This is a genomic window from Amycolatopsis sp. WAC 04197 (genome assembly GCF_003947475.1).
GTDB classification, from domain to species: domain Bacteria; phylum Actinomycetota; class Actinomycetes; order Mycobacteriales; family Pseudonocardiaceae; genus Amycolatopsis; species Amycolatopsis japonica.
In genome coordinates, this window is record NZ_QHJK01000009.1 from 172,343 (window position 1) to 228,142 (window position 55,800).

The following is a 55,800-nucleotide window of genomic DNA, read 5'->3' on the forward strand; positions in this document are numbered from 1 at the left end:
AGCCGTGTGCTGGCGCCGGGTGGGCGGTTGGTGGCGACCGTGCCGCGCTGGTGGCCGGAGCGGATCTGCTGGCTGCTCTCGGACGCGTATCACGAGGTCGAAGGCGGGCACATCCGGATCTACCGGCGGCGCGAACTGCTCGGCAAGCTCACCGAGGCCGGGTTGCGGACGACCGGCGGCCATCACGCGCACGCCCTGCATTCGCCGTACTGGTGGCTGAAATGCGCGGTCGGCCCCGACGAGGAGCACCCGCTTTGCGCGCTGTACCACCGGTTCCTGGTCTGGGACATCATGCGGAGCCCCCGGCCGGTGCGGTTCGCCGAATGGGCGCTGAATCCGGTGCTCGGCAAGAGCCTCGTCGTCTACGCGCGCAAACCGTGAAGGCCACCGCCGCCACCATCGCGGCCGTGCAGTGGCGGGACGGCGGGATCCCTTGGGAGCCCGGCGGGCACCTCGATCCGTGGAATCATCTCGAAGCCGCGATGGGGCTCGACGTGGCCGGGCTGCGGTCCGAGGCCGAAGCCGCGTACGAGTGGCTGCTCCGCAACCAGCGCCCTGACGGATCCTGGGCGGCCCGGTACCGCGACGGCCGCGTCGATTTGTCCACTATGGACACGAACTTCACCGCGTACGTCGCGGTCGGGGCCCGGCACCACTTCCTGCGGACCGGGGATCACGCCTGGCTGGACCGGATGTGGCCGGTCGTGGACAAGGCCGTCGACGCCGTCCTGCGGCGGCAGCAACCGTCGGGCGCCATCTCCTGGCGCGACGATCCCGAGGTCCGGCTGGTCGCGGGCTGCGCCAGCATCCATCACGCGCTGACCCAGGCGCTCGCGCTCGCCTCCGCGCGGGGGCTGGACCGTCCACAATGGCGAGTCGCGGCGCACCAGCTCCGTGCCTCCCTGCTCGGCGAGCCGGGGCTGTTCGCCGCGAAACCGCACGCGATGGATTGGTACTACCCGGTTCTGGGCTCGGTCGTCACCGGCGCCGACGCGACGGAGCGGCTGGCGGCGGGCTGGGACCGGTTCGTCGAGCCCGGGCTGGGGGTGCGGTGCGTGCACCACGAGCCGTGGGCGACCGGCGGCGAGACGGCCGAACTGGCGCTCACCCTCGCCACTCGCGGCGACCGTGCCCGCGCGGGTGAGCTCCTCGCGTGCCTCGCCCGCCTACGCCACGACGACGGCTCGTATTGGACCGGCTACCAGTTCGCGGACAAGGAGTTCTGGCCGGACGAGCGCACCACGTGGACCTCGGGCGCCGTCCTCCTCGCGACCGCCGCCCTCGACGGCGACCCGGCCACGTGCGACGTCTTCGGCGAACACCGCGTTTAGTCCTCTGGATGCGGTCCTTGCACACGCAAGTACCGCATCCAGAGGACTAAATGCGGGAGGTCAGGCCTCGTCTTCTTCCAGCATGTCCGGGGTGACGGCGGATTCGGTGTCCGGAATGCCTTGTTCCTTCGCCTTTTTGTCGGCCATCGCCAGCAGGCGGCGGATCCGGCCGGCGACGGCGTCCTTGGTCATCTGCGGATCGGACAGCTGGCCCAGTTCCTCCAGCGAGGCCTGCCGGTTCGACAGCCGCAGCTTGCCCGCGGCGAGCAGGTGCTCCGGGGCGGATTCGCCGAGGATGTCCAGCGCCCGCTCGACCCTGGCCGCCGCCGCGACGGCCGCGCGGGCCGAACGCCGCAGGTTCGCGTCGTCGAAGTTCGCGAGCCGGTTCGCGGTGGCACGCACCTCGCGGCGCATCCGCCGCTCTTCCCAGGCGAGCACGCTCGTGTGCGCGCCGAGCCGGGTCAGCAGGGCACCGATCGCGTCACCGTCGCGCACCACGACCCGGTCCGCGCCGCGGACCTCGCGCGACTTGGCCTGGATGCCCATCCGCCGGGCGGCGCCGACGAGCGCCAGCGCGGCCTCGGGGCCGGGGCAGGTGACCTCGAGCGACGACGAACGACCGGGTTCGGTGAGCGAACCGTGCGCCAGGAACGCGCCGCGCCAGGCGGCTTCCGCGTCGGCGACGCCACCGGACACGACGGCGGCGGGCAGCCCACGCACCGGGCGGCCGCGCTGGTCGATCAGACCGGTCTGCCGGGCGAGCCCCTCGCCGTCCTTGACCACCCGGACGACGTACCGCGTGCCCTTGCGCAAGCCGCTGGAGGAAATGACGTGCACGTCGGACTGGTGTCCGTACAGTTCGTGGATCTCCTTGCGCAGCCGCCTCGCCACCGAACCGGTGTCGAGTTCGGCCTCCACCACGACGCGGCCGGCCACGATGTGCAGCCCGCCCGCGAATCGCAGCATCGACGCGACCTCCGCGCGGCGCGGGCCGATCTTGGTGATCTCCAGCCGGCTCAGCTCGTCCTTCACGGCGGCGGTCATCGCCATCGCTGCCCCTCCATACCTTCAGCTCCTCCCCCGGTGAGACCGAGAGCGTCTCGCATACAGCCCGCGAGCGCATCAGGATCATGCCGCCCCGTCACGACCGGGTCAGCCACCGCCCCCAGCAACGCCCGCGCGCCCAGTCTCCCGGCCGCGTCCCGCAACCGGGCTGGTGAGGGCACCGAGTCCCGGTCCGCGATGACCGCGTCCACCCGCAATTCCGGGGCGTGTTCGAAGAGTACGTCCAAATGCTTCTCCGGCGAGAACCCCGCCGTCTCCCCCGGTTGGGGGATCAGGTTGAGGATCACGACCTTCGTGGCGTCCGTTCGGAGCAACGCGTCGTGCAGATCCGGCACCAGCAGATGGGGCAGCACACTCGTGAACCACGAACCCGGGCCGAGGAACACCACGTCCGCGTCGAGTACGGCCTCGATCGCCTCGGCACAGCCGCGCGGCGGGCGGTCGGCCTGCCCGGTCGGGTGCAGGCTGATCCGGTGCACCTGCCCCGGCGTCGTCGCCACCGCCACCTGGCCGCGGATCCGCCGCACCGCCTCGGGATTCTCGGCGTCCAGCCCCGAAACCTCGCCTTGGATCTCCAGCGGTTCGGGTGACATCGGCAGGACGCGGCCGGAGATGCCCATGAGCCTGCTCGCCTCGTCGAGCGCGGCGACCGGATCGCCGAGCACCTCGAACAACCCGGCCAGCAACAGGTTCCCGACCGCGTGCCCGGCGAGCGCGCCGTCACCGCCGAAGCGGTGCTGGAACACCTCCGCCCACAACGTCCCGCCGTCTTCGGCGGCGAACGCGGCGAAGGCCTGCCGCAGGTCGCCCGGCGGCAGCAGCCCCAGTTCCCGGCGCAGCCTGCCGGACGAGCCCCCGTCGTCCGCGACGGTGACCACGGCGGTGACCTGCGAGGTCACCCGGCGCAAGGCGGTGAGGGTGGCGTGCAGGCCGTGCCCGCCGCCCAGGGCCACCGCGCGCGGCGCGCTACTCGCGGCCAAGGTCGCGGTGCACCACCTTCACGGCCATACCGTCCTCATTGGACAGACGCTGGGCGAGCTCCTCGGAGATGGCGACGCTGCGGTGCTTTCCGCCGGTGCAGCCGACGGCCAGCGTCAGATACCGCTTGCCCTCACGTTTGTAGCCCGCGCCGATCAGGCGCAGCAGCTGGTGGTAGCGGTCGAGGAACTCGTCCGCGCCTTCCTGGCTGAGCACGTAGTTGCGGACCTCGCCCTCGAGACCGGTGTGGTCGCGCAGTTCCGGGATCCAGAACGGGTTCGGCAGGAAGCGGACGTCCATCACCAGGTCGGCGTCCATCGGCAGGCCGTACTTGTAGCCGAATGACAGCACGGTGACCCTGGTCTGCGTGCTCGCCTCGGAGCCGAAGGCGTCCTCGATCTTGGCGCGCAGGTCGTGCACCGAAAGCGACGACGTGTCGAGCACGAGGTCGGCCTCTTCCCGCAGCGGCTCCAGCAGCGTGCGCTCGGCGGTGATGCCGTCGGCGAGCCTGCCGTCGCCCTGCATCGGGTGGCCGCGGCGGACGGCCTCGAACCGGCGCACCAGCACCGCGTCGGTGGCCTCCAGGAACAGGACGCGCGGCTTGTACCCGCGGGCGTCGAGGTCCTTGATGACCGAAGCCAGGTCGTCGGTGAACGCGCGCGAACGCACGTCCATCACCACGGCGACCTTGGTGATCGCGCCCCGCGCCTGCGCGCCGAGCTCGACCATGGTCGCGATCAGCTCGGGTGGCAGGTTGTCCACCACGAACCAGCCCAGGTCCTCCAGGCATTTCGCGGCGGTGCTGCGGCCGGCGCCGGACAGACCGGAAACGACCGCGACCTCCATCCCGGAACCGCGGCCCTCTTCTTGCGCACTCACAATGGTCCCTTCACCGATCACGTACTGGACTCCCCCGCCGCCGCGGACTCCCCTGCGAGCGCCGCGACGACCGCTTCGGCGGTGCGCCTGCCGAAGCCGGGCACCGCCTCGATCTCCTCTATCCGCGCTTCGCGGAGTTTCTTCACCGAGCCGAAATGCTTGATCAGCGCGGTACGACGAGCCTGCCCCAGCCCCGGCACACCGTCCAATGCGGACACCTGCATCCGCCTGGACCGCTTCTCGCGGTGGTACCGGATGGCGAAGCGGTGCGCCTCGTCACGCAACCGCTGCAACAGATACAACGCGTCGGAGGTGCGCGGCAGGATCACCGGATCGGGATCTCCCGGCAGCCACACCTCCTCCAGCCGCTTCGCCAGGCCCACGACGGCGATGTCGGTGACGCCCAGTTCGGAGAGCACGTCCGCGGCGGCGGTGGCCTGCGGGCCCGCGCCGTCGACGACGAGCAGGTTCGGCGCGTAGGCGAACTTGCGCGGTTTGCCGGTCTCCGGGTCGATACCCGGCCGGTCCGGATCGACCCCTTCGGCGTTTTCCTTGAGATACCGGTAAAACCGGCGGCGGACGACCTCCGCGATCGACGCGACGTCGCCTTCCTCCGCGGCTTCACGCAAGGCGAAGCGCCGGTACTCGGACTTGCGCGGGATCCCGTCCTCGAACACCACCAGCGAAGCGACCACGTCGCTGCCCTGGATATGGCTGATGTCGACGCATTCGATGCGCAGCGGCGCGGTTTCCAGCGCCAGGTAGTCCTGTAGTTCCGCCAGCGCGGCCGACCGCGCGGTGAGGTCGCCCGCGCGGCGCAGTTTGTGCTGGGTGAACGCCTCTCCGGCGTTGCGTGTCACGGTTTCGGCGAGCGCGCGTTTGTCGCCGCGCTGCGGCACCCGCAGGCTCACTCTCGACCCGCGCAGCCCGGACAGCCATTCGCCGAGGGCTTCCGCGTCGGCGGGCAGCTCGGGGACGAGCACCTCGCGCGGTACCGGCGAGCCACCGTCGGGATCGTCCGCGCGTTCGGCCTGTTCGCCGTAGAACTGCGTGATGAAGTGGTCGACGAGATCCTTGACGTCCATCTCTTCGGCCTTGTCGATCACCCAGCCGCGCTGCCCGCGGACCCGGCCTCCGCGTACGTGGAAGACCTGGACGGCGGCTTCGAGCTCGTCGTGGGCGAAGGCGACGACGTCCGCGTCGGTGCCGTCGCCGAGCACGACCGCCTGCTTCTCCATCGCGCGCCGCAACGCGCCGAGATCGTCACGCAGCCGCGCGGCTCGCTCGAACTCCAGCTCTTCGGACGCGGCCGCCATTTCCTGTTCCAGGCGGCGGATCAGCGCGTCGGTGCGGCCGGCGAGGAAGTCGCAGAAGTCCTCGACGATCTCGCGGTGCTCGTCGGCGGAGACCTTGCCGACGCACGGCGCGGAGCATTTCCCGATGTAGCCGAGCAGGCACGGCCTGCCGATCTGGCCGTGCCGTTTGAAGACGCCCGCCGAGCAGGTGCGCGCCGGGAAGACGCGGAGCAGCAGGTCGAGCGTTTCGCGGATGGCCCAGGCGTGCGCGTACGGCCCGAAGTACCGCACGCCCTTCTTGCGCGCGCCGCGATAGACGTGCAGGCGCGGGTACTCCTCGTTCATCGTGACGGCGAGGACCGGGTAGCTCTTGTCGTCGCGGTACCGGACGTTGAACCGCGGGTCGAACTCCTTGATCCAGTTGTATTCGAGCTGGAGCGCCTCGACCTCGGTGCCCACGACGGTCCACTCGACGCTCGCCGCCGTCGTCACCATCTGGCGGGTGCGCGGGTGCAAGCCCGTGATGTCGGCGAAGTACGAGTTCAGCCTGCTTCGGAGGCTTTTCGCCTTGCCGACATAGATGACCCGCTTCGTGGCGTCACGAAATTTGTACACGCCAGGGGCGTCCGGGATGCTCCCCGGCGAGGGACGGTAGGTGGTCGGGTCAGCCACGTCGACAAGCCTATGGGGCACCACCGACAGTCTTACGAGGCCCCGTCCTTACGCGCGGTCCGGTCAACCCTTCGAGTGGCCATTCCCACCATCCGGTCCGTCTTTCGCCACGCATACCGACCTAAGTCGGGTCTTCCGCCGTAACCGACGTTCGTTGGTTCCTAGCGGGTGAATCGGTTGATTACTTTCCGTCCCAGTTCCACTTCATTCGGTTCTTCGTCAGATGACGCTCGAAAGGACTCCTGCACCGTGAGCCGTCTTCGTACGCTGGGCGCCGCCACCCTCGCCGCCGCAGCCCTCACCATGACCGCGGGCGCCGTCGCCTCCGCGGGCACCCCCACCGGTGTCCAGCCCAACATCGTGGGCGGTGGCACCGCCCCCACCGTGAGCTGGGGCGCCCAGGTCTACGTCAACACCCCGGGCCGTCAGTGGGACGGGTTCAACTGCTCCGGCAGCGTCATCGCCCAGCGCTGGGTCCTGACCGCCAAGCACTGCCTCGACTCCGACGGCACCGGCATGCGGGTCCGCGTCGGCAGCAACCAGCTGCAGGGCGGCCGTGAGATCGCCGTCGACCGCAAGGTGTCCTCGCCCGCCGGCTCCGACATCTCGCTGCTGCACCTGGCCTCCGACGCCGGTGTCACGCCGATCACCCTGGCGAGCTCGAACCCGTCGGTCGGCAGCACCAACCAGCTCTACGGCTGGGGCCGCGAGACCCCGACCGGCCCGCCCGCCTCGGCGCTGAAGGTCGCCAACGTGCGTGTCTCGGGCAGCTCGACCGACGCCTACGGTGGCCCGGCCATCCAGAGCGTCGGCATCGACGGTTCGGCGTGGAAGGGCGACTCGGGCGGCCCCCAGGTCTCCAACGGCGTCCAGGTCGGTGTCGCTTCGACCGTGCAGAACCAGAGCGGCTCGAACATCCGCGGCACCAACAACTACGGCAGCGTCGCTTCGGCCCGCTCCTGGATCCGCTCGACCACCGGGGTCTGACCTCCACCCCGGCCGGGGCCCCTGTCGTGACGTGACCCGTCGCGGCAGGGGCCCCTTTCACGTCGGGGTGTCGGTGGGGTGTGGGACGCTCGCGGGCATGCGGATCGCGACCTGGAACGTGAACTCGATCGGGCCCCGGCTGCCGAGGGTGCTGGAGTGGCTCGGTTCGGCTCAGCCGGACGTACTGTGCCTGCAGGAACTCAAGAGCGGCACCGACGCCTTCCCCGTCGACGCGGTGCGGGAACTGGGCTACGAGACGGCCGCCTACGGCATCGGGCGCTGGAACGGCGTCGCGATCCTGTCGCGCGTCGGGCTGGAAGACGTGACACGCGGGCTGACCGGCGAGCCCACCTTCGAGGACAAGACCGACGCGCGGGCCATCGGCGCCACCTGCGGCGGGCTGCGGCTGTGGTCGGTGTACGTGCCCAACGGGCGCGACCTGGAGAACCCGCACTACGGCTACAAACTCGCCTGGCTCTCCGCGCTGGAGGCGACGGTGCGGGAGGAGCAGGCGCGCGGACTGCCGTTCGCGGTGCTCGGCGACTTCAACATCGCGCCGACCGACGCGGACGTCTGGGACATCGGCGTGTTCGCCGAATCGACGCACGTGACCGAACCGGAGCGGAAGGCGCTCGCCGCGCTGCGGGACCTCGGGCTGTCCGACGTGTTCCCGCGGCCGCTGAAGTACGACCACCCGTTCACGTACTGGGACTACCGGGCCGGGAACTTCCCGAACAACAAGGGAATGCGGATCGACCTGGTGTACGCCGACGCCGTCGTGGCGGGTGCGGTGACGGATTCCTATGTGGATCGTGAGGCGCGGAAGGGGAAGGGGCCCTCGGACCACGCGCCGATCGTGGTGGATCTTTCGCTCTGAGGGGCCCGCGGGTGGTCCCGGATGTCATGAAAGGGCCGTTCAGGACGTTTTTCGTCCTGAACGGCCCTTTCATGACACTTGAGTGAGCCCGGCGAACGCCGCCTGCCCCGGATGCTAGGAACGGTCCTTTCCTGGCAAATTTTGCCAGGAAAGGACCGTTCCTAGCACTTGAAGGAGCCGGAGAGCGGCGTGCCTCCTTGGCTCAAGTCCGTGAAGGCCTCCTTGAGGGACTCTGGGTCCCTCAAGGAGGCCTTCACGGACGCGATGATCACCACATACGCCCCACCTGCACCAGCAGTCACAGCGGCCGCGCGTGAAAGGTCCCTTCCCTCGGCTCAGCCGAGGAAACCCGACCTTCACACCTTCCCCAAGTACGTGAAGGCCCCCTTCACCGCGTCTAGCGCAATGAAGGAGGCCTTCACGTACTTGCACACCGCAAGGACCGCATTCAGAGGACGAAACGCGCCCGGTCGGGAAAAGGCGAGCGTCAGCCCTCCCAGGCCGCCTTGTGCAGCCGCCGCAACGCCCGCACCGCCGCCACCGCACGTTCCCGATCGACGGCCTGCACGGCCATGACCGAGTAGTACTCGTCCTCCGGCAGCTCCAGCCGGGCCCACGAGGCGCCGTCCGGGAAGCTCACCGAGAGCACCTCGCTCCACGCGAACTTCTTGGTCATCAGCACGTTCCGGACCTCGATGCCGTCCGCGTCGGCCTTCACGCGCGCGGTCGCGAACAGCATCGTGCCCGCGGCGAGCAGGACGCCGATGCCGATCATCGCCGCCTGGTCGGACGGCTGGAAGATCACGCCGGTGTCCGAGCCGCGCAGCAGCACCGCGACGACCACGAACGTCGCCAGCAGGATCACCGCCAGCACGGAGCACATCACCAGGGCGCGGCGGGGCCGCACCACCACGACCTCGGACTCCGTCATCACATCCGCCTCGACGCTCACACGAATCCCCGCTCGGTCCACGGCTGGCGCAGGTTCCGCAGCGCGTGCGCGGCGTCCAGCGCGGCGACCGTCGCTTCGTAGCCCTTGTCCTCGACGGAGCCGGGCAGCCCCGACCGGTCGAGGGCCTGCTGCTCGGTGTCGCAGGTGAGGACGCCGTTGCCGACCGGGGTGCTCTCGTCGAGCGCGACCCTGGTCAGGCCCGCGGTGACCGCGTCGCAGACGTACTCGAAATGCGGCGTCCCGCCTCGGATCACCACGCCCAGCGCGACGACCGCGTCGTGCGTGCGGGCCAGTGCCTGCGCGGCGACGGGCAGTTCGACGGCGCCCGCGACACGCACGACCGTCGGCTCCTCCTCCAGGTCGGCCGCCTTGGCCGCCTCGAGGGCGCGGTCCAGCAGGGCGCTCGTGATCTTCGTGTGCCAGCGCGTGGCCACGATCCCGAGCCGGATGTTCTTACAGTCGGACAGGTCGAGTTCGACGTCCGGACGGCCTTCGCCGCTCACCGCGTGCCACCTCCGTTGCCCTGGTCGACCTCGGCGCCGACCTGGTCGAAATGCTCCAGCTGGGACAGGTCGTGCCCCATCCGGTCCCGTTTGGTCTTGAGGTAGCGCAGGTTCTCCGGGTTCGGCGAGATCGGCAGCGCGACCCGCCCGGTGACCCGCAGGCCGTAGCCCTCCAGCCCGACGCGTTTGGCCGGGTTGTTCGTCAGCAGCCGCATCGAGCGGACGCCGAGGTCGCACAGGATCTGCGCGCCGGTGCCGTAGTCCCGCGCGTCGGCGGGGACGCCGAGCTGCAGGTTCGCGTCGACGGTGTCCGCGCCGGCGTCCTGCAGCTGGTAGGCCTGCAGTTTGTGCAGCAGCCCGATACCGCGGCCCTCGTGGCCGCGGATGTAGAGCACGACGCCGCGGCCTTCCTTGGCCACCGCTTCCAGCGCGGCCTCCAGCTGCGGGCCGCAGTCGCAGCGCAGCGAGCCGAAGACGTCACCGGTCAGGCACTCGGAGTGCACGCGGACCAGGATGTCCTCGCCGTCGCCGATCTCGCCGTAGACGAACGCGATGTGCTCGATGCCGTCGAGCAGGCTGTCGTAGCCGACCGCGCGGAACGTACCCGCGTTCAGCGGGATCCGCGCCTCGGCGACCCGCTCGACCTGCTTCTCGGTGCGCCGCCGGTACGCGATCAGGTCGGCGATGGTGATCATCTTGAGGTCGTGGTCCGCGGCGAAGACCTCGAGTTCGTCGCGGCGGGCCATGTCGCCCTCGTCCTTCTGCGACACGATCTCGCAGAGCACCCCGGACGGCGAAAGGCCGGCCAGCCGGGCCAGGTCGACGGAGGCTTCGGTGTGCCCCGGGCGCCGCAGGACGCCGCCCTGCTTGGCGCGCAGCGGGACCACGTGGCCGGGCCGCCGGAAGTCCGACGCCTTGGACGCCGGGTCGGCGAGCAGCCGGACGGTGTGCGACCGGTCGGCCGCGGAGATGCCGGTGGTGATGCCCTCGGCGGCGTCGACCGTGACGCTGTACGCGGTGCCGCGCTGGTCCTGGTTCGTGTGGTACATCGGCGGCAGGTCGAGCCGGTCCGCCTCGGCCTCGGTCAGCGCCACGCAGACGTAACCCGAGGTGTAGCGCACCATGAAGGCCATCAGTTCCGGCGTGGCCTTCTCCGCCGCGAAGATCAGGTCGCCCTCGTTCTCGCGGTCCTCGTCGTCCACCACGACGACCGGACGGCCCGCCTTGATGTCGGCGATCGCCGCCTCGATGGCATCGGCGTTCACTGCCACCACCCCGCCCGCACAGGGGGTCAGATCGGCCGACCCCGGAATCGCACTCGTCTCGCTCACGCCCGCTCCTCCGTACCGCCATTGTCCCCCTGCGCGCGCAGGTGCGGCATGGCCAGCTTCTCGACGTACTTGGCGACCACGTCCACCTCGAGATTCACCAGGTCACCCGGGGTGTTCCGGCCGAGCGTGGTGAGTTCGAGGGTGGTCGGGATCAGGGCGACGGAGAACTCCTCGTCGGTCACCGAAGCGACCGTGAGGGAGACGCCGTCGACCGCGATCGACCCCTTCTCGACGACGTACCGGGACAGCTTCTTCGGCAGCGCGAACGTGGTGAGTCCCTGCTCGTCGCGGTTGAGGAAGACGCCGGTGCCGTCGACATGGCCCTGCATGATGTGCCCGCCGAGCCTGCCGCCGGCCGGCGTCGCGCGTTCGAGGTTGACGACGTCGCCGACCTGCACCTTCGCGAGGCTGGAGCGCTGCAGGGTCTCGTGCACGACATCGACGGTAAACTCACCGCCCGCCACCGCGACCACGGTGAGGCACACGCCACTCACCGCGATGGAGTCGCCGTGCCCGGCGTCGCTGGTCACCAGCGGCCCCCGAACGGTCAGTCTCGCGGCGTTCGGGACCTGCTCGACCGCGGTGACCTCGCCGAGTTCCTCGACAATGCCGGTGAACACTCCTGCTGCCCTCCTCCTGGCTCGCACCGCCGCTGGGAACGGTGCTCCCCTCATCCAACACCCATCGCGGCCGATTCCTTCTCCTGACCCGACGGCGGATCACGAGGCGGGATCAGCCGCGGACGCGGGCCGCCTGCTCGCGAAGCGCCGCGACGGCCTTACCAGGGTCTTCGGCGCCGTAGACGGCGGAACCGGCGACGAAGCAGTCCACTCCGGCTTCGGCGGCCTGCTCGATGGTGTCGGCGTTGATCCCGCCGTCGATCTCGACGACGAGCTTGAGGTGACCGGTGTCGACCAGGCGCCGCGCGGTGCGGACCTTGTCGAGGACGCCCTCGATGAACGACTGGCCGCCGAAACCGGGCTCGACCGACATCACCAGGAGCGTGTCGTAGTGCTTGAGGGTCTCGAGGTGGTCCTCGATCGGCGTGTTCGGCTTGATCGACAGGCCGGCCTTCGCCCCGGCGGCGCGCAGGTTCTTCGCCAGCGCGATCGGGTCGTGCGCGGCCTCGACGTGCACGGTGACGTTGTAAGCGCCCGCTTCGGCGTACCCGATGGCCCACTTGTCGGGGTTCTCGATCATCAGGTGGCAGTCGATGGGCACGTCGGTGGCCTTGAGCAGCGACTGCACCACGGGCAGGCCCAGGGTCAGGTTCGGCACGAAGTGCGCGTCCATGACGTCGACGTGGACCCAGTCCGCTCGGGTGTCCCCCTCCCCCGCGACGGCACGGATCTCGTCGCCGAGCCGGGCGAAGTCCGCGGAGAGGATGCTGGGTGCGATCAAAGGTCGGTGAGCCACGCGCCCGAGTGTAGGAGGACGCCGCTAACGCCCGCTAACCGGCTGTGACCGCCGACCCGGTCTGGAGTATGACGCGAAATGGCACCGCAGTGGGAGGTGCGCGCACACGCCGCCGAATAGCGTTCCCCTCATGGTCAACCCACTCAAGCCCCTCGTGCGGATCGGCAGCTACCGCAGCGTCCCGTTCGGACTCCTCGGCATGGCGATGACGGCGATCCCGTTCCCCATCGCGCTCGTTCCCGCCGTCCTCGTCCCGGGTGACGTGTGGGCGAAGATGGTCTACGGCGTGCTCGCCATGGGCGTGCTGGTCGTGCTGGCCGGTTTGCCCGGACCGATGCGCCGGGTCGGTATCTGGTTCTCCAACCAGATGCTGGGCACCCGGATCGCGCAGCCTCCGCAGCACACGAAGGTCGCCTGGGCGGAGCGCTGGCGCTCGGCGGCCTGGCTGCTCGTGCACACCGCGCTCGGCTGGGTGCTGTTCGGCCTCGGCTGTTTCCTGATGCTCGGCTTCGTGTTCGCCGTCGTGTGGGCGGGAGGTGGCGGCAGCCCCATCGAGTTCTTCGGGGAGCGGGTGACGATCGAATCGGGCACCGGCGGGCTGTGGACACTGCCGATCGCGCTGGTCACGCTCGTCGTCATCGCCTACGTCCTCGCCGGTTTCAGCAAGCTGTTCCAGTACGCCGCGGTCGCCCTGCTGGGCCCGTCCGCCGCCGAGCGCGTCGCCGCGGCGGAAGTCCGGGCGAACCACTTCGAGCAGCGCAACCGGCTGGCCCGCGAACTGCACGACTCGATCGGGCACACGCTGACGACGTCGACCATCCAGGCCGCCGCGGCCGCCGAACTGGTCGATTCCGAACCGCAGCTGGTGCGCCGGGCGCTGGGCACCATCGAGGAGTCTTCGAGGGCGGCGCTCGAAGACCTCGACCACGTACTCGGCCTGCTGCGGGAGGACCGGTCGTCCCGCGAGCCCGAACGGCGGCTCATCGAGGCCGGGACGCTGGCCGAACGGGCCCGCGCGGGCGGCGCGGAGATCGACTACGAGCTCACCGGCCCCGCCGCCGAACTGCCCGCGACCCTTTCACGGGAGGCGTACCGGATCGTCCAAGAAGGACTGACGAACGCGTTGCGGCACGCCCATCCCGGCCCGGTGAGCGTGCGGGTCGCGGTACTCGCCGACGCGCTGCGGATCGAGATCGTGAACCCGCTCATGGAGCACGCGGCCGCCTCCGGCCGCGGCGGCAACGGACTGCCGGGGCTCACCGAACGCGTCGAGGCCCTGCGCGGGGAGCTCGTCGCGGGACCCGCCGTCGACGGGGAACCGTTGTGGCGGCTGGTGACCACGATCCCGCTACGGTCGCGCTCATGACACTGCGCGTCCTGATCGTCGACGACGAACCCTTGCTGCGAGCCGGTTTGCGTTCCCTGCTGGACAACCAGCCGGACCTGACCGTGGTCGGCGAGGCGGACGACGGCGGCGAGGTGGTCGATCTGGCGCGGCGGACGCATCCCGACGTGGTCCTGATGGACGTGCGCATGCCCGGGGTGGACGGGATCGAGGCGACCCGGCGGGTGCTCGCCGAAATCCCCGAGCCGCCGAAGGTCCTCGTGATCACGACGTTCGACAACGACGACTACGTCTACGACGCGCTGCTGGCCGGGGCGAGCGGATTCCTGTTGAAGCGGGCGCGCAAGGAGGAGTTCGCGCACGCCATCCGGACGATCGCCGCCGGGGAGACGCTGCTGTTCCCCGACGCGATCCGCCGGATGGTCACCGCGCGCCCGGCGCCGTCCGGCCTCGCTCCCCGTCCGTCGTCGCTGACGAAACGGGAGACCGAGGTGCTGCGGCTCATCGCCACCGGTAAGTCCAATGTGGACATCGCGGCCGAGCTGGTCATCAGCCTCGAAACCGTCAAGACCCATGTGGGCAACATCTTCGGGAAACTGGGCGCGGCGAACCGGAGCCAGGCGGTGGTGTTCGCCTACGAGACCGGTGTCGTCGCGCCAGGGCACAGCCTGCGCTGAGCGGCATGGTGGGGCAAACCTCAGTAAGGCGTGGGGGTTCACCCCATGGCCACCGCGCCCGCGCCTCCCTAACGTGGAATCCATGCGAAAATCCTTGCCAGGCAAGAAGATCGTCGCCGTCGGTTCACTGGTCGCACTGCTCGCCGCGACGACCGCCGCCCCGGCGCTGGCCGTCACCCACCCGCGGGACGAAGTCGACAAAGCGCTGAAAACACTGGTGCAGGACGGCGTCCCCGGCGCGCAGGCGACCGTGACGAGCCCGTCCGGGCGGTCGTGGTCGGAGCGTGAGGGCGTCGGGAACGCCGAGACCGGGACACCGTTCCCGCACGACTCGAAGTTCCGGGCGGCCAGCATCACCAAGACCTTCGTCGCGGTCGTGGTCCTGCAGCTGGTCGCCGAGGGGAAGGTGCGGCTGGACGCGTCGATCGACCGCTACCTGCCCGGGCTCGTCCGCGGGAACGGCAACGACGGCACCAAGATCACCGTCCGGCAGCTGCTGCAACACACGAGCGGGCTGTACAACTACGTCCGCGATCTCGACATCGACGAGTGGCGGCATCGCGGCGCCGAACCCGGGGAACTGCTGGCGGTCGGCCTGGCACATCCGCCGGACTTCGCGCCGGGCACGGAATGGAGGTACTCCAACACGAACTACGTCATCGCGGGCATGCTCATCGAGAAGCTCACCGGCCGCTCGGTCTCCACCGAGATCCGGAAGAGGATCGCCGAGCCGCTCGGCCTGCGCCACACCTACCTGCCGTCGCGCGGCGACGAGCGCCTGCCGCTGCCGCACGCCAGGGGCTACGCGCCGGGTCTCGTCGACTACACCGAACTGGATCCCTCGCTCGCCGGGGCCTCCGGCGGGATCGTTTCGACCGGCGCGGAGCTGAACCGCTTCTACGGGGAGCTCGTCGACGGCCGTCTCCTGCCCCGGGCACAGCTGGCGGAGATGCAGCGGACCGTGCCGGCGGGCCTGGGCATCCCCGGAGCGGAATACGGGCTCGGGATCGCGTCGGTGCCGCTGTCCTGCGGCGGGAGGTTCTGGGGCCACGGCGGCAACCTCCGCGGCTTCGCGAACATCTCGGGGGCGGTCCCGCACGGGAAGAAGGTGAACGTCGTGGTCAACCAGGACCCGCTGCCGGACGGGGCGTCGGCGCATCTGGCGGCCGCGGTCGACACGGCGTTCTGCGCCCGCTAGAGGGCCGGAAGCAGGTCCAGCACCGAGGTCCAAGCGGTCTCCGGGGTGAGCCTCGTGGTGGTGACCCCGGCGGAGGCGAGCGTGTCGAGATGGCGCCGCCACGCCGGATGGTGCACCCGCGTGTCCTGGATCTGGTAGCCCAGCACGATCGTGATGCCCGGCGTGCCGAGGACGTCGCCGAGCAGGGTCAGCGCCTGGTTGTCGGCGATGCCGAGCGCCAGTTTCGCCACGGAGTTGGCGGACGCGGGCGCGAACAGGAACACCTCGGGGTCCGGATGCGGGCGGGGTTCGCCCGGTAGCCGGGAAGTGCTGCGGACCGGCAGCTCGGTGCACTTCTCCAGGTCACCGAGCCCGCCGGTCGTCTCCAGCCAGCGGGCCGCGGTGGGGGTCAGTGTGATGGCGAGCTCCCAGCCGCGGTCCGCGGCCGGTTTCGCGAGCTGCGCGGCGAACCGGGTGTCCAGTCCGCCGCACGAGCTCGCGACCAGGCCGAGGACCCTGCTCACCCGGCGGTGTCCGGCTTCCGCAGGACGGCGCAGAACATCGCGTCCGTGCCGTGGCGGTGCGGCCACAGCTGGACGTACGGGCCGTTGCCGAGCTGCGGGACACCGGGGAAGAACTCCCGCGCGTCGACGATCTGGGCACCGGCGCGGCGCGCGGTCTCCCCCACGACGCCTTCGGTCTCGGCCAGATGCGGCGAGCAGACGACGTAGGTGACGATGCCGCCGGGCCGGACCAGGTCCAGTGCCGCGATGATCAGCTGGCCCTGCAGTTTCGTCAGGTCCGCGATGTCGCTGGGCTGACGGCGCCAGCGTGCCTCGGGGCGGCGCCGCAGCGAGCCGAGACCGCTGCACGGCGCGTCGACGAGGACGCGGTCGTAGCCCGGTTCGAGACCGGTCTCGCGGCCGTCGGCGACGTGCACGGTCACCGGCAGGTCCTGGACGGCCTTCTCGATCAGCTTCGCCCGGTGCGGCGCCTTCTCGACGGCGTCGACGGTCGCGCCCGCGGCCACCGCCAGCGCGCCGAGCAGCGCCGCCTTGCCGCCCGGACCGGCGCACAGGTCCAGCCACCGCACGTCGGAGCCGGAGACCGGGACCCTCGTGACGGCGTAGGCGCACAGCTGGCTGCCCTCGTCCTGCACCGCGGCCAGCTTTTCCTTGATCGGCTCCAGATCGCCGGGGTCACCGGAGCCCGCGGGCAGCCGCACGCCGTAGGGCGAGTACGGCGCGACGTCGCCACCGGTGATGGCGGCCAGTTCCTCGGCGCTGATCTCGCCGGGCCGGGCGACCAGGTGGACGTCGGGGCGGTCGTCGTCGGCCTCCAGGGCCGCCTTCAGCTCCGGTCCCTTGTCCCCCAAGGCTTCCGCGAACGACCGCGCGACCCAGCGCGGATGCGCCGTCCGCAGGGCGTAGGCGCCGATCGGGTCGGCGGCCTCGTCGGGGGCCAGCTCGTTCAGCCAGGTCTCTTCGTCCTTTTCGGACACCGAACGCAGCACGGCGTTCACGAAACCCGCGATCCAGGAACCGACTTCGGCGCGGACGAGGTCCACAGTGGACCCGACGGCGGCGTGCTGGGGGATGCGGGTGCGCAGCAGCTGGTACGCGCCGAGCCGGAGGCCGTCCAGCACGATGGCGTCGACCTTCTCCAGCGGACGGTCCAGGCAGGCCGCGATGACGGCGTCCAGCATGCCGACCGCGCGGCAGGTGCCGTAGGTCAGTTCGGTGGCCAGCGCCGCGTCGCGGCCGGAGATCCGGCGGTTGCGCAGCAGTTGCGGCAGCACCAGGTTCGCGTACGCGTCGTCTTCGCGGACCGCGCGCAGGACGTCGAAGGCGACCTGCCGGGCCGGGTCGATCTGCGGCGGGCGGCTGGGCCCCTCCTTGCGCGGGGCCGGGCGGCCTCGCTGCGGCCTCGACGGCCGGCGTTCCCTACGCTCGTTCACTGCAGGCGCTCTCCTTGTTCGATCCTCGTACCGCGCGCCCAGTCGGTGGCCGCCATCCGCTTCTTCCCCTGCGCCTGCACCTCGCCCAGCCGCACCGGCTTCGACGCCGTGCCGACCAGCACCCGCTTGCGCTCCACGACGAGTTCGCCGGGCGGGGGTCCCGGCTCGTCCACGACCGTCACCGGGCCGAGTTTCAGCCGCTCGCCCCGGAACTCCGCCCACGCGCCCGGCTCCGGCGTGACCGCGCGGATCTGCCGGTCGACCGCGGCGGCCGGATCGGCGAACGACACGCGCGCGTCCTCGACGGTCACCTTGGGCGCGTAGCTCACGCCGTCACCGGTCTGCTCGACCGCTCGCAGCGAACCGTCGGCGATTCCGTCCATCGTGGACACGAGCAGCTTCGCCCCGGACTCCGCCAGCCTGCCGAGCAGTTCGCCCGCGGTGTCGGTGGCGGCGATCTGCTCGGTGACCACGCCGTAGACCGGGCCCGCGTCGAGTTCCTTGACGATGCGGAACGTCGAGGCGCCGGTGATCTCGTCCCCGGCGCGGATCGCGGCCTGGACCGGCGCGGCGCCGCGCCACGCGGGGAGCAGCGAGAAGTGCAGGTTGACCCAGCCGTGCGCCGGGATGTCCAGCGCGGCCTGGGGCAGCAACGCCCCGTACGCGACCACAGGGCACGCGTCGGGCGCGATCTCCGCGAGCCGGGCGAGGAACGCGGGGTCGCTCGCCTTCGGCGGGGTCAGCACCTCGATCCCGTGCTCGTCGGCCAGCGCGCCGATCGGCGACCGGACGACGCGGCGGCCGCGGCCTGCCTGGGCGTCCGGACGGGTCACGACGGCGACGACCTCGTGCTGCTCGGACGCCAGCAGCGCGCGCAGCGACGGGACCGCGGGTTCGGGGGTGCCGGCGAAGACGAGGCGCATCAACGCACCTCCGCCGGGGGGACGGGTACCTCTGACTGGGCGAACATCGCCGCTCAGTCTAGAAGGAGCTTACCGCCGGGGCGCGCTCGCTCTCCCTGTGCGGTGCGGCGGCTGCAATGAACGGTCCTTTCCTTGCAAATTTTGCAAGGAAAGGACCGTTCCTAGCACGCGAAAGGGCCGAAGAGGCCTTCGCGAGCGAAGTCGTCCTTAACGCGGCGGCCAGGGCAGCACGACGGCCGCCGAGCCGCCTCCCCGGCGCGTCGGTTCGGCCGCGGCGAGCCACCGGCCGTCCCGCAGCCGCTCCACACCGGTCGCCGCCCCGATCTCCCCGGGTGTCGCCGAGAAGCCCTGTCCCTTGGCCTTCAGCACCTTGAGCACGTCGGTCTGGTCCAGGAACGCCTGCTCCACCTGCGCGGCCGCGGAGTTCCGCTGCGAGGCGCGCGGTTCGGCGATCGCATCGACCAGCTTCAGCCCGCGATCGATCCGGCCGGTGAGGATCTGCAGCACCGTGGTGATGATCGACGCGCCACCGGGCGAGCCGACGGCGAGGAACGGCTTGCCGTGGTCGAGCACGATGGTCGGCGCCATCGACGAACGCGGCCGCTTCGCCGGGCCCGGCAGGTTCGGGTCGGGCACGCCCGGCGTCACCGGCGTGAAGGAGAAGTCGGTCAGTTCGTTGTTGAGCAGGAAGCCGCGGCCCGGCACGACGATGCCGCTCCCGCCCTCCTGCTCGATGGTCAGCGTGTAGGCGACGACGTTGCCCCACCGGTCGGCGACCGTGAGATGCGTGGTGTTCTCGCCCTCGTACGGGGTCGGCGCGGGGTTCGTCCCGGCCACGCACGGCGTGGGCTTGCGCGGATCCGCCGGCGCGACCGGGCTCGTCCCGGCCTTCGCGGCGTCGATCAGGCACGCGCGGCTGTCGGCGAACTTCTGGCTGATCAGCTCCTTCGCCGGGACGTCGACGAAGGCCGGGTCGCCGATCCACCGGTTGCGGTCGGCGAAGGCGTACCGGGTCGACTCCAGGAAGTAGTGCAGGTAGTCGGCCTTCTCCAGCTTCGAGAGCTTCGTGTTCTCGAGGATGTTCAGCGCCTCGCCGACGGTCAGCCCACCGGACGACGGCGCGGGCATGCCGTAGACGTCGAGACCGCGGTACTGGGTCTTCGTCGGCTTCCGCTCGACGACGCGGTACTTCGCGAGGTCGGCCGCGGTCATGTCACCGGGGCGCACCTTCAGCGTCGACGCGGGGTCGACCGGCGGCTTCCGCACGGTGTCGACGACGTCCGCGCCGATCGGGCCGTGGTAGAGCACGTCGGTGCCCTTCGCGGCGAGCTGCGCGTACGTGCCCGCGAGGTCCGGGTTCTTGAACGTCGAGCCGACCGCGGGCGGCGCGCCGCCGGGCAGGTACAGCGACCGGGTGGACGGGAACGCCGAGAACCGGGCGGCGTTGTTCGCGATCTGGGTGTTGAAGGTCTGGTCGACGGTGAAACCCTTGCGGGCGAGTTCTTCGGCGGGTTTGACCGCCTTCGCCAGCGACTTGGTCCCCCATTTGCGCAGGGCTTCCTGCCAGGTGGCGGGTGTGCCGGGCACGCCGACGCCCAGTCCGCTGGTGACGGCCTCGGCGAACGGGATCGCCTTGCCGTTCTCGACGAAGAGGTTCTCGTTCGCGGTCGACGGGGCGGTCTCGCGGCCGTCGAGGGTGTGCACCTTGCCCGAGCGCGCGTCGTAGTAGACGAAGAAGCCGCCACCGCCGAATCCGGCGGAGAACGGGTCGGTGACGCCGAGCGCGGCGGCCGTCGCGACGGCGGCGTCGACGGCGTTGCCGCCTTCGCGCAGGATCTTCGTGCCGATCGCGGTCGCGTCCGCGTCGATACTCGACACCGCGCCCAGATAGCCGACGGCGGTGGGCGATTTGGCCGTCGGTGGCGCGGCCGCCGCCATCCCCGGCGCGGCGGTGCCGACCAGGACGGCGATCGCGGTGACTGCGGTGATGCGTACCGGAGTGCTTCTGTGCGCGGCCATGGCGCGAGTCTGCCCCGCCTGTCCACCCCGGACAAGACCCGTCCAGACCTGCGTTCGTCGGTGGTGCGGCCGTGGCGGGATGAGCAGAATGCGGGCCATGAAGACTTCCGGCAGGCGGTGGGGCGCCTTCCTCCCGCTGCTCATCGCACTTCCCGTCCTCGCTGTCCCCGGTGTCGCGCAGGCAGAAGGCGCGAGCGCCTGCTTCGACGACTCCGCCGCGATCACCGTCGAGGAGAAGCGGCTCACCGCGACCATGCCTTCGGGTGGTCCCGCGGTCGGCCCGGAACTCGTCCGGCTCGCCGGATTCGACAAGCTCGTCTCCGACTTCACGAGGCGCCTCTGCGCCACGAAGACCGCTTTGCGGGCAGAGAAGCTCGCCGAGACCGCCGGTGACGGGCTCTGGCGCACCGCGGTCGACCGCGCGCAGGGCCGCCGTCCCGACCTCGGCAGCATCGACAAGGCCGACGACCGGCCGCTCTACTGGGCCCGCCTCCAGATGAGCAAGGCGTTGCGGCAGTGGACGCCGCGTTTCCCGCTGTCCGCGCCCGCCCGGGCGGAGCTGCTGAAGACGTTCGACTTCGGCGCGCGCGGACTCGACGATTCCCGCTTCCCCGCCGGCCCGAAGCTGCGCCGGGTGCTGGTGAGCGGGTTCGATCCGTTCACCCTCAACGGCGCGGGCGTCCGCATCGCGAACCCGTCTGGCGCGGCGGCGCTGCACCTCGACGGCAAGACGATCCAGACGCCGACCGGGCCCGCGCTGGTGCAGGCGGTGTCCTTCCCGGTGGTGTGGCGCTACTTCGACGCCGGAATCGTCGAGGCCGCCTACGGTCAGGCGTTCAAGGACCGGTTCCGCCGTCCGGAGCTGATCATGACGATCAGTCAGGGTCGTCCCGGCCGCTTCGACATCGAGCGGTGGGCGGGTGCCTGGCGCGGTGGTTCGCCGGACAACCTCGACGAGCCCGTCCGCGGCCCGGTACCGCCCGCCGACGGCTGGCCGCAGCCGGACGTCCAGTTCATCGAAACCACGCTGCCGTACGAAAAGATGCTCGCCGCGCCCGCCGGGGCGTATCAGGTGCTGTACAACGAGGCGTTCTGCGTCTGGCCGGACAGCACGAAACCGGGGACGGGGACCGCGGTGTGCCGGACGGACGCGCCGAAGCCGGGTGAAGTCGCCGCTTCCGGTGGCGGCGGCAACTACCTGAGCAACGAGTCCATGTATCGCAGTAACCGGCTCCGGACGGGCCTCGGCCTGACCGGGATCGCGGGCGGGCACCTGCACACGCCCGTCCTCGGCACGCCCGCCGATCCTTCGGCCCTGACCGACGCCGATTTCGAGGCACGGCGGGCGGCGATCTCGTCGCAGATCGTCACGCTGCTCACCGCCGCTCTGGGCGGCTCCGCCACGAAGCCCGCTTCGCCCGCTCCGGGCGCTTCGGCTCGCGCCGACGTCCTCGCGACCCCCGGCACGACCCTCTGACCCCACGCATTTCGTCCTCTGGATGCGATGGTTCGCTGTCGAACCACCGCATTCAGAGGACGAAACGCGGGGTCGCTAGATGAGCTCAAGCGGGTCCAGCTGGATCCGGATGGGCTCGGGCGCCTTGCGCGCGTCCCGGCGCGCGGCCGCCGCGTGGACGGCGGCGGCGAGCGCCTTCCCGTCCGGACGCGCGACGCGCACCAGCGCCCGCTCCCGTTCGGCGTTGCCGTCCTCGTCGACCTCGCCGAGCGGCACCGGGCCCAGCACCTCGCCGGTCTCCGGGAGGGCGAGGTCGTCGAGCAGTCCGGCGACCGCGTCCGGCGTGCCTTCGATACTCGCCATCCGCGTCGCGGGCGGGAACCCGAGTTCGCGCCGCTCCGCCAGTTCGAGGCTCGCGTGCCAGCCCGGGTCCCAGCGCACCAGCGCCTGCACCACGGAAAGGCCCGCTTCCGCGCCGACGAACACGCGACCGCCTTCGGTCCCCGGCCGCACCAGGGCCGCCGCCGCCATCCAGCGGCGCAGGGTCTCCTCCCCCGCGCGCAGGTCCTGCCGCCCCAGCAGCGCCCAGCCGTCCAGCAGCAGCGCCGCGCCGTAGCCGCCTTCCGCGACCGGCTCGGCGCCCGGTGTGCACACGACCAGCGCCGGTTTTCCGGGCACCGAAGCCAAAACCTCCGTCGCACCGGAGGTCCGCACGGGGAAGCCGGAGAACGCGCGGCCCAGTTCCTCCGCGGTGCGCTTCGACCCGACGACGACCGCCCGCAGCCGCACCGAACCGCATGCGGCGCAATGGAAGTTCGTCTCGGGGACGCCGCACCACCGGCAGGCGGGCGGTCTCGGCGCGCCGTCGATCAGCCCGCCCGGCAAGGAAAGCGGGCCGGCGCAACGACGGCAGTGCGCCGACGTCCGGCAGTTGCCGCACGCGAGCCCCGGGACGTACCCGCGACGCGGAACCTGCACCAGCACGGGGAATCCGCCCGCCAGCGACTGCCTGGCCGCCTCGAAGGCGACCGACGGGAGCCGCGCGGCCTTGGCCGCCTCGTCCCGGGCGACGTCGAAGTCCTCCCCGACCGGGGTGACCCTCGGCGCCGCCGCCCGCAGCTCCGGCCGGGCGGCCACGAGAGGCTGCGCCCAGCCCGATTCCACCAGGAACTGCGCTTCGGCGGTGCGCGCGAAACCGGCGACGAGCATGGAGCCCTTCGCGGCGTGCGCGCGGTCCATCAGCACGTCACGGACGTGCGGATACGGCGCGTGCTGGTCGAGGTGGACGTCGTCGCCGTCGTCCCACACCACGAACAGGCCGGGATCGGCGACCGGCGCGAACATCGCCGCGCGCGTGCCGACGACGACGCGCACCGCGCCGCGCAGCACCGCGAGCCAGCGGCGATACCGCTCGGCGGGGCCGAGCCCCGCGATCAACGCGACCACGGATTCGGCGCCCAGCAAGGAAACGCACGCGTCGTGCAGCCGGGTCAGGTCACGATGGTCGGGCACGACCATGACCACACCCCGGCCCGCGGAAGCCGCGACGGCGGCCGCTTCGGCGAGACGGCGCGGCCAGTCCTCCCCCGGCAGCGCCTGCCAGACCGCGTTGGCCGGACGCCGTTCCGCGACGGCCTCCAGGAACGCCGGACCGCTCTGGTACTTCTCCCAGGCGGTGGTTTCGGGCGGCTCCGGCGTCGGTGCGGTCTCGGCGGGCGGTTCGCCCTCGGCCTTCGCGTGCCGGGACGGGATCGCGAGCCGCAGGACGTCGCTGAGGGTGCCGCCGTAGCGGTCCGCGACGGACCGGCAGAGCGTGAGCAGCGCCGGGGGCAGGACGGGCTCGCTGGAGGTCACCCTGTCGATGTACGCGAGCTTCCCGGTGAACTCCGTGGTATCGGCGCGCTCGACGAGGTACCCGTCGACGAGCTGACCCGCGAACCGGACCCGCACTCGGCAACCGGGGACGGCGGCTTCGTGCAGTTTCTCGGGGATCCGGTAGTCGAAGGTGCGGTCGAGATGCGTGAGCGGGATGTCCACGACGATCCGCGCGACCGGGTTCTCGGGCGCGGGGTTCTGCGCCCCACGACGGCTGGCCGTTTTCGCGCGCGACGGCTTCGCCTTCCGCGCCGGCTCGGCCTTCGGCTCCGGAAGGTCCCACAGAGGGGTCGGTTCGGGACTGCTGCTCACCCGGTGATCTCTACCAGACGCTGTCGCCAGTGCCCGCCACCGCGTGCAATGAACGGTCCGTTCCTTGCAAATTTCGCAAGGAACGGACCGTTCATTGCACGCGCCGCTGGAGCCATCTCGCTGTGGAGTGCCGTGAAGGCCCTGCCGAGTACATGAAGGCCCCCTTCCTTGCGCCTAGGTACAGGAAGGACCCCTTCATGTACCTCCGGCAAGTAGAGACACGCCAGCACCACGCAGGCCGGGATCTCAAACTGGCGGCCTCACGTGGTCGAAGGGACGACACGCGTGATCCGGCGGACGACATGCGTGTCTGGATGGACGACACACGCGCAACCGGGCTCCGACCCCAAGAGGCCGTGAAGGCCTCCTTCCCTACCCTCAAGGTAGGCAAGGAGGCCTTCACGGAAAGGGATCAGGCGCCCGCGGCCGACTTCAGGTCCGCGGCCCGCGCCGTGCTCTCCCACGGAAGAGACAGCTCGGGACGGCCGAAGTGGCCGTACGCGGCCGTCGGCGCGTAGATCGGGCGAAGCAGGTCGAGGTCGCGGATGATCGCGGCCGGACGCAGGTCGAAGACCTCCGTGATGGCGGCCTGGATCTTCGACGGGTCGACCGTCTCGGTGCCGAAGGTCTCGACGAAGAGGCCCACCGGGGCCGCCTTGCCGATCGCGTACGCGACCTGGACCTCGGCGCGGGCGGCGAGCCCCGCGGCGACGACGTTCTTCGCCACCCAGCGCATCGCGTACGCGGCCGAGCGGTCCACCTTGGAGGGGTCCTTGCCCGAGAACGCGCCGCCACCGTGGCGGGCCATACCGCCGTAGGTGTCGACGATGATCTTGCGGCCGGTCAGGCCCGCGTCACCCATCGGACCGCCGATGACGAAGCGGCCGGTCGGGTTGACCAGCAGCCGGACGTCGGAGGTGTCGAGCCCGAGCTCGGCGATCTCCGGGGAGACCACGTGCTCACGGACGTCGACGCCGAGCATCTGCTCCAGGTCGATGCCGTCCGCGTGCTGGGTGGACACGACCACCGTGTCGAGCCGCACCGGCTGGTCGCCGGCGTACTCGATGGTGACCTGGGTCTTGCCGTCCGGGCGCAGGTACGGCAGCACGCCTTCCTTGCGGACCCGGGTCAGCCGCTGCGAGAGCCGGTGCGCCAGCGCGATCGGCAGCGGCATCAGCTCGGGGGTGTCCGAGCAGGCGTAGCCGAACATCAGGCCCTGGTCGCCCGCGCCCTGGCGGTTGATCTCGTCCTCGTCGGATTCCACGCGGGACTCGTACGCGGTGTCGACACCCTGCGCGATGTCCGGCGACTGGGAGCCGATCGCGACGTTGACGCCGCACGAGTTGCCGTCGAAGCCCTTGGCCGAGGAGTCGTAGCCGATCTTCAAGATCACGTCGCGGACGATGGTCGGGATGTCCGCGTAGGCCTCGGTGGTCACCTCGCCGGCGACGTGCACCTGACCGGTGGTGATAAGGGTTTCGACCGCCACCCGGCTGCGCGGGTCCTTGGCCAGCAGGCCGTCCAGGATCGAGTCGCTGATGGCATCGCAAATTTTGTCGGGATGACCTTCAGTCACCGATTCCGATGTGAACAGTCTGCTCGTGGACGCGGTCACGGTGCCCGTCACTCCCTCACCTAGACGTCTGATGCCTAGAAAGTTAGGCACCCCTCAGCTTGAACTCAAGCCTACTGACTATCGCTTTGGGGGCTCTCAACGCTTCATCAAGGTCACAACAGCGTCCCACAATGTGGACGCGAGTTCGGCCTTGGCGCCGAGCGGGATCGGGATTTCGGTGCCGTCGGCCCCGAGCAGCCAGCCGGAGTTGTCCTCGGTGCCGAAGGCCTTCCCTTCACCGACGGCGTTCACCACCAGCAGATCCGCGCCCTTGCGCTTGAGTTTGACCCTGGCGTGGTCGAGGACGCCACCCTTATCGTCCCCTGTTTCGGCGGCGAACCCGACGACCACCTGGCCCGGGGTCCGATTCAGCACCAGTTCGGCCAGGATGTCCGCGTTGCGGGCGAGCTCGACGACGGGATCCGGCGCGTCGTCGGACTTCTTGATCTTGTGGTCGGCCCGGTTCGAGGGCCGGAAGTCGGCGACGGCGGCGGCCATCACGAGGACGTCGGCGGAGGCGGCCTCGGCGTGCATGGCCTGGCGCATCTCCTCGGCGGTGGACACGTGGACGACCGTCGCGCCCGCGGGCTCCGGGAGCGCGACGGTGTGCGCGGTGACCAGGGTGACCTCGGCGCCGCGCTGGGCGGCGACGCGGGCCAGCGCGTACCCCTGTTTGCCCGACGAGCGGTTGCCCAGATACCGGACCGGGTCGAGCGGCTCACGGGTGCCGCCGGCCGAAATGGCCACGCGCACGCCTTCGAGGTCACGCGTGAGGGCCTTCGGCACGGCGAGCAGGAGCCGGGCCAGGTCGACGATCTCGGCCGGGTCGGCGAGCCGTCCCTTGCCGGTGTCCTTGCCGGTCAACCTGCCTGCGGCGGGCTCGGCGACGACCAGGCCACGCGAACGCAGCAGCGCCACGTTGTCGCGGGTGGCCGGGTGCTCCCACATCTCGGTGTGCATCGCCGGGAAGAAGGCGACCGGGCACCGGGCGGTGAGCAGGGTGTTCGTCAGCAGATCGTCCGCGATGCCGTGCGCGGCCTTCGCGAGCAGGTTCGCCGTGGCGGGCACGACGATCACCAGGTCGGCTTCCTTGCCGACGCGGACGTGCTGAACCTCGGGCACTTCGGTGAACACGCCGGTGTGCACCGGGTTCCCGGAAAGTGCCTCGAAGGTGGCCGCGCCGACGAAGTTCAGCGCGGCTTCGGTGGGGACCACGCGGACGTCGTGACCGGATTCCGTCAGTCCGCGCAGGACCTCACAGGCCTTGTAGGCGGCGATCCCGCCACCCACGCCCAGAACGACCCGGGGTTTATTCACCCTCGGTGTGCTCGAGCAGACCGCCGTGGATCTCGCGCAGGGCGATGGACAGCGGCTTCTCGCGCGGGCCCGGCTCGACCAGCGGGCCGACGTACTCCAGGAGACCCTCGCCCAGCTGGGCGTAGTAGTCGTTGATCTGGCGAGCGCGCTTGGCCGAGTAGATCACCAGCGCGTACTTCGAGCTGACCTTCTCGAGGAGGTCGTCGATGGGCGGGTTGGTGATTCCTTCGAGCTCTTCGTGCAGCGTGGCCTGAGTCGTCACTCGTGGTGCTCCGAATCTTCGGGTCTAGTTGTCGCCGGTTATCAAGTTTAGCAACTGCTCAGCGGCCTCTCGCACGTCGGCGTTGACGACGCGCTCGTCGAACTCCCCGGCGGCGGCGAGTTCGCGTTCGGCCTCGGCCAGCCTGGCCTTCACGGCGGCTTCGTTCTCGGTGCCGCGGCCGGTCAGCCTGCCGACCAGTTCGTCCCACGACGGCGGCATCAGCATCACCAGCCGGGCCTCCGGCATCGCCTTGCGGACCTGCCGCGCGCCCTGGAGTTCGATCTCCAGGATCGCGTTGCGGCCCTCGGCCAGCACCCGCTCCACGGGCCCGCGCGGGGTGCCGTAGCAGTTGCCCGCGAACTCGGCGTGTTCGAGCAGTGCGCCGTCGGCGACCATGCGGTCGAACTCGGCCCGGTCGATGAAGTGGTAGTGCTCGCCGTCCACCTCACCCGGCCTCGGCTTCCTGGTGGTCACCGAGACGCTGAAATAGATCTCCGGATCCAGCTTGCGCAGCTCCTTGGCCACGCTCGACTTCCCGACCCCCGAAGGCCCTGAGACGACCGTGAGCCGGTGCCGGGATTCGACTCCCGCCACCGGCTCACCGCCGCGGTCAGCGCCCGGGTTCACCGGGTGGTCCTGACCGATGCCGCTCACTCGCCGCTGAATTCGGCCAGCAGCGCCTTGCGCTGCCGGTCGCCGAGGCCGCGAAGACGACGGCTGGGTGCGATCTCCAGTCGTTCCATGGTCTGCTGGGCACGGACCTTGCCGACGCCCGGAAGAGCCTCGAGCAGAGCCGAGACCTTCATCTTGCCGAGGACTTCGTTCTCCTCGGCCTGCTTCAACACGTCGACCAGAGTGGTACCGCCCCGCTTCAGCCGCTCCTTCAGCTCAGCACGGATGCGGCGGGCGGCGGCGGCCTTCTCCAGCGCCGCAGCGCGCTGTTCCTCTGTCAGCTGGGGAAGTGCCACGTTTTCCTCCGGTAGTTCTCAAATCTGGGTGGGTGTGGCGACGGTACCCACCCGTTACCTCGGCCCACAATGCGGGGGTGGCTGGTCATGACGGATTCCCGGGCCTGCTATTGGCCTTTTTCCAGGGGACCGAGGGAATCCCGGGTCCGCCGAACGGCCGCACGCAGAGCTTCGGGGTCCGGCCCGTGCTTGAGGACGTCACGGGACGACGCGGGCAGCACACCCGGCAGCCCGGCCCCGAAAACGGCCCGCAGATCGGCCGGAGTGGCCCCCTGGGCCCCGAAACCGGGTGCCAGGACAGGACCGTTCAGCCCGCTCAGATCGAGCTGTCCCGGCGCGATGGTGGCGCCGACGACGACACCGATGTCACCCAGGGGGCCGACGCCCGCGTTGTACCCGGCCGCCGTGTCGACGATGTCCTGCGCGACGGTCTTTCCGTTGGGCAGCAAGGCGTTCTGCAATCCCTGCGCCTCCGGGTTGGAGGTGCGCGCGAGGACGAACAGACCCTTGCCCTGCGCCTGCGCGACCTCCAGCGCGGGCGCCAGCGAACCGAAACCGAGGTACGGCGACACCGTGATGGCGTCGGCCTCGAGTTCCGCGCCGCCGGGCAGGAACGCCGCCGTGTACGCCGCCATCGTCGAGCCGATGTCGCCTCGTTTGACGTCCAGCAGGACGAGCGCGCCCGCTTCCCGGCACACCTTCATCGTCTTGGCCAGAACGGCGACCCCAGCAGGCCCGTAGGCCTCGAAAAAGGCCGACTGGGGCTTGATCACCGCGACCTCGGGCGCGAGCGTCTCAGCGGCCGTGAGGGCGAACTTCTCCAGTCCGCCCGCGTCCGCCGTCAGACCCCACGCTTCGAGCAACCCGGGATGGGGGTCGATACCGGCGCAGAGCGGTCCCTTTTCCGCGACCGCCCGCGCCAGCCTCGCCCCGAACCGCTCGCTCATGCCTTGGCCTTCAGCGCCGCCTGCAGGCTCTGCAGGGACCGCACGCCGATGTCGCCCTTGATGACGGCCTCTATCCCGTGCACGGCCGCCGCCGCGCCCTGCACCGTGGTGATGCAGGGGATGTCGCGCGACACCGCGGCGGTGCGGATCTCGTAGCCGTCGATCCGCGGACCGCTGTTGCCGTAAGGCGTGTTGATCACCATCTGCACCTCACCGCTGAGGATGACGTCGACGACGTTCTGCTCCCCCTCGGCCGAACCTTCGTAGTGCTTGCGCACGACGGTGCAGCCGATCCCGTTGCGCCGCAACACTTCCGCGGTACCCGAGGTGGCCAGGATCTCGAACCCGAGATCCGCCAGGCGCTTCACCGGGAAGACCAGCGAACGCTTGTCGCGGTTGGCGACGGAGACGAACACCTTGCCGGAAGTCGGCAGCGAACCGTAGGCACCGGCCTGCGATTTGGCGAACGCCTTGCCGAAGGAGACGTCCACGCCCATGACCTCGCCGGTGGACTTCATCTCCGGGCCGAGCAGCGAGTCGACGCCGTGGCCCTCCGGGGTGCGGAAGCGGTGGAACGGCAGGACCGCCTCCTTGACCGCGACCGGCGAATCGGCGGGCATGTGGCCGCCGTCACCCTCGGCCGGGAGGACGCCGGACTCGCGCAGATCCTTGATCGACGAGCCGGTCATGATCAGCGCCGCGGCCTTCGCCAGCGGCACCGCGGTCGCCTTCGACACGAACGGCACCGTCCGCGACGCGCGCGGGTTGGCCTCCAGGACGTACAGGACGTCGTCCTTGAGCGCGTACTGGACGTTCAGGAGCCCGCGGACGCCGACGCCGCGCGCGATGGCCTCGGTCGAGCGGCGCACCGTCTCGATGTCGGTCCGGCCCAGCGTGATCGGCGGCAGCGCGCACGAGGAGTCGCCGGAGTGGATCCCGGCCTCCTCGATGTGCTCCATGACGCCGCCGAGGAAGAGCTCGTCGCCGTCGAACAGCGCGTCGACGTCGATCTCGATGGCGTCGTCGAGGAACCGGTCCACCAGCACCGGGTGCTCGGGGGTGACCTCGGTGGCGCGGTGGATGTAGCCGGCGAGGGACTCCTCGTCGTAGACGATCTCCATGCCGCGTCCGCCGAGCACGTAGGACGGCCGCACGAGGACCGGGTAGCCGATCTGGTCGGCGATCCGCTTCGCACCCTCGAACGAGGTCGCCGTGCCGTACTTCGGCGCGGGCAGCCCGGCGTCGGTGAGGACCTCGCCGAACGCGCCGCGGTCCTCGGCGAGGTGGATCGCGTCCGGGGAGGTGCCGATCACCGGCACACCGGCGTCGGCGAGACGCTTCGCGAGCGAGAGCGGGGTCTGGCCGCCCAGCTGCACGATGACCCCGGCGACGGTGCCCGACTCCTGCTCGGCGTTGACGACCTCGAGGACGTCCTCGAACGACAGCGGCTCGAAGTAGAGCCGGTCCGAGGTGTCGTAGTCGGTGGAGACGGTCTCGGGGTTGCAGTTGACCATGACGGCCTCGAAACCGGCCTCGCGCAAGGCGATCGCGGCGTGCACGCACGAGTAGTCGAACTCGATGCCCTGCCCGATGCGGTTCGGCCCGGAGCCGAGGATCAGCACCTTCGGCTTCTCGGTCTGCGCGGTGATCTCCGACTGCGCCGCGGGGTCGGTCTCGTAGGCCGAGTAGTGGTACGGCGTCTTGGCCGCGAACTCGGCCGCGCAGGTGTCGACGGTCTTGTACACCGGCCGCACCCCGAGACGGCGGCGCAGCGCGCGGACGCCGTCCTCCCCGGCCAGTTCCGGCCGCAGCGAGGCGATCTGGCGGTCGGAGAGGCCGATCCGCTTGGCGCGCCGCAGCAGCGGCTCGTCGAGCACCTGGGCGTCGCGGACCTCGGCGCCGACCTCGCCGATGAGGGCGATCTGGTCGATGAACCAGGGGTCGATACCCGATGCCTCGTGCACCTGCTGGACGGTGGCGCCGAACCGCAGCGCGCGCTCGACCTCGTAGAGCCGCCCGTCGTGCGGGGTGCGCAGTGCCTCCAGCACGGATTCCAGCGTCGCGCCCTCGGGGTCGGGGCGGGTCCAGAAGCCGGTGGCCTTAGTGTCGATGGACCGCAGTGCCTTGCCGAGCGCTTCGGGGAAGCTGCGGCCGAACGACATCGCCTCGCCGACGCTCTTCATCGTCGTGGTCAGCGTCGGGTCGGCGCCCGGGAACTTCTCGAAGGCGAACCGCGGCACCTTCACCACGACGTAGTCCAGCGTCGGCTCGAAGGCCGCCGGGGTCTCACCGGTGATGTCGTTGCGGATCTCGTCGAGCGTGTAGCCGATGGCGAGCTTCGCGGCGATCTTGGCGATCGGGAACCCGGTGGCCTTCGACGCCAGCGCGCTGGAACGGGACACACGCGGGTTCATCTCGATGACGACCATGCGGCCGTCCTCGGGGTTGATCGCGAACTGGATGTTGCAGCCGCCGGTGTCGACACCGACCTCGCGCAGCACCGCGATACCGACGTCGCGCATGTGCTGGTACTCGCGGTCGGTCAGGGTCATCGCGGGCGCGACGGTGACCGAGTCGCCGGTGTGCACGCCCATCGCGTCGATGTTCTCGATCGAGCAGACGACCACCACGTTGTCGTGCCGGTCGCGCATGAGCTCGAGTTCGAACTCCTTCCAGCCGAGGACGCTCTCCTCGATGAGCACCTCGGTGACCGGCGACTCGGTGAGGCCGGTGGAGGCGAGGCGCTCCAGCTCCTCGTCGGTGTGCGCCATACCCGAGCCGAGCCCGCCCATGGTGAACGACGGCCGGATGACCACCGGGAGGCCGACCTCGGCGACGGTCGCGCGGACCTCGTCCATGTCGTGACAGACCCGCGAACGCGGCACCTCGCCGCCGATCGTGCGGACGATGTCCTTGAACTTCTGCCGGTCCTCGCCGCGCTGGATGGCCTCGACGTCGGCACCGATCAGCTCGACGCCGTACTTCTCCAGCACACCGCGCTCGTGCAGGGCGACGGCGCAGTTCAGCGCCGTCTGCCCGCCGAGGGTCGCGAGGATCGCGTCGGGGCGCTCCTCGGCGATGACCTTCTCGACGAATTCCGGGGTGACCGGCTCGATGTAGGTGGCGTCGGCGAACTCGGGGTCGGTCATGATGGTCGCCGGGTTCGAGTTCACCAGCGAGACGCGCAATCCCTCTTCGCGGAGTACGCGGCAGGCCTGGGTGCCGGAGTAGTCGAACTCCGCCGCCTGGCCGATCACGATCGGCCCGGAGCCGATCACCAGCACGTGCTGGATGTCTGTCCTCTTCGGCATTACTTGGCCTTCTCCATCAAGCTCACGAACTCATCGAACAGGGGGGCCGCGTCGTGCGGGCCGGCGGCGGCCTCGGGGTGGTACTGCACCGAGAACGCGGGGACGTCGAACGCGCGGACACCTTCGACGGTGTCGTCGTTCGGGCAGTAGTGCGAGATCTGCGCGGCGCCGAACGGCGTCTCGAACCGCTGGCCCGGTTCGCCTTCGAGGGCGAAACCGTGGTTCTGCGCGGTGATCGCGACCCGTTTGGTGGCCACGTCGATCACCGGGATGTTGATCCCGCGGTGGCCGTAGCGCATCTTGTACGTGCCCAGCCCCAGCGCGCGGCCGAGGATCTGGTTGCCGAAGCAGATGCCGAACAGCGGGATCTCCCGCTGCAGCACCGATTTCGTCAGCTCGGTGGCGTGCGCGGTGGTCGCCGGGTCGCCGGGACCGTTGGACAGGAACACGCCGTCCGCCTCGACCGCGAGCAGATCGTCCACAGTGGACGACGAGGGCAGCACGTGCACCTCGATGCCGCGCGCGGCCATCAGGCGCGGGGTGTTGGACTTGATGCCCAGGTCCAGCGCGGCGACGCGGAACTTCCGCTCGCCCTGCGCTTCGACGACGTACGCCTGCTTGGTGCTGACCTCGCCGGCGAGGTCGGCGCCCTTCATCTGCGGGCTCGCCTGCACCTGCGCGAGCATCTCCTCGTCGGAGCCCAGCGCGTCGCCCGAGAAGACGCCGGACCGCATGGCGCCCTGCTCGCGCAGGTGCCGGGTCAGCGTGCGGGTGTCCACTTCGGAGATCCCGACGACGCCCTGGCGCTCCAGTTCCTCGTCCAGCGTGCGCTTGGAGCGCCAGTTGGACGGGGTGCGCGCGGGGTCGCGGACGACGTAGCCCGAAACCCAGATGCGCGAGGACTCGTCGTCCTCGTCGTTCCAGCCGGTGTTGCCGATCTGCGGCGCGGTCTGGACCACGATCTGCCGGTGGTACGAGGGGTCGGTCAGCGTCTCCTGGTAGCCGGTCATCCCGGTGCAGAACACCGCCTCACCCAGGCTGCGGCCGCGGGCGCCGTACGCGGATCCTCGGAACACCCTGCCGTCTTCCAAGACGAGCGCGGCGGGTGTGCGGGTGCCGTTCGCGGTGCTCATCAGGCACCTCCCTTGATGTCGTTGCGGGTGTCTTGCAAAGCTTCGATCCACTGTGGATAGTCGTCGACGTCGTCGCCGCGGAATCCGGTGTCCAGCTCGACGTCGCCTGCCAGCCAGGTGATGACTAGCAGCGCGTCGATGCCCATCACCTTTCCGGCCATCCCCTTGTCCTTGCGGACGCCGGTGACCGAGGCGCGCGGGATCCAGAAGTCCGGGGCGCCGCCGCGTTCGATGGCGATGCCGTCTTCGTGCAGGCGCCACACCGCGCCGGTGCGCAAGCCCGCGCCGCGCGTGACGACGCGGTCCTGCCAGTGCCCGGCGGTGGTCGTGCTGACGTAGAGACCGGTCGATTCGAGCGACGCCTCGCCGGGTTCGGCGGGGATCTCGGCGAACGGCGGGACCTGGACGCTCTGCGCCCGGGACTTCCGCCGCCAGCCGCGCCACATCAGGAACACACAGAAGAGGAAGAAGGCGAAAACCGCCAGGGTCAGCAGAATCCGGTCGCTCATGAGGCGATCTTCCCTTCCCGCGCGGTGATCCGCCCGCGCAGCAACGTCGCCGTCACCACGCCGGGGAGCCGCATTCCTTCGTACGGGGTGTTGGCCGCGATACTCGCGAACTCGGCGCCTCGCACGGTCCACTCGGTGTCCGGGTCCACCAGCGTCAGGTTGGCGGGTTCGCCGACCTCGATCGGGCGGCCGTGGTCGGTCAGGTTCCCGATCTCGGCGGGCCGCTCGCTCATCACCCTGGCGACGCCCCGCCAGTCCAGCAGGCCGGTGCGGACCATGGTCTCGACCACGATCGACAGCGCGGTCTGCAGCCCGAGCATGCCGGGGCGGGCCGAACTCCACTCGCAGTCCTTGTCCTGGACCGCGTGCGGCGCGTGGTCGGTGGCGACGCAGTCGATGACGCCCTCGGCCAGCGCGGCGCGCAGCTTCTCGGCGTCGGATTCCGTGCGCAGCGGCGGGTTGACCTTGTTGACCGGGTCGTAGGTCGCGAGCCGCTCGTCGGTCAGCAGCAGGTGGTGCGGGGTGACCTCGGCCGAGACCTTGGTGCCGCGGTCCTTGGCCCACTTCAGGATGTCCGCGGTGCCCGAGGTCGAAACGTGGCAGACGTGCAGCCGCGCGTTCGCGTGCTCGGCGAGCAGGCAGTCGCGGGCGACGATCGACTCCTCCGCCGAGGCCGGCCAGCCGGTGTAGCCCAGGCGCGCGGCCTGCTCGCCTTCGTGCGCCTGCGCGCCGACGGTCAGCCGCGGCTCCTCGGCGTGCTGCGCGATGACCACGCCCAGCGCCGTCGAGTACTCCAGCGCGCGGCGCATGAGCAGCGGGTCCGCGACGCAGAGGCCGTCGTCGGAGAAGACCTTCACCCGCGCTTCGGACTTCGCCATGGTGCCGAGTTCGGCGAGTTTCTCGCCCTTGAGACCCACGGTGACCGCGCCGACCGGGTGCACGTCGACCAGCCCGGCCTCCTGGCCGCGGCGCCACACGTGGTCGACGATCACCGCGTTGTCGGCCACCGGATCGGTGTTGGCCATGGCGAACACCGCGGTGTAGCCGCCGAGCGCGGCCGCGGCCGAACCGGTGGCGATGGTCTCGGTGTCCTCGCGGCCGGGTTCGCGCAGATGGGTGTGCAAGTCGACGAAACCGGGGAGCAGCACCTGGCCGCCCGCTTCGATCACTTCGGCGTCGTCCGGGGTGTCGATCGAACCGATGTCGGTGATGACCCCGTCCTCGACGAGCACGTCGACCGGGTCGCCCTCGCCGTAGGGTCGGGCGCCCTTGATCAGGACGGTGGTCACGCGGCGGCTCCTTCGCTGGCGAGCAGGTGGTAGAGGACCGCCATGCGCACGTGGACGCCGTTGCGGACCTGTTCGGTGATGGCCGAGGCCGGGGAGTCGGCGACCGCCGAGGCGATCTCCATCCCGCGCAGCATCGGGCCGGGGTGCAGGACGACGGCGTGCTCGGGCAGGAGCTTCATCCGCCGTTCGTTGAGGCCGTAGGCGATCGAGTACTCGCGTGCCGAAGGGAAGAAGCCCCCGTGCATGCGTTCGGCCTGGACCCGCAGCATCATGACCGCGTCGAGTGCGGGCAGTTCGGCGTCGAGTTCGTGCGACACCGTGACCGGCAGGCTCTCCACGCCGGCGGGCAGCAGCGTCGGCGGCGCGACGAGCACCACCTCCGCGCCCAGCGCCGACAGCAGGTGGATGTTCGACCGCGCGACCCGGCTGTGCAGCACGTCGCCGACGATCCCGATGCGGCGGCCCTCGAACGAACCGAGGCGCTCGCGCAACGTGGCCGCGTCGAGCAGCGCCTGCGTCGGGTGTTCGTGGGTGCCGTCCCCGGCGTTGACGACCGCCGTGCCCGCTTCGGCGAGCCAGCCCGAAAGCCGTTGCGCCGCACCGGAGGCGGGGTGCCGGATGATCACGCAGTCGGCGCCGGCCGCGGCCAGCGTCAGCGCGGTGTCCCGCAGCGATTCGCCCTTGTTGACCGAGGAACTGGACGCGGAGACGTTGATCACGTCGGCGCTCATCCACTTCCCCGCGATCTCGAACGAGACGCGCGTGCGGGTGGAGTTCTCGTAGAACAGCGTGATGACGGTGCGGCCGCGCAACGTCGGCAGTTTGCGGACCTCGCGGCCCAGCAAGGTGTGCTTGAGCTCTTCGGCGGTGTCCAGCACGGCTGTCGCGAGCGCCGGGTCGAGCCCGTCGGTGGCGAGCAGGTGCTTCACGATCGATCTCCTTCTGGTTGCGCGCGAAGCAGGACCGTGTCCCGTCCGTCCACTTCGGACAGCAGAACCTCGATCCCCTCGGCGCGCGAGGTGGGCACGTTCTTGCCCACGTAGTCGGCGCGGATCGGCAGTTCGCGGTGGCCGCGGTCGACCAGCACGGCCAGCTGGACCGCGCGCGGGCGGCCGTGGTCGCGCAGGGCGTCGAGGGCGGCGCGGATGGTGCGGCCGGAGAACAGCACGTCGTCGACCAGGATCACCACCGCGTCGTCGATACCGGTCGGCGGCAGCTGCGAATGTTCGAGCGCGCGGGGCGGGCGGCGGCGGAGATCATCACGGTAGAGCGTGATGTCCAGCGCGCCGGTCGGCGGACGGATGCCGGAGAACTCGGCGATCTTGTCCGCGAGCCGCAGGGCGAGCGGCGTTCCCCTGGTGGGGATGCCCAGCAACACGGGCGGAGTCGAGCCACCGGCACCGAGAGCGGTCTTCTCGATGACCTGGTGGGCCATTCGGGCGATCGTGCGCGCGACATCGCCGGACGAGAGCAGCTCGCGCTCTCCCGCCGGTTCCGCCGCGCCACGCGGGCGTGACGACAAGGCGGACCTCCTTCCCCGCCTCTCTGGACGGGTCCTTAAAGGACGTCGACTTCCTGCGTAGCGAGGAAATCCCCCCGACACTAGCAGGAGCGATGGCTCATTCTTACGAGTGGCGCGGCCCAGGTGACGAAGACCTCTCGAAAGCACCCGCTTGACCTGGTGACAACTATGCGTAACCATTACTCTGAGTATTCGACTCTAGGAGTCCCCTGGATCGGTCACCCCGACCGGTTGGGGGTGAGGAAACGGAGAACCACCAGATGGGCGATTACGCCAAGGCGCTCGGGGCCAAGCTCCGCGGGATCCGCCAGCAGCAGGGCCTGTCCCTGCACGGGGTCGAGCAGAAGTCCGGAGGCCGCTGGAAGGCCGTCGTCGTCGGTTCGTACGAGCGCGGCGACCGCGCCGTCACCGTGCAGAAGCTCGCCGAGCTCGCCGATTTCTACGGCGTCCCGGTGGTCGAGCTGCTGCCGGAGGGCCGGGTGCCGTCGGGCGCCGAGCCCGCCACGAAGATCGTCATCAACCTGGAGCGGCTCCAACAGCTCCCGGCGGAGAAGGTCGGGCCGCTCGCCCGCTACGCCGCCACCATCCAGAGCCAGCGCGGCGACTACAACGGCAAGGTGCTCTCCATCCGCACCGAGGACCTGCGTTCGCTGGCGATCATCTACGACATGACCCCCGGTGAGCTCACCGAGCAGCTGATCGACTGGGGTGTGCTGCCGCCCGAGGCTCGACCGTCCAAAGAGGACTAGAGATGGCGACGTTTTCGGTCCGGGGGGACCGGAAACGCCAACCGGCACCACCGAGCACGAGAACGGGCCGTGCCCTCGGCAGAGGACACGGCCCGTTGTCGTACGTCTTCTAGAGGACCGCGCGGAGCCTGTCGGCGATCGTGCCGATCCGGCCGAGCACGCCGTTGACGAAACGCGGCGAATCGTCGGTCGACAGCTCCTTCGCCAGCCCGACGGCCTCGTCGATGGCGACCGGGTCCGGCACGTCCTCGGACCACAGCAGCTCGTAGACGCCGACCCGCAGCACCGCCAGGTCCACCGGCGGCATCCGGTCCAGCGTCCAGCCCTGGGCGTGCTCCGCGAGCAGCTCGTCGATCTGGGTCTTGCGGCCGGTGACGCCCTCGACCAGCGAGATCGTGTAGTCCGCGATCGGGTCGACCTCGACCGAACCGACCCGGTCCGCCAGCAGCGTCACCGCGTCGGCGCCCCGCTGGGCGGCCTCGTACATCATCTCGACCGCGCGCTTGCGGGCCTGACGACGGCTGATCGGCCCGCCGCGGTTCGGCGACTTGCCCGCTTTGGCTGAGTCGGCCATCAGCTGGAAACGCGGCCCAGGTAGCGGCCGTCACGGGTGTCGACCTTGATCTTCTCGCCGGTGGTGAGGAACAGCGGCACCTGGATCTCGGCGCCGGTCTCCAGGGTGGCGGGCTTGGTGCCACCGGTGGAGCGGTCACCCTGCAGGCCGGGGTCGGTGTGCTGGACGACGAGCTCGACCGAGGTCGGCAGCTCGATGTACAGCGGGACACCCTCGTGCACCGCGACCTGGACCTCGGTGTTCTCGAGGAGGTAGTTCGCGTTGTCGCCGACGGTCTCGTTCAGCACGGTGATCTGGTCGTAGGTCTCCGCGTCCATGAACACGAAGTCCTGACCCTCCTTGTACAGGTAGGTCATGTTGCGGCGGTCGACGGTGGCCGTGTCGACCTTCGTCCCCGCGTTGAAGGTCTTGTCGACGACCTTGCCGGTGAGCACGTGCTTGAGCGTGGTGCGGACGAACGCGCCGCCCTTGCCCGGCTTGACGTGCTGGAACGCGGTGACGGTCCAGAGCTGGCCGTCGAGGTTGAGGACGAGCCCGTTCTTCAGGTCGTTGGTGGTGGCCACGAGTGTGCAGTCTCCTGTGTCGATCTTCCGGGCCGTCGTCAGACGACCACGAGTTCCTTGGTGCTCAGCGTGAGGAGTTCGGGCGTACCTTCCCGCACGACCAGCGTGTCCTCGATGCGCACGCCTCCGCGTCCGGGCAGATACACACCAGGCTCGACGGTGACGGCCATACCGGCGGACAGTGTACCGACGCCCGTGGTGGCCAGGCTGGGCGCCTCGTGCACCTGCAGTCCGACGCCGTGACCGAGGCCGTGGCCGAACTCCTCGCCGCGCCCCGCGTCGACGATCACGCCACGGGCCGCTTTGTCCACTTCGGACACTTCGGCGCCGGGCAGTACGGCGTCGCAGCCCGCCGCCTGCGCGCGCTGGACCAGCTCGTAGATCTCCTCCTGCCACGCCGCCGGCTTGCCGAGGACGAACGTGCGCGTCATGTCGGAGTGGTAGCCGTCGACCGTGGCCCCGAAGTCGATCTTGACGAAGTCGCCGGTCGCGAGAACGGCCGAGGTGGGCCGGTGGTGCGGGATCGCGGAGTTCGCGCCGGCCGCGACGATGGTGTCGAACGAAGGCCCGGTCGACCCGTGGCCGAGCATGCGATTCTCGAGGTCGCGGGCGACGTCGAGCTCGGTGCGGCCCGGGCGGAGCCCGCCGGCGGACACCAGATCCTCCAGCGCCCGGTCGGCCGCCGCGCACGCCTGGCGCAGCGCCTCGATCTCCTGCTCGTCCTTGACCAGCCGCAGCTGCTCGACGAGCCCGGGCGTCCGGACCAGCTCGACGCGGTCGAAGCGGACCTTGAGGTCCTCGTGCTGCTCGACGCTCACGTGCTGGCTCTCGAAACCGGTCTTGCCGAGCTTCTTCTCGGCCGCCAGATCGGCCAGCTTCGCCGCGCTCGCGCGGTCCAGCACCCGCTCGAGATCGGGCACCTCCGTCGCCGACTGGACCTGGTAGCGGCCGTCGGTGCAGAAGATCGTCTTGTCGTCGCCGCTCCCGTGGACGAGGAGAGCGGCGTTGGACCCGGTGAAGCCGGTCAGGTACCTGATGTTGAGCAGGTCCGTGACCAGCAGCGCGTCCACTCCGGAGTCGGCCAGCAGGGAACGCAGCGCCGCGCGGCGGCGAGAGAAGTATTCACGCACGTCATGGAGTTTAGGGGGTGATCCGCCGGTGGCACGCGTTTCGCCTACTGCTTGCGTTCACTGTGCGGTGGTCCGTGAAGGCCTCCTTCACTACCTTCAGGGTAGGCAAGGAGGCCTTCACGGACCGGGCGACCGACCACCACCGGCACGTGGGCGCGTGGGTCACTACTGGCGAGTTAAACTCCCCAAATGGCACCGTGGCTGACTCGTGGACTCGTGATGGCGCTGCTGCACGGCGCGGCCGTCACCGTGCTGGCCAAGTACGAGGTCTTCAACCCCACCGACAAGACCCTCGTCACCTCCCTCGCCCTCGCCGTCCTGGTCGGCGCGGCGGCGGGCTGGGGCGCCGTGGACGCCTGGCAGGGCAAACCCGAACGCGGCAAGAACTGGTTCATCGCGGCGCTCATCGCCGGCCCGGTCTCGGGCGTGCTGTACGTGATCGGCCGCGCGGTGTTCGTCGACCAGACCGGCGCGTCGGAGCTCGGCGGCGCGCTCACCGGCGGCGCCGCCTTCTCGGCCCTGCTGGTGCTCATCCCGGCCGGGATCGGCCTGTTCGTCGGCGGCCGCATCACCAAGAACGGCGACGACGAGGATCAGCCGGCGAGCGAGAAACCGGCCGGGAAGCCGTCCCAGGCCTGATCGCCGATCTCCTCGACGGTCGAGTCGTTCAGCGCCGCCGTCCCCGCGTCCGGCACCGCGTACAGCTTGCCGTCGAGCACCACGCCGAACCCGCGACCGGGCGCGTGCACCGTCTTCGCCCCGGCGCTCAACCGTGCGGCCTGCGGGAACTTGTCGACGACCTTGAGCCGCTGGTCCAGCACCTCGCCCGCGAGCGCCGCCGCCACCGAGCGCCGGTCGACCCGCACCAGCTTGCCGTCGGCGACCAGGTCGATGGTCCGCTGCGGCGACGGCATCGCGACGCCTTCGAACGAGGTCCGGATCCGGGCGTCGCCGTCGCACGCCCGCGAACCGCGGACGTCCAGCCCGAAATGCTTGAGGTCGGTCGGCGCCCCCGCGCCGCCGACGATCGTGGCGCGGACGACGTCGAAGGGCACCCGGTCGCAGACGTCGCCCGACGTGAGCGGCGCGTGCCCGTCGGGCCGCCGGACCAGGCCGGGGCCCTCCTTCCAGGCGCCGGGGATGAGCGCCGGCCGGTACGGCTGCGCGGTGAAGTCCCTGGTCCAGAAGGTGAGCGTGGTGCCGGCGTCGGTCTCGTGCGCGATCACGAAGGCGTCGAGCGCACCGACCCACATGAGGTCGGTGCTGAATCCGTCGACCAGCGAGCGGGTGCGCGGCGAGATCGTCGTGGGCTTGGCGACGAAGCCCTGCTCCCCCAGCGTCTCCACGCCCCGGGTGAACGCCGCGTCCTTGGCGCGGAGCAGGAACTGCCCGGCGCCGTTCCATCCGGCGGCCTTGGCCGTGGTGTCGGTGAAGAGCACGTAGAACCAGCCGTCGAGGTACACCGCCGAGGGCTGGCCCGCGCCGTAGACGTTGGCACGGTGGACGTCGTGCGCCGGTCCGATGATCGGCTGCCCGCCCGCGGCGCGGGTCCAGGTGAGCCCGTCGGGGCTGGTCGCGAGGCCGATCGAGTTGCCGAGGGCGTGGTCGCCCGCCGCGCCGGTGTAATACATGTAGTAGGTCGAGCCGACCTTGATCACCGACGGGTCGCAGGTGTGCATCCCGTCGAAACCGCCGGGCGCGCCGGAGAACACCGCCGCCGGGCCGCCGCCGGACGGGCCGGTGAAGGGCCCGTCGAGCGAGGGCGACTGCGCGTAGAGGACGTCGTCACCGGGCGGCTGGGCGCTGCCGTACTGGCTGCACCACCACATCTTGAGTTTGCCGCCGTCCCGCATCACGGTCGGGCTGTAGTTGTAGACCGCGTCCTGATCTCCCGCGGCGACCACGCCACCACTGGCCCGGGGATCGCTCGTCGCGAGCTCGACGTCCATCGGCCGCGGCTTCTCCTGGGGCGCCTGCTGGGCTCCGCCGATTCCGCCGCCCTTGCCGTCGGCCTGGGACTGCACGTTTCCGTCGCTGCACGCCACGAGGACCGCGCCCGCCGCGAAGACGGCCACCACGGCACGGGCAGGTCGCCGACCCCCTCGAAAAAGGCGCATGATGGCCGAGTGTAGCGAGGCTTAACCCGGCCGAGTGACGTCAGTACCCGGGAGGGCGACCAATTCCACTTCGAAGCCGTCGGCGTTTTCGAGGTAGGCGGCGTAGTGATGGTCACCGCCCGCATTCGGATAGCGGTCCGCGAACATCGGCGACCAGCCGTGTTCGACGGCTTTCGAAGCCAGTTCGTCCACCCGATCGCGTGACTCGACGTGCAGGGCGAGATGGTTCAGGCCCGGCGCGGTGCGGTCGTGTTCTTCCCCGCTGAGCGCCGGAGAACGCTCGACGACGAGGTAGGTCGCGCCGTGCTTCCAGCTGACCCCGGCGGGCCAGCGCTGGAACTCCCGCCAGCCGAGTTCGCCCAGCAGCCAGCCCCAGCTCTCCTCCGCGCGGCCGAGATCGGGCACCCACAGCTCGATGTGGTGCGCGCGGCCGTGGTCCGAAGGCAGCGCGACGAAGACGCGATGCGGCCCGCTGCCGTAGTGGTCACCGCCGCCGACATCGAGGAAACCCAAGCGCCGCACCAGATTCTGACTGGCCACATTGGACTCGCCGACCAGCGCCCACACCGACGACAGGCCGAGTCCGACGAGTCCGTGCTCCAGCAGCGCCTTGGCGGCCTCGGTCGCCAGACCTTGCCCGCCGTGCGCCCGCGCCAGGTAGTACCCCAGCTCCGGGACGTCGCCGGGAAGCTCTTGCGACGGCCGCAGGTGCGCGAGTCCGATCACTTCGCCGTCGCGTTCGATCACCCAGTGCCCCATGCCCGCCGGGCCGTCGTAGGACAGCCTGCGGCCGACCATTTCGCGAACGCGATCCGGCTCGGTGAGCGGCACCGCGAAATGCGCGCTCATCGCCGGGTCGGCGAAAAGCCCGACGATCGCGCCGGTGTCGGCTTCGGTCAGCGCGCGCAGCCGCAGCCTCGTGGTCTTGAGCTCGGGAGGGTTGTTCACGCCGCGTTCGCGGCCATCCAGCGCAGGGCCAGGGGGTATCCATCGACCCCGAGCCCGGCGATCACGGCGGTGGCGATATCCGACAGCACGCTGTGGTGCCGGAACTGCTCACGTTTGTGCACGTTGGAGATGTGCAGCTCGATCAGCGGCGCCTTGAGCTGGGCGGCGGCGTCGCGGACGGCGATCGAGTAGTGCGTCCACGCGGCGGCGTTGAGCACCACCGGCCAGCCCGCGTCGGCGGCTTCGTGCAGCCAGCCGACCATCTCGCCCTCGTGGTCGGTCTGCCGGACCTCGACGTCGATCCCCAGCTCCTTGCCGGTTTCGACGCAGGTGGCGGCCAGATCCGCGTGCGTCGCCGAACCGTAGACGCCGGGTTCGCGCAGCCCGAGCCTGCCGAGGTTGGGGCCGTTGAGGACGAGCACCTTCACAGCAGCACGCTCCCGCCGGGCTTGGGCGCGTCGCCGGCCACCACCGAGTACGCCGCGGCGAGCAGCGACGGATCCGGGCCTTCCAGCCTGCCGGGCTTCGCGAGCCCGTCGAGGACGACGAAACGCAGTACACCCGAGCGGGTCTTCTTGTCGCCCTTCATCGTCTCCAGCAGCTGCGGGAGCGCGTCGGGGTCGTAGGTGGTCGGAAGGCCCAGCAGCTTGAGCACCTTGGCGTGCCGCTCGGCGGTGGCGTCGTCGAGACGGCCGGCCAGCCGTGCGAGCTCGGCGGCGAACACCAGCCCGACACTGACCGCCGCGCCGTGACGCCACCGGTACCGCTCACGGCGTTCGATGGCGTGGGCGAGCGTGTGACCGTAGTTCAGGATCTCGCGCAGATCCGATTCGCGCAGATCCGCGGCGACGACGTCGGCCTTGACCTGGATCGAACGGCGGACCAGCTCGCCGAGCACCTCGCCGGTGGTGTCCAGCGCGGCGGCGGGATCCTGCTCGACGAGTTCGACGATCCGCGGGTCGGCGATGAACCCGGCCTTGACCACCTCGGCCATTCCGGCGACGAGTTCGTTGGGGGGCAACGTTTCCAGCGTCGCGAGGTCGACGAGGACCGCGCTCGGCTCGTGGAAGACGCCGACCAGGTTCTTGCCCGCCTCGGTGTTGATACCGGTCTTCCCGCCGAGTGCGGCGTCGACCATGCCCAGCAGCGTGGTGGGCACGTTGACCAGCCGGACGCCGCGCATCCAGGTGGCGGCGACGAATCCGGCCAGGTCGGTCACGGCGCCGCCGCCGAGCCCGACGACCACGCCCTGGCGGTCGAGACCGATGCGGCCGAGGACCTCCCAGCAGAAGCTGGCGACGGTGAGCGCCTTGCCGTCCTCGGCGTCGGGGATCTCGACCCGGTGCGCGTCGATCCCGGCCTCGGCCAGTTCGTCGCGGATCGCCTCGGCGGTGGTCGTCAGCGTCGGCGGGTGGATCAGCGCGACCTTGGAGGCGTCGGTGAGCTGCTCGGTGAGCTCGCCGAGCAGGCCGCGGCCGATGACGACGTCGTAGGGCTTGGCGGTGTTGACGGTGATGCGGACCGGCTCGGTCATCGTTCCCCTCACTTCGGCGGAAGCCGCTTGGCCCTCGCGACCTCGCAGGTGATCTTGCCCTTGACCGGGGTGTCCCCCGGGATCTCTTCGGTCACCTTCTGGCCGGGTGTCATCCGGTTCTTCGCGAACAGCGCCTCGCCGGCGGCCTTGCCCTCGGCGTCCTTGATCGCGATGGTGACGGCGTACCGCGCGTCCTCACCGGTGCTGTTGGTGACCTCGATGGTGATCTTCGGGGTGTAGCTGGCGCTGTCGCATTTGGTGACCTTGACGTCGGCCGCGACATCCGCCTCCGGCGCGGGGCTGGTGGCCGCGCCGGTCTGGACGACGTCCGCGCCGGGAGGCTGCTTCTCCTCGCCGCACGCGGTCAGGCCCAAGGCCACGACGGCGAGCAGGACGCCGGCGATGGTGCGTTTCATGCTCGTTCCTTGCTGATCTCGGTCAGCCCGATGAGGGCGGCTTCGACGACCTCATCGGCGGTCAGCTGGTCGGTCTCGATCTCGAACGTGGCCACCTCGCGGTACACCGGCAGGCGCGCGTCGAGGAGCGCCTTGTAGGTGGCGCGGGGGTTTACCCCGGCCAGCAGCGGGCGCGCGGTCGAGAGCCCGGCGCGCTGGACACCCGCGGCCATCCCGACGTTCAGGAAGATCACGGTGTGCCCGGCCAGCCGTTCGCGGGTGCCCGGCGTGATCGGCGCTCCCCCGCCCAGGGAGAGGACGCCTTCGTGTTCGGCCAGCGCCTTCGCGACCATCTCCTCCTCCAGCGCGCGGAAGGCGGGCTCGCCCTCCTCGGCGAAGATGTCGGTGATGGGCTTGCCCGCGCTCGCGACGATGTCGTCGTCGCTGTCGCGGAAGGCGAGACCGAGCCGGGCGGCGAGCGCCGGGCCGACCGTGCTCTTGCCCGAGCCCGGCGGCCCGATGATCACCGCTCGAGGGGTCACCAGCGCTCCTCGAGCGCCTTCAGGTAGGCCTCCACGTTGCGCTTGCCCTCGATCAGCGAGTCGCCGCCGAACTTCTCCAGCGCGGCGTCCGCGAGCACGAGCGCGACCACCGACTCCAGCACGACCCCGGCGCGGGGTACCGCGCAGACGTCGGAACGCTGGTGGATGGCCACCGCGGGTTCGCCGGTGGTGACATCCACAGTGGACAGTGCTTTGGGGACGGTCGAGATCGGCTTCATGGCGACCCGCACGCGCAGCGGCTCGCCGTTGGTGATGCCGCCTTCGAGCCCGCCCGCGCGGTTGGACCGGCGGGTCACCCCGACCGGTCCGGTGCCGCGGTCGATCTCGTCGTGGGCCTGGCTGCCCCAGCGCTTGGCCGTGGTGAAGCCGTCGCCGACCTCCACGCCCTTCATCGCCTGGACGCCCATGAGCGCGCCGGCGAGGCGGGCGTCGAGCCTGCGGTCCCAGTGGACGTGCGAGCCGAGGCCCGGCGGCAGACCGTAGGCGATCACCTCGATCACGCCGCCGACGGTGTCACCCGCCTTCCGCACGGCGTCGACCTCGGCGACCATCGCGTCGGTCCCCTCCTGGCCGAAGGCGCGGACCGGGCTCTCGTCGATGGCGGGCAGGTCCGACGGCACCGGCAGCGGCCCCTCGGGCGCCGAGGCGCCGCCGATGGACACGACGTGGCTGAGGATCTCGACCCCGAGCAGCTGCTTGAGGTACGCGCGGGCCACGGTGCCGAGCGCCGTGCGGGACGCCGTCTCGCGGGCGCTCGCGCGCTCCAGCACCGGACGGGCCTCGGGGAAGCCGTACTTCTGCATACCGGGCAGGTCGGCGTGGCCGGGCCGGGGACGCGTCAGCGGCTCGTTGCGCGCGAGGCCTTCCAGCTCCTCGGCGGGCACGGGATCGGCCGACATGACCTTCTCCCACTTGGGCCACTCGGCGTTCTCGATCTGGACCGCGACGGGGCCACCCTGGGTGAGCCCGTGCCGGACACCGCCGGTGAACTCGATGTGGTCGGTCTCGAAGCCCATCCGGGGGCTGCGGCCGAAGCCGAGCCTCCGGCGCGCGAGCTGCTCGCCCACTTCGGCGGTGGTGACCTCGACCCCGGCGGGCATCCCTTCCAGGATGGCGGCGAGGGCGGGTCCGTGCGATTCCCCTGCGGTTATCCAGCGCAACACCTGACAGATCCTGTCACAACCTCCTCTGAAGTCCCGGTACAGGCCGGGCTATCCAGCACCCGGTCCGGCGAAGACGGCGAGCGCCCACGCCGCGACCAGGAGACCGGGCCCGTGCGGCACCGTGGGATGCCGGGGCCCGCCCACCGCGAGCGCCACGCTCAGTAACGCGGCGGCGACCGCGCCGAGCACGATCGACGGCCAGCCCGTCGCGGCGAGGACCGCGCCGAGGCTTCCGGCGAGCTTCACGTCCCCCGCGCCGAGCGAGCGCGGCGACACCGCGTGCACGAGCGCGTGCGCCCCGCCGAAGACCAGCGCGCCCAGCACCGCCCGCCACGCGATGGCGGCCCCTCCCCCGTGCGCGGCGATCGCCAGCGCGACGGCCAGTGCCGGGTACGCGGGCAGGGTGAGGATGTCGGGCAGGCGGCGGTACTTGAGGTCGGCGAGCGCTAGCGGGACCGCGAAGACGGTCAGCACGGCCGGGACCGCGAGCCACCACGAGGGCCACGCTCCCGACTGGTACCTGAGGCAGACCGCGACGAGCGCCACGGCGGTGAAGGCCGCGGCCCACGCCGTGATCGGCGCTCCGGCCCGGCGCAGGCAGGAGCGTGTGGCGAGCGCCGATCCGGCGCCCGCCACCGCGAAGGCGATCGGCGTGAACACGAGATCAAGAGTGCGTCCGGCGATGCACGGGCGGCAAGATTTTCTTTTCGTGACAGGGACTTTCACGCACTTTCGGCAGGTGGGGCGAGGGTGCGGAAGTCGTGAACGGACCATTCACGCACGGATGCGGGAGGTGGGCCGAAGAGAGCTTTCACCGCGTCTCATGCGGTGAAAGGAGCTTTCGTCGCATGGGATGCGGGGAAAGCGTCCTTCAGCTCCCGCCCGAGACGGGGCGGCGCCCGGCCGGTGACGGGACGCACTAACCGCGCCCTGATCACCCGCATCGCTGACCGATTTAGATGCTATGCGCGGTTCCGCGTTGGGGTCGTGAGTGATAAAGAGGGTTAGAGCGACACTTACCACTCACGACCGCACGAATCGGTCACCGCAACACGCTGAGCCACGAAGAACCCGAGCCCTTGCGAAGCTCCTTCACGGACCGACAGGTCCGCCCGGAACATTTCGGCGACCGAGGGCAATCCATCCCGCCCCCGGCCCCGAAGACCTGTCATGACACCGGGATCAGGGGTTCATCCGCAGCAGCGGGAGACCCGAGGGCGTGCGGATCTCGAGCGCCTTGATGTCCCCGGTCCGCATCGCGGTGCCGACCACGATATGCGCGGTGTCCTGGGGCATCGCGCGCCAGGACGCGAGTTCGCTGGTGCCGCCGTCGGCACCGACGGCGACCAGGATGTAGTCCCCGGTGCGGTTGCCGCCGTAGCTGCACGTCATGTCGACCTTCGTGCCGGTGTCCGTGGCGGACATGGCGACTTCGGCGGTCACCGGGTAGTCGCCGAGCGGGGTCATCGGGTCGCCCGCCGCCGCCATCGGCCCGGTCAGGACGACGACGAGCGCGACGCCGGCGGCCACGGCCAACCCCGCCGCGGTGGTGGTGATCGCCCGTTGGATCCGCCTTCCCCGGCGGACCCGTTTGAGCACGGTCGGCAGGAGATCCCGCGAGGGCGCCGGTTCGTCCTCCAGCAGGGCCGGAGCGCCCGCCTGGGCGAGCAGCCCGGGGATCCCGGCCAGGTCGCGCACGGACGCCGCGCACCGGTCACAGACGCGAAGGTGTTTCTCGTAGGCGAACCGGTCTTCCGGGGACAACGCACCGAGCACGTAGGCCGCGTCGTAGGTGGCGAAGGGGTCGGTCATTGAGTCACCCCTCTTTCCTCCAATATCAGCCGCAGCGCCCGCAACGCGTAATGCGTCCGCGACTTGATCGTCCCTTCGGCCACACCCAGCCGCTTCGCAGCGTCGGCGACGGAGTAACCCTGGAAATAGCACAGGACCAGGACGTCCCGGTGCCTCGGCGAGAGCTCACCGAGCGCTTCGGCGACCAGCCAGCCCTGGACCGCCCGTTCCGTGCCGTCCGTGACCGCCGTTTCGGGCGGTTGACCGGTCACCACCTCCGGATGCGCCTCGGCGGCCCGCCAGTCGTCGATGGCGATCCGTCTCGCCACGGTGAACAGCCAGCCCCGCGCCGAGCCCTCGGTCTGGTCGAGCACCTTGGCGTTGCGCCAGGCCCGCAGCAGGGTCTCCTGGACGACGTCCTCCGCGCGGACCCGGTCGCCGCTGGTGAGGTGCAGCGCGTAGGACCAGAGTGCCGCCGCGTGCTCGTCGTGCAGAGCCCGCATCAGCCGGTCCTCCGCGAATTCCTTCACCGATCCGTGCTTTCGCGGTTGAGGAGCAGCGGGAGGGCGAAGACCACGCAAGCCACTTCGGTGATCAGGCCCCAGAGCTCGGCCTGGGTGGTGAAGCGTTCCGAGACGCCGAAGAACCCTGTGGTCAGCGAGAGCACGTACGCGCCCAGCGTGGCCAGGCCGAAGCCGACCGCCGCGAGCGCCGGAAGCCAGTGGTGCCAGACCAGGACGGCGATGGCGATGACCACGCCCGCCACGACGTTCACCAGGAAGAGCGGGCCGACCACGTCCGTTTCCGAGGCCCAGTCCTGCCATACGACGTAATGCACCCATGCCGAGCCGAGGAGGCCCGCCGCCACCACCGCCCGCAACAGCCACCGGATCATGTCCGTATCTCTTTCCCGCGTGTTCGGTTCCCCTATGCCTTTGAACACGGAAAAGCGGGCCTCGCGGTTCAATCCGGCACCCGATGGCCGGCGAAATTGAACCGGATGGGTGCCCGGACCGTGTGTATGGGCATGACTGCCGAACTCCACTCCCGCCGCAAGGTCCTGACCACCGGCGCCGCCGTCGCCGGTGCCGCCGCCGGGGCCGTGGCCCTCACGGCCTGCGGAAGCGACAGCAAGCCGTCCGGTTCGACCGCCGCGCCGCCCGCCGCGGCGCCGGGCGAGACCCTGACCGCGCTCTCCGACCTCCAGGTCGGCCAGGCGAAGGCCGCCAAGACGGCCGACGGCAAGGACGTCATCGTCACCAGGACCGCCGAAGGCACGGCGGCCGCGTTCAGCGCGATCTGCACCCATCAGGGGTGCGCGGTCGTCCCCGAGGGCGCGGAGCTGAAATGTCCCTGCCACAACTCGATCTTCGACGCCGCGACCGGCGCGGTCAAAAAGGGACCGGCGGACCAGCCGCTGCCCTCGATCGCGGTCAAGGTCACCAACGGCCAGGTCGTCACGGCCTAGAAACACGGAAATGGTCCCTTTAGGACGTTCTCACCGTCCTAAAGGGACCATTTCGCGAGCTTTCAGCTGTCCCAGGTGAAAATCGGGTCGCCCGCCTCGACGTCGCCGCCGGTGAGCAGTCCGGAAAGGACCTCCGCCTTCGCGTCGAGCGCCACCACGGGCACGATCGGCGAGTAGCCCGCGGCCTTGACCGCGTCGGGGTCCCAGCCGACGACCGGCTGCCCGGCACGGACGGCCTCGCCCTTGACGACGTGGAGGGTGAACCCCTCGCCCTTCTGCTTCACCGTGTCGATCCCCAGGTGGACCAGCACGCCGCGACCGTCCTCGGTGGCCACCACGAACGCGTGCGGGTGCAGCGTGACGACCGTCCCGTCCATCGGGGCGACCGCGTCCTGGCGCCCGCCCGAGGGCAGGACCGCGATGCCGGGGCCGACCATGGCCTGCGCGAAGACCGGGTCGGGCACTTCGGTCATAGCGGTCGTCTTGCCGCTCACCGGGCTGAGGATCTCGAGACTCACAGCAGATCCTCGATCTCACTGGCGATGTTGTCGGCCTCGGGGCCCACGATGACCTGGACACCGGCGCCCATGCGCACGACGCCCATCGCGCCGGCGGCTTTCAGCGCCGCCTCGTCGAGCAGGCTGATGTCTTCGAGCTCACAACGGAGCCGGGTGATGCACCCCTCGACCTCGATGACGTTCTCGGCACCGCCGAGGCCCGCGAGGATCTTTTCCGCCCTGTCATCCGCCATCGCGGTCTCCCTGTTCCCTGTCGGTTTCCCACATGCGAACCAGCTGTACTACGCCGTTCGCCGACTCGCACCCGATCCCTGGCCACGAACGCGTAACGGTGGTTGACACCCGCTCGTGCGACGGAGCATTCTGCCCCATCGGATCATTGGTCTAGACCGGAACGTACCAATCTTCCGGACCAGATGCGAGTACGGGTTCCCCGAACAGACCGGCCCGAAAGGACGGTGACCGTCATGAGCGCTTCGGCGCAGCTGCCGCCGTCCGACCGTGTGATCAACGGACCGACGCCCAAGCACGCCCAGCTGCGGGAGATTCTGCGCCGCACGGTGGAGCGTGAGCTACCCCCCGGCTCGCCGATCCCCTCGGAACGTGACCTCGCCGAGACCTACCAGGTGTCGAGGCTCACGGTCCGCTCGGCGATCGGCAAGCTGGTCGAAGAAGGGCTCTTGTCGCGGGTGCGCGGCAAGGGGACGTTCACCGCCGCGAGGCGGATGGAACTGCAGCTCTACCTGATGTCCTTCACCGAGGACATGCGCCGTCGCGGGATGACGCCGACCACGGAGGTCGTCAAGACCGCCACCGAGGTCCCGCCCGCCCCCTCGGCGCACGCCCTCGGCCTGGCCGCCGGGACCCCGGCGCACCACCTGGTCCGGCTCCGCCGTGCCGACGGGGTGCCGCTGGCGGTCGAACGCGGCTGGTATCACGCGGGCCGGATGCCCGGTCTGCTCGACCTCGATCTCACCCGATCGTTGTACGTCCAACTCGCTCAGTCGTACGACCTGCGCCCGGATCACGCGTGGCAGACGGTCTGGGCCGAATCCGCGGACCGCGAAACGGCACGCCTGCTCGGCATGCGCGCCGGCAGTCCGCTTCTTGTCTTCCGCCGGGTCTCCAGCGTCAACGGGGAACCGATCGAAGACATGACTTCCTGGTACCGGGGCGATCACTACCAGGTCACCATGCAGCTGGACCGGAACACCCCGGATTCCGGTCACCATCCTCACTACGGAGGTACCCGATGAGCTCCACCACCGCGGAGGGGGCGAAGGGCAAAGGCAAGGGACTGGCCGGGCTTCAGCGCTTCGGCCGTAGCCTCATGCTCCCCATCGCCGCCCTGCCCGCCGCCGCGCTCCTCAACAGGTTCGGCCAACCCGACCTGCTCGGCGAGAAAGGGCTCGGCTGGAACAAAGTGGCCGAGGTTCTCGGCGCGGCCGGCAACTCGCTGTTCAGCTGGCTGCCGCTCCTGTTCGCGGTGGGTATCGCCGTCGGCTTCGCCCGGAAGAGCGACGGCGCGACCGGGCTGGCCGCCGTGGTCGGCTTCTTCGTGTTCACCAGCGTCCTCCAGGTCTTCGCGCCGTTCTCGGAGCTGCCCGGCTGGAACCCCGAGAAGCCCGCGGGCCTGATGCTCAACCCGATGAAGTGGCCCTACAGCGTGCTGGCCGGTGTGATCGTCGGCCTGGTCACCGCCCTGCTGTGGCAGAAGTTCTACCGCATCAAGCTGCCGCCGTACCTGGCCTTCTTCGGCGGCCGCCGGTTCGTGCCGATCATCACCGCGGTGACCCTGATGGTCCTCGCCGTGCCGCTGGGCCTGGTCTTCCACTGGGTCAACGACGGCATCCAGGCCGCGGGTGAAGCGGTCACCGGCGCCCCGGTGGTCGGTGGCGGTATCTACGGTGTGCTCAACCGCCTGCTGATCCCGGTCGGTCTGCACCAGCTGCTGAACGTGCCGGTGTGGTTCATCTTCGACGGCGGTGACCTCACGAAGTTCTTCGAGGGCGACCCGACCCGCGGCACCTTCATGACCGGGTTCTTCCCGATCTTCATGTTCGCCATCCCCGCCGCGGCGCTGGCGATCTGGCAGAGCGCCAAGCCCAGCCAGAAGAAGATCGTCGGCGGTGTGATGATCGCCGGTGCGCTGACCTCGTTCCTGACCGGTATCACCGAGCCGATCGAGTTCTCGTTCATGTTCGTCGCGTGGCCGCTGTACCTGATCCACGCGGTCCTGACCGGTACGTCGCTGGCACTGGTGAACGCGCTCGACATCCACCTCGGCTTCGGTTTCTCGGCCGGTGCGATCGACTTCGCGCTCAACAGCGGTCTCCCGGCGGCGAGCAGCAACGTCTGGCTGCTCATCCCGATCGGTCTCGCCTACGCGGTCGTCTACTACGTGATCTTCCGGTTCGTGATCAAGAAGTGGAACCTGCGGACCCCCGGCCGCGAGGACGACGCCATCGAGGCCGATCTCGAAGCCACCGCGGCGAAGCCCGTCAAGTAGTTTCAGCTCAGCAGAACCAAAGGCACGAAAGGGAAAGAACATGCCGGAGAAACGCGTCACCGTGGCCAGCAAGGTGGGCCTGCACGCCAGGCCCGCGGCGACGGTCGCCAAGGCGGCCGCGGCGCAGCCCGTCGCGGTGCACATCGCCAAGGCGGGCGGTGACCCGGTCGCGGCCGGCAGCGTGCTGAACCTGATGACGCTCGCCGCCGGTTACGGCGACGAGGTCATCATCAGTGCCGAGGGTGAGGGGGCCGAGGCGGCCGTCGACGCCATCGCCGAGCTGGTGGCGACCGACCTCGACGCCTGATCCCCATCCCTGCCGAAGCCCGGGCCGCCCCGACCGGCCCGGGCTTCGTAGGGTGTTGGCATGGAAAGCGTGCGCAGGATCGAACAGTGGCCGGTGGACAACGCCGCCACGGCCGTGGTGACCGCCGCCGGTGACGTGCTGGGCACGCACGGCGACCCGACGAAGGTGTACCGGCTGGCGTCGGTGACCAAACCGCTCACGGCCTACGCCGCGCTGATCGCCATCGAAGAGGGCGTCGTCGAGCTCGACACCCCCGCCGGGCCGGAGGGCTCCACGATCCGGCATCTGCTCGCGCACACCTCGGGCCTGGCCTTCAACGAGCACAAGGCGATGGCCGCGCCCGGCAACCGGCGCCTGTACTCCAACGCCGGCTTCGAACAGCTCGCCGACGCGCTCACCGAGCATTCCGGCATCCCCTTCGCCGACTATCAGGCGGAGGCGCTCTTCCAGCCGCTGGGCATGAAGGCGACCAAACTGACCGGCTCCCCCGCTTCGGGCGCGGAGTCCACTGTGGACGACCTGGTCGCGTTCGCCGCCGAACTGCAGGCCCCGAAGCTCATCGCCGCCGAAACGGTGCGCGAGGCGACTTCCGTGGTCTTCCCCGGCCTTTCCGGCGTCCTGCCCGGTTTCGGCCACCAGAAGCCGAACGACTGGGGCCTCGGCTTCGAGATCCGCGATCACAAGAGTCCACATTGGACCGGTTCGTCGAGCTCGCCGCGGACCTTCGGCCACTTCGGGCAGTCCGGCACCTTCCTCTGGGTCGACCCCGACGCCGGTGCGGCCTGCGTCGCGCTCACCGACCGCGCCTTCGGACCGTGGGCGGCCGAGGTCTGGCCGCCCTACACCGACGCCGTGCTGGCGGAGCTGCGCGGCTCTACTCCATGACACGGATCGGCGAACCCGCCTGGAAGGCCGCGATGTCCTCGACCGCGTCGCGGTAGAAGATCTCGTAGGCCTCCCGGGTGACGTAGCCGATGTGCGGGGTGAGCACGACGTTGTCCAGTGTCCGCAACGGATGCTCCGACGGCAACGGCTCCACGTCGTAGACGTCCAGTGCGGCGACCGCGATCTCCTTGCGACGCAAGGCGTCCACCAGTGCGGCTTCGTCCACGATCGGTCCGCGCGAGGTGTTGACCAGCATCGCCGTCGGCTTCATCGCGGCGAGTTCGGGCGCGCCGACCAGCCCGCGGCTGCGGCCGCTGAGCACCAGATGGACCGACAGGACGTCCGCGCGGGCGAACAGTTCGTCCTTCGACACCGCGGTCACCCCGTGCGGGTCGGCCTTCTCCTGGGTGAGGTTCTGGCTCCACGCGATGGTCTCCATGCCGAACGCCTGGCCGATCTTGGCCGCGCCGGCGCCGAGCCTGCCGAGCCCGAGCAGCCCGAGCGTCTTGCCGGACAGGATCGTGCCGACCGTGGTCTGCCAGCCGCCCTCACGCATGTTCCGCGACTCCACCGGCACGTTCCGCGCGGCGGCGAGGATCAGCGCCCAGGTGTGCTCGGCCGCGGGGGCCGCGATGTACCCGGTGGACGAGACGACCACGCCGTTGCGCCGGGCGGCGGCCACGTCGATCGCGGCGTTGCGGTGGCCGGTGCTCACCAGCAGCCTGAGCGCGGGCAGCCGGTCGAGGACTTCGGCGGGGAAGCGGGTGCGTTCGCGCATCGCCACCACGACCTCGAAGTCGCGCAGGCGGCCCACCACGTCGGCGGGATCCGCGAACGGCTTCGTGAACACCTCGATCTCGGCGCCGAGGGAGTCCCAGTCCCCGAAACCGAGCGCCACTTCCTGGTAGTCGTCGAGAATCGCGATCTTCATGCTCCCCAGGCTAGAGTCGGCGCCGAGACCATGCCTGGGGAGGCCACCATGATCCTGGAAGTCCGCACCTACCGGCTGCAGCCCGGGACGAGCGAGGAATTCCTCCGCGTGATGCGCGAAGAGTCCGTTCCCCTGCTGGAGCGCGCCGGGCTGCGGGTCGTCGACTTCGGACGGTCGCTGGTCGCCGAGGACGGACACGAAGAGGCCTACCTGATCCGCGCATTCGGCTCTCTCGAAGAACACGAACGGCAGGAACGCGAGTTCTATGGCAGTGAGGCCTGGCTGACGGGCCCGCGCGAGGCGATCGTCTCGCGGATCGAGAGCTACCACACGATCGTCATGGAGACCTCCGAAGAGGCGGTCAAGGCGCTCGGACAACGGTGACTGGAGGAACGGATGCACGAGGGCGGGATCCTGGCCTGGACCGAAGCGGAGCGGCTGAGCTTCGCCGATCTGCTGGAGGGGCTCGACGACAAGGACTGGTCCGCGAAGACGTTGTGTCCGGAGTGGACGGTCCACGCGATGGCGGGCCATCTGGCGCAGACGACCAGGAACCGGCTCAAGGACACCCTCGCCGGTATCGTGAAGGCCAAGGGGAACTGGGACCGGATGAACACCGGCCAGGCCATCGCCTACGCCGCCCGGTTCTCCCCCGCCGAACTCGTCGCCCAGATCCGCGAGGACGCCGGATCGGCCCGCCGCTCGCCCGGCGCCAAACCGATCGACCCGCTCGCCGACGTGCTCATCCACGGCCA

General features: G+C 70.4%; 59 protein-coding genes and 1 pseudogene (2 of these 60 only partly in view). 17 read left to right on the plus strand and 43 right to left on the minus strand.

Features of this window, described 5'->3' with window-relative positions; genetic code table 11:
- Both DMC64_RS30775 and DMC64_RS30780 read left to right on the plus strand, forming a co-directional pair.
- Nucleotides 1-381, plus strand: partial view of a class I SAM-dependent methyltransferase gene (locus DMC64_RS30775; RefSeq protein WP_125736374.1) — the 3' portion only. Its footprint begins 327 nt before the window's first position; only the last 381 of its 708 coding nucleotides appear in the window; the start codon falls outside the window, past its left edge; the stop codon is at nt 379-381.
- Nucleotides 378-1,331 carry a prenyltransferase/squalene oxidase repeat-containing protein gene (locus tag DMC64_RS30780; protein ID WP_199755156.1) on the plus strand — a complete coding sequence of 318 codons (954 nt, stop codon included), beginning with the start codon at nt 378-380 and terminating at the stop codon, nt 1,329-1,331. Before DMC64_RS30775 ends, DMC64_RS30780 begins: the two co-directional genes overlap by 4 nt.
- A 60-nt stretch (nt 1,332-1,391) precedes the next feature.
- Here DMC64_RS30780 and whiA read toward each other — a convergent pair whose 3' ends face one another.
- From whiA to uvrC, 4 genes are read right to left on the minus strand one after another with little or no spacing between them, the layout of a single operon-like run.
- The gene (gene whiA, locus DMC64_RS30785; protein WP_005152315.1) at nt 1,392-2,381 is read right to left on the minus strand and encodes a DNA-binding protein WhiA; all 990 of its coding nucleotides are present in this window, start codon (nt 2,379-2,381) and stop codon (nt 1,392-1,394) included.
- Nucleotides 2,372-3,376 (minus strand): uridine diphosphate-N-acetylglucosamine-binding protein YvcK, encoded by a 1,005-nt coding sequence (gene yvcK / locus DMC64_RS30790; protein WP_125736376.1) that lies wholly within the window; start codon nt 3,374-3,376, stop codon nt 2,372-2,374. The genes whiA and yvcK overlap by 10 nt, the downstream gene beginning before the upstream one ends.
- Nucleotides 3,363-4,220: an RNase adapter RapZ gene (gene rapZ, locus DMC64_RS30795; RefSeq protein WP_034311885.1), complete on the minus strand. Its 858-nt coding sequence runs from the start codon at nt 4,218-4,220 to the stop codon at nt 3,363-3,365. Before rapZ ends, yvcK begins: the two co-directional genes overlap by 14 nt.
- 50 nt (nt 4,221-4,270) lie before the next feature.
- On the minus strand, nt 4,271-6,220 hold the full coding sequence (gene uvrC, locus DMC64_RS30800; RefSeq protein WP_125736377.1) for an excinuclease ABC subunit UvrC: 1,950 nt from the start codon (nt 6,218-6,220) through the stop codon (nt 4,271-4,273).
- Nucleotides 6,221-6,469: 249 nt separating this feature from the next.
- Between uvrC and DMC64_RS30805 the strand changes: the two genes are divergently transcribed.
- Together DMC64_RS30805 and DMC64_RS30810 are read left to right on the plus strand one after the other, a co-directional pair.
- Nucleotides 6,470-7,207: a trypsin-like serine protease gene (locus DMC64_RS30805; protein ID WP_037343975.1), complete on the plus strand. Its 738-nt coding sequence runs from the start codon at nt 6,470-6,472 to the stop codon at nt 7,205-7,207.
- Nucleotides 7,208-7,304: 97 nt separating this feature from the next.
- On the plus strand, nt 7,305-8,084 hold the full coding sequence (locus DMC64_RS30810; RefSeq protein ID WP_125736378.1) for an exodeoxyribonuclease III: 780 nt from the start codon (nt 7,305-7,307) through the stop codon (nt 8,082-8,084).
- Nucleotides 8,085-8,571: 487 nt separating this feature from the next.
- On the opposite strand, the gene DMC64_RS30815 is transcribed toward DMC64_RS30810, so the two are convergent.
- The 5 genes from DMC64_RS30815 to rpe all read right to left on the minus strand — a co-directional run bounded on the left by DMC64_RS30815 (nt 8,572) and on the right by rpe (nt 12,271).
- Nucleotides 8,572-9,015: a PH domain-containing protein gene (locus DMC64_RS30815; protein WP_037344534.1), complete on the minus strand. Its 444-nt coding sequence runs from the start codon at nt 9,013-9,015 to the stop codon at nt 8,572-8,574.
- Between the two features lie 17 nt (nt 9,016-9,032).
- Nucleotides 9,033-9,539, minus strand: a complete 507-nt coding sequence (ribH, locus tag DMC64_RS30820) for a 6,7-dimethyl-8-ribityllumazine synthase (RefSeq protein WP_037343973.1) — start codon at nt 9,537-9,539, stop codon at nt 9,033-9,035.
- The gene (locus DMC64_RS30825) at nt 9,536-10,810 is read right to left on the minus strand and encodes a bifunctional 3,4-dihydroxy-2-butanone-4-phosphate synthase/GTP cyclohydrolase II (RefSeq protein WP_199755168.1); all 1,275 of its coding nucleotides are present in this window, start codon (nt 10,808-10,810) and stop codon (nt 9,536-9,538) included. The genes ribH and DMC64_RS30825 overlap by 4 nt, the downstream gene beginning before the upstream one ends.
- 56 nt (nt 10,811-10,866) lie before the next feature.
- Nucleotides 10,867-11,490 carry a riboflavin synthase gene (locus DMC64_RS30830; protein WP_125736379.1) on the minus strand — a complete coding sequence of 208 codons (624 nt, stop codon included), beginning with the start codon at nt 11,488-11,490 and terminating at the stop codon, nt 10,867-10,869.
- Nucleotides 11,491-11,602: 112 nt separating this feature from the next.
- Nucleotides 11,603-12,271, minus strand: coding sequence for a ribulose-phosphate 3-epimerase (rpe, locus tag DMC64_RS30835; protein WP_007029650.1), 669 nt, complete (start codon nt 12,269-12,271; stop codon nt 11,603-11,605).
- Nucleotides 12,272-12,416: 145 nt separating this feature from the next.
- On the opposite strand from rpe, the gene DMC64_RS30840 reads away from it, so the two are divergent.
- From DMC64_RS30840 to DMC64_RS30850, 3 genes are all read left to right on the plus strand, one after another.
- Nucleotides 12,417-13,652 (plus strand): sensor histidine kinase, encoded by a 1,236-nt coding sequence (locus tag DMC64_RS30840; RefSeq protein WP_125736380.1) that lies wholly within the window; start codon nt 12,417-12,419, stop codon nt 13,650-13,652.
- On the plus strand, nt 13,649-14,308 hold the full coding sequence (locus tag DMC64_RS30845; RefSeq protein WP_125736381.1) for a response regulator transcription factor: 660 nt from the start codon (nt 13,649-13,651) through the stop codon (nt 14,306-14,308). The genes DMC64_RS30840 and DMC64_RS30845 overlap by 4 nt, the downstream gene beginning before the upstream one ends.
- Before the next feature lie 82 nt (nt 14,309-14,390).
- Nucleotides 14,391-15,506 (plus strand): serine hydrolase, encoded by a 1,116-nt coding sequence (locus DMC64_RS30850; protein WP_125736382.1) that lies wholly within the window; start codon nt 14,391-14,393, stop codon nt 15,504-15,506.
- Here DMC64_RS30850 and DMC64_RS30855 read toward each other — a convergent pair.
- The 4 genes from DMC64_RS30855 to ggt form a co-directional block, all read right to left on the minus strand.
- On the minus strand, nt 15,503-16,009 hold the full coding sequence (locus DMC64_RS30855) for a flavoprotein (protein ID WP_125736383.1): 507 nt from the start codon (nt 16,007-16,009) through the stop codon (nt 15,503-15,505). The genes DMC64_RS30850 and DMC64_RS30855 overlap by 4 nt on opposite strands.
- Nucleotides 16,006-17,442, minus strand: coding sequence for an RsmB/NOP family class I SAM-dependent RNA methyltransferase (locus tag DMC64_RS30860; protein WP_125736384.1), 1,437 nt, complete (start codon nt 17,440-17,442; stop codon nt 16,006-16,008). The genes DMC64_RS30855 and DMC64_RS30860 overlap by 4 nt, the downstream gene beginning before the upstream one ends.
- Nucleotides 17,439-18,365: a methionyl-tRNA formyltransferase gene (gene fmt / locus DMC64_RS30865; RefSeq protein WP_037343964.1), complete on the minus strand. Its 927-nt coding sequence runs from the start codon at nt 18,363-18,365 to the stop codon at nt 17,439-17,441. Before fmt ends, DMC64_RS30860 begins: the two co-directional genes overlap by 4 nt.
- A 207-nt stretch (nt 18,366-18,572) precedes the next feature.
- Nucleotides 18,573-20,384 (minus strand): gamma-glutamyltransferase, encoded by a 1,812-nt coding sequence (gene ggt, locus DMC64_RS30870; RefSeq protein WP_125736385.1) that lies wholly within the window; start codon nt 20,382-20,384, stop codon nt 18,573-18,575.
- A gap of 97 nt (nt 20,385-20,481) precedes the next feature.
- Between ggt and DMC64_RS30875 the strand changes: the two genes are divergently transcribed.
- Nucleotides 20,482-21,861 (plus strand): hypothetical protein, encoded by a 1,380-nt coding sequence (locus DMC64_RS30875; RefSeq protein ID WP_233629881.1) that lies wholly within the window; start codon nt 20,482-20,484, stop codon nt 21,859-21,861.
- A gap of 75 nt (nt 21,862-21,936) precedes the next feature.
- On the opposite strand, the gene DMC64_RS30880 is transcribed toward DMC64_RS30875, so the two are convergent.
- The 13 genes from DMC64_RS30880 to pyrR all read right to left on the minus strand — a co-directional run bounded on the left by DMC64_RS30880 (nt 21,937) and on the right by pyrR (nt 36,900).
- Complete coding sequence (locus DMC64_RS30880; RefSeq protein ID WP_125736386.1) at nt 21,937-24,027, minus strand: primosomal protein N'; 2,091 nt, start codon at nt 24,025-24,027, stop codon at nt 21,937-21,939.
- 412 nt (nt 24,028-24,439) lie between these two features.
- Entirely contained in the window at nt 24,440-25,654 is a 1,215-nt protein-coding gene (gene metK / locus DMC64_RS30885) for a methionine adenosyltransferase (protein WP_370325113.1), read from the minus strand.
- 84 nt (nt 25,655-25,738) lie between these two features.
- Nucleotides 25,739-26,959, minus strand: coding sequence for a bifunctional phosphopantothenoylcysteine decarboxylase/phosphopantothenate--cysteine ligase CoaBC (coaBC, locus tag DMC64_RS30890; protein ID WP_125736387.1), 1,221 nt, complete (start codon nt 26,957-26,959; stop codon nt 25,739-25,741).
- The gene (rpoZ, locus tag DMC64_RS30895; RefSeq protein ID WP_005152353.1) at nt 26,952-27,221 is read right to left on the minus strand and encodes a DNA-directed RNA polymerase subunit omega; all 270 of its coding nucleotides are present in this window, start codon (nt 27,219-27,221) and stop codon (nt 26,952-26,954) included. Before rpoZ ends, coaBC begins: the two co-directional genes overlap by 8 nt.
- Before the next feature lie 24 nt (nt 27,222-27,245).
- Nucleotides 27,246-27,875, minus strand: coding sequence for a guanylate kinase (gmk, locus tag DMC64_RS30900; RefSeq protein WP_081975946.1), 630 nt, complete (start codon nt 27,873-27,875; stop codon nt 27,246-27,248).
- A complete protein-coding gene (gene mihF, locus DMC64_RS30905) occupies nt 27,872-28,189 on the minus strand; it encodes an integration host factor, actinobacterial type (RefSeq protein ID WP_003096398.1) in 318 nt (105 codons plus the stop codon). The genes gmk and mihF overlap by 4 nt, the downstream gene beginning before the upstream one ends.
- 107 nt (nt 28,190-28,296) lie before the next feature.
- A complete protein-coding gene (pyrF, locus tag DMC64_RS30910) occupies nt 28,297-29,136 on the minus strand; it encodes an orotidine-5'-phosphate decarboxylase (RefSeq protein ID WP_125736388.1) in 840 nt (279 codons plus the stop codon).
- On the minus strand, nt 29,133-32,447 hold the full coding sequence (gene carB / locus DMC64_RS30915) for a carbamoyl-phosphate synthase large subunit (protein ID WP_125736389.1): 3,315 nt from the start codon (nt 32,445-32,447) through the stop codon (nt 29,133-29,135). Before carB ends, pyrF begins: the two co-directional genes overlap by 4 nt.
- A complete protein-coding gene (gene carA, locus DMC64_RS30920) occupies nt 32,447-33,580 on the minus strand; it encodes a glutamine-hydrolyzing carbamoyl-phosphate synthase small subunit (protein WP_037343955.1) in 1,134 nt (377 codons plus the stop codon). Before carA ends, carB begins: the two co-directional genes overlap by 1 nt.
- Entirely contained in the window at nt 33,580-34,089 is a 510-nt protein-coding gene (locus DMC64_RS30925; protein ID WP_037343953.1) for a hypothetical protein, read from the minus strand. Before DMC64_RS30925 ends, carA begins: the two co-directional genes overlap by 1 nt.
- Nucleotides 34,086-35,378, minus strand: coding sequence for a dihydroorotase (locus DMC64_RS30930; protein WP_125736390.1), 1,293 nt, complete (start codon nt 35,376-35,378; stop codon nt 34,086-34,088). Before DMC64_RS30930 ends, DMC64_RS30925 begins: the two co-directional genes overlap by 4 nt.
- Nucleotides 35,375-36,307 carry an aspartate carbamoyltransferase catalytic subunit gene (locus DMC64_RS30935; protein ID WP_016333100.1) on the minus strand — a complete coding sequence of 311 codons (933 nt, stop codon included), beginning with the start codon at nt 36,305-36,307 and terminating at the stop codon, nt 35,375-35,377. Before DMC64_RS30935 ends, DMC64_RS30930 begins: the two co-directional genes overlap by 4 nt.
- The gene (pyrR, locus tag DMC64_RS30940; protein WP_016333099.1) at nt 36,304-36,900 is read right to left on the minus strand and encodes a bifunctional pyr operon transcriptional regulator/uracil phosphoribosyltransferase PyrR; all 597 of its coding nucleotides are present in this window, start codon (nt 36,898-36,900) and stop codon (nt 36,304-36,306) included. Before pyrR ends, DMC64_RS30935 begins: the two co-directional genes overlap by 4 nt.
- Nucleotides 36,901-37,160: 260 nt before the next feature.
- Here pyrR and DMC64_RS30945 point away from each other — a divergent pair, with 260 nt between their 5' ends.
- Nucleotides 37,161-37,649, plus strand: coding sequence for a transcriptional regulator (locus tag DMC64_RS30945; protein ID WP_003096372.1), 489 nt, complete (start codon nt 37,161-37,163; stop codon nt 37,647-37,649).
- A 109-nt stretch (nt 37,650-37,758) separates the two neighbouring features.
- Here the strand turns inward: DMC64_RS30945 and nusB are convergent, their stop codons facing one another.
- From nusB to DMC64_RS30960, 3 genes are read right to left on the minus strand one after another with little or no spacing between them, the layout of a single operon-like run.
- Nucleotides 37,759-38,223, minus strand: coding sequence for a transcription antitermination factor NusB (nusB, locus tag DMC64_RS30950; RefSeq protein WP_125736391.1), 465 nt, complete (start codon nt 38,221-38,223; stop codon nt 37,759-37,761).
- Nucleotides 38,223-38,786, minus strand: coding sequence for an elongation factor P (gene efp, locus DMC64_RS30955; RefSeq protein ID WP_034311660.1), 564 nt, complete (start codon nt 38,784-38,786; stop codon nt 38,223-38,225). The genes nusB and efp overlap by 1 nt, the downstream gene beginning before the upstream one ends.
- 38 nt (nt 38,787-38,824) lie before the next feature.
- Nucleotides 38,825-39,916, minus strand: a complete 1,092-nt coding sequence (locus DMC64_RS30960) for a Xaa-Pro peptidase family protein (protein WP_037343944.1) — start codon at nt 39,914-39,916, stop codon at nt 38,825-38,827.
- 219 nt (nt 39,917-40,135) lie between these two features.
- Between DMC64_RS30960 and DMC64_RS30965 the strand changes: the two genes are divergently transcribed.
- Complete coding sequence (locus DMC64_RS30965; protein ID WP_125736598.1) at nt 40,136-40,555, plus strand: B-4DMT family transporter; 420 nt, start codon at nt 40,136-40,138, stop codon at nt 40,553-40,555.
- Here the strand turns inward: DMC64_RS30965 and DMC64_RS30970 are convergent.
- The 11 genes from DMC64_RS30970 to DMC64_RS31020 form a co-directional block, all read right to left on the minus strand.
- On the minus strand, nt 40,510-41,994 hold the full coding sequence (locus DMC64_RS30970; RefSeq protein ID WP_125736600.1) for a beta-xylosidase: 1,485 nt from the start codon (nt 41,992-41,994) through the stop codon (nt 40,510-40,512). The genes DMC64_RS30965 and DMC64_RS30970 overlap by 46 nt on opposite strands.
- Nucleotides 41,995-42,054: 60 nt before the next feature.
- The gene (locus DMC64_RS30975) at nt 42,055-42,981 is read right to left on the minus strand and encodes a GNAT family N-acetyltransferase (RefSeq protein ID WP_125736392.1); all 927 of its coding nucleotides are present in this window, start codon (nt 42,979-42,981) and stop codon (nt 42,055-42,057) included.
- On the minus strand, nt 42,978-43,409 hold the full coding sequence (gene aroQ, locus DMC64_RS30980; protein ID WP_125736393.1) for a type II 3-dehydroquinate dehydratase: 432 nt from the start codon (nt 43,407-43,409) through the stop codon (nt 42,978-42,980). Before aroQ ends, DMC64_RS30975 begins: the two co-directional genes overlap by 4 nt.
- On the minus strand, nt 43,406-44,515 hold the full coding sequence (gene aroB, locus DMC64_RS30985; protein ID WP_037343933.1) for a 3-dehydroquinate synthase: 1,110 nt from the start codon (nt 44,513-44,515) through the stop codon (nt 43,406-43,408). Before aroB ends, aroQ begins: the two co-directional genes overlap by 4 nt.
- A gap of 8 nt (nt 44,516-44,523) precedes the next feature.
- A complete protein-coding gene (locus DMC64_RS30990; protein ID WP_125736394.1) occupies nt 44,524-44,931 on the minus strand; it encodes a hypothetical protein in 408 nt (135 codons plus the stop codon).
- Nucleotides 44,928-45,452, minus strand: coding sequence for a shikimate kinase (locus DMC64_RS30995; protein WP_081975945.1), 525 nt, complete (start codon nt 45,450-45,452; stop codon nt 44,928-44,930). The genes DMC64_RS30990 and DMC64_RS30995 overlap by 4 nt, the downstream gene beginning before the upstream one ends.
- The gene (aroC, locus tag DMC64_RS31000; protein WP_037343929.1) at nt 45,449-46,636 is read right to left on the minus strand and encodes a chorismate synthase; all 1,188 of its coding nucleotides are present in this window, start codon (nt 46,634-46,636) and stop codon (nt 45,449-45,451) included. The genes DMC64_RS30995 and aroC overlap by 4 nt, the downstream gene beginning before the upstream one ends.
- Before the next feature lie 48 nt (nt 46,637-46,684).
- Entirely contained in the window at nt 46,685-47,296 is a 612-nt protein-coding gene (locus DMC64_RS31005; protein WP_125736395.1) for an A24 family peptidase, read from the minus strand.
- 522 nt (nt 47,297-47,818) lie between these two features.
- Nucleotides 47,819-48,448, minus strand: a complete 630-nt coding sequence (locus DMC64_RS31010; RefSeq protein ID WP_125736396.1) for an anti-sigma factor — start codon at nt 48,446-48,448, stop codon at nt 47,819-47,821.
- Nucleotides 48,445-48,957: a sigma-70 family RNA polymerase sigma factor gene (locus tag DMC64_RS31015; RefSeq protein ID WP_073846967.1), complete on the minus strand. Its 513-nt coding sequence runs from the start codon at nt 48,955-48,957 to the stop codon at nt 48,445-48,447. The genes DMC64_RS31010 and DMC64_RS31015 overlap by 4 nt, the downstream gene beginning before the upstream one ends.
- On the minus strand, nt 48,954-49,322 hold the full coding sequence (locus tag DMC64_RS31020; RefSeq protein WP_125736397.1) for a hypothetical protein: 369 nt from the start codon (nt 49,320-49,322) through the stop codon (nt 48,954-48,956). The genes DMC64_RS31015 and DMC64_RS31020 overlap by 4 nt, the downstream gene beginning before the upstream one ends.
- Nucleotides 49,323-49,454: 132 nt before the next feature.
- On the opposite strand from DMC64_RS31020, the gene DMC64_RS31025 reads away from it, so the two are divergent.
- Nucleotides 49,455-49,895 carry a ubiquinol-cytochrome c reductase iron-sulfur subunit gene (locus tag DMC64_RS31025; RefSeq protein WP_125736398.1) on the plus strand — a complete coding sequence of 147 codons (441 nt, stop codon included), beginning with the start codon at nt 49,455-49,457 and terminating at the stop codon, nt 49,893-49,895.
- 62 nt (nt 49,896-49,957) lie between these two features.
- Here the strand turns inward: DMC64_RS31025 and DMC64_RS31030 are convergent, their stop codons facing one another.
- The gene (locus tag DMC64_RS31030; protein WP_125736399.1) at nt 49,958-50,413 is read right to left on the minus strand and encodes a PTS glucose transporter subunit IIA; all 456 of its coding nucleotides are present in this window, start codon (nt 50,411-50,413) and stop codon (nt 49,958-49,960) included.
- A pseudogene (locus tag DMC64_RS31035) lies at nt 50,410-50,655 on the minus strand (glucose PTS transporter subunit EIIB); the annotation flags it as partial. The pseudogene DMC64_RS31035 and the gene DMC64_RS31030, both read right to left, overlap by 4 nt.
- 225 nt (nt 50,656-50,880) lie before the next feature.
- Between DMC64_RS31035 and DMC64_RS31040 the strand changes: the two are divergent.
- From DMC64_RS31040 to DMC64_RS31055, 4 genes are read left to right on the plus strand one after another with little or no spacing between them, the layout of a single operon-like run.
- Nucleotides 50,881-51,669 carry a GntR family transcriptional regulator gene (locus tag DMC64_RS31040; protein WP_037344522.1) on the plus strand — a complete coding sequence of 263 codons (789 nt, stop codon included), beginning with the start codon at nt 50,881-50,883 and terminating at the stop codon, nt 51,667-51,669.
- Nucleotides 51,666-52,922 carry a PTS transporter subunit EIIC gene (locus DMC64_RS31045; protein WP_125736400.1) on the plus strand — a complete coding sequence of 419 codons (1,257 nt, stop codon included), beginning with the start codon at nt 51,666-51,668 and terminating at the stop codon, nt 52,920-52,922. Before DMC64_RS31040 ends, DMC64_RS31045 begins: the two co-directional genes overlap by 4 nt.
- Nucleotides 52,923-52,962: 40 nt before the next feature.
- Complete coding sequence (locus DMC64_RS31050; RefSeq protein ID WP_007031200.1) at nt 52,963-53,229, plus strand: HPr family phosphocarrier protein; 267 nt, start codon at nt 52,963-52,965, stop codon at nt 53,227-53,229.
- A gap of 60 nt (nt 53,230-53,289) precedes the next feature.
- The gene (locus DMC64_RS31055) at nt 53,290-54,114 is read left to right on the plus strand and encodes a serine hydrolase (protein WP_125736401.1); all 825 of its coding nucleotides are present in this window, start codon (nt 53,290-53,292) and stop codon (nt 54,112-54,114) included.
- Here the strand turns inward: DMC64_RS31055 and DMC64_RS31060 are convergent.
- The gene (locus DMC64_RS31060; protein WP_125736402.1) at nt 54,104-55,045 is read right to left on the minus strand and encodes a D-2-hydroxyacid dehydrogenase family protein; all 942 of its coding nucleotides are present in this window, start codon (nt 55,043-55,045) and stop codon (nt 54,104-54,106) included. The two genes, DMC64_RS31055 and DMC64_RS31060, sit on opposite strands and share 11 nt — an antisense overlap.
- 48 nt (nt 55,046-55,093) lie before the next feature.
- Here DMC64_RS31060 and DMC64_RS31065 point away from each other — a divergent pair, with 48 nt between their 5' ends.
- Both DMC64_RS31065 and DMC64_RS31070 read left to right on the plus strand, forming a co-directional pair.
- Nucleotides 55,094-55,429, plus strand: a complete 336-nt coding sequence (locus tag DMC64_RS31065; protein WP_037343915.1) for an NIPSNAP family protein — start codon at nt 55,094-55,096, stop codon at nt 55,427-55,429.
- A gap of 12 nt (nt 55,430-55,441) precedes the next feature.
- On the plus strand, nt 55,442-55,800 hold the 5' portion of the coding sequence (locus tag DMC64_RS31070) for a maleylpyruvate isomerase family mycothiol-dependent enzyme (protein WP_125736403.1). 271 nt of this gene lie beyond the right edge of the window; 359 of the gene's 630 nt are visible here — the first part of the coding sequence; it begins with the start codon at nt 55,442-55,444; the stop codon falls past the right edge of the window.

What these genes read in the sequence shown, in the direction of transcription:
- DMC64_RS31025 (WP_125736398.1), top strand. Translation starts at nt 49,455, where the DNA reads ATGACTGCCGAACTCCACTCCCGCCGCAAGGTCCTGACCACCGGCGCC.
- DMC64_RS30965 (WP_125736598.1), top strand. Translation starts at nt 40,136, where the DNA reads ATGGCGCTGCTGCACGGCGCGGCCGTCACCGTGCTGGCCAAGTACGAG.
- DMC64_RS31060 (WP_125736402.1), bottom strand. Translation starts at nt 55,045, where the DNA reads ATGAAGATCGCGATTCTCGACGACTACCAGGAAGTGGCGCTCGGTTTC.
- whiA (WP_005152315.1), bottom strand. Translation starts at nt 2,381, where the DNA reads ATGGCGATGACCGCCGCCGTGAAGGACGAGCTGAGCCGGCTGGAGATC.
- carB (WP_125736389.1), bottom strand. Translation starts at nt 32,447, where the DNA reads ATGCCGAAGAGGACAGACATCCAGCACGTGCTGGTGATCGGCTCCGGG.
- DMC64_RS30810 (WP_125736378.1), top strand. Translation starts at nt 7,305, where the DNA reads ATGCGGATCGCGACCTGGAACGTGAACTCGATCGGGCCCCGGCTGCCG.
- DMC64_RS30990 (WP_125736394.1), bottom strand. Translation starts at nt 44,931, where the DNA reads ATGAAACGCACCATCGCCGGCGTCCTGCTCGCCGTCGTGGCCTTGGGC.
- DMC64_RS30845 (WP_125736381.1), top strand. Translation starts at nt 13,649, where the DNA reads ATGACACTGCGCGTCCTGATCGTCGACGACGAACCCTTGCTGCGAGCC.
- aroB (WP_037343933.1), bottom strand. Translation starts at nt 44,515, where the DNA reads ATGACCGAGCCGGTCCGCATCACCGTCAACACCGCCAAGCCCTACGAC.
- pyrF (WP_125736388.1), bottom strand. Translation starts at nt 29,136, where the DNA reads ATGAGCGAGCGGTTCGGGGCGAGGCTGGCGCGGGCGGTCGCGGAAAAG.
- DMC64_RS31045 (WP_125736400.1), top strand. Translation starts at nt 51,666, where the DNA reads ATGAGCTCCACCACCGCGGAGGGGGCGAAGGGCAAAGGCAAGGGACTG.
- DMC64_RS30945 (WP_003096372.1), top strand. Translation starts at nt 37,161, where the DNA reads ATGGGCGATTACGCCAAGGCGCTCGGGGCCAAGCTCCGCGGGATCCGC.
- DMC64_RS31065 (WP_037343915.1), top strand. Translation starts at nt 55,094, where the DNA reads ATGATCCTGGAAGTCCGCACCTACCGGCTGCAGCCCGGGACGAGCGAG.
- DMC64_RS31010 (WP_125736396.1), bottom strand. Translation starts at nt 48,448, where the DNA reads ATGACCGACCCCTTCGCCACCTACGACGCGGCCTACGTGCTCGGTGCG.
- DMC64_RS31040 (WP_037344522.1), top strand. Translation starts at nt 50,881, where the DNA reads ATGAGCGCTTCGGCGCAGCTGCCGCCGTCCGACCGTGTGATCAACGGA.
- DMC64_RS31020 (WP_125736397.1), bottom strand. Translation starts at nt 49,322, where the DNA reads ATGATCCGGTGGCTGTTGCGGGCGGTGGTGGCGGCGGGCCTCCTCGGC.
- nusB (WP_125736391.1), bottom strand. Translation starts at nt 38,223, where the DNA reads ATGGCCGACTCAGCCAAAGCGGGCAAGTCGCCGAACCGCGGCGGGCCG.
- DMC64_RS30815 (WP_037344534.1), bottom strand. Translation starts at nt 9,015, where the DNA reads ATGACGGAGTCCGAGGTCGTGGTGGTGCGGCCCCGCCGCGCCCTGGTG.
- DMC64_RS30840 (WP_125736380.1), top strand. Translation starts at nt 12,417, where the DNA reads ATGGTCAACCCACTCAAGCCCCTCGTGCGGATCGGCAGCTACCGCAGC.
- DMC64_RS30875 (WP_233629881.1), top strand. Translation starts at nt 20,482, where the DNA reads ATGAAGACTTCCGGCAGGCGGTGGGGCGCCTTCCTCCCGCTGCTCATC.
- DMC64_RS31050 (WP_007031200.1), top strand. Translation starts at nt 52,963, where the DNA reads ATGCCGGAGAAACGCGTCACCGTGGCCAGCAAGGTGGGCCTGCACGCC.
- DMC64_RS30925 (WP_037343953.1), bottom strand. Translation starts at nt 34,089, where the DNA reads ATGAGCGACCGGATTCTGCTGACCCTGGCGGTTTTCGCCTTCTTCCTC.
- DMC64_RS30850 (WP_125736382.1), top strand. Translation starts at nt 14,391, where the DNA reads ATGCGAAAATCCTTGCCAGGCAAGAAGATCGTCGCCGTCGGTTCACTG.
- DMC64_RS31055 (WP_125736401.1), top strand. Translation starts at nt 53,290, where the DNA reads ATGGAAAGCGTGCGCAGGATCGAACAGTGGCCGGTGGACAACGCCGCC.
- carA (WP_037343955.1), bottom strand. Translation starts at nt 33,580, where the DNA reads ATGAGCACCGCGAACGGCACCCGCACACCCGCCGCGCTCGTCTTGGAA.
- rapZ (WP_034311885.1), bottom strand. Translation starts at nt 4,220, where the DNA reads ATGGAGGTCGCGGTCGTTTCCGGTCTGTCCGGCGCCGGCCGCAGCACC.
- ggt (WP_125736385.1), bottom strand. Translation starts at nt 20,384, where the DNA reads ATGGCCGCGCACAGAAGCACTCCGGTACGCATCACCGCAGTCACCGCG.
- fmt (WP_037343964.1), bottom strand. Translation starts at nt 18,365, where the DNA reads ATGCGCCTCGTCTTCGCCGGCACCCCCGAACCCGCGGTCCCGTCGCTG.